Source organism: Fibrobacter sp. UWP2 (assembly GCF_900141705.1).
In the GTDB taxonomy this organism is placed as follows: domain Bacteria; phylum Fibrobacterota; class Fibrobacteria; order Fibrobacterales; family Fibrobacteraceae; genus Fibrobacter.
On record NZ_FQYM01000020.1, the window covers coordinates 1 to 57,671 of the forward strand.

Consider the following 57,671-nt stretch of genomic DNA (forward strand, 5'->3'; position numbering starts at 1 on the left):
TTGCTTGGTGTTTTTTTGCTGAACCAAATTTACAAGTTGGAGACCACCTTTTTCTTTTTGGTTGCAGAAATTTCAACTAACTTTGGGGCATCTTCAAAAAAAACACTCCCATTCCAATTTGGAATACTATATTTTACATGTTAACCTCTAATAAGGAGAACATCAATGTTCAAAAAAATCGCACTTGCTACAGCTCTCGTAGCCACCGCTTCTTTCGCTACCTGGGACAAGTTCCCGGTTCTCGAAAACCACAAGGGTCAGGCCAAGGTCGGCTTCACCTACGGCATGCCGGCCGATAAGGTCAGCACCGGTGATCTCTATGCCGGCGTCCGCTACACCGTGATTCCTAACTTGGAATTGGGAACTGTGTTCAACTACAAACTGTTCACCGACGTAGATGGTAACGATGGTGTAGACGGCATGCACAACCTCCCCCTCATGGTCCGCTACCAGTTCATGCCCATCTTGAACGCCTTCTTGGATGTGGATCTCCCCATCGGTGAAGAGGAATTCAACCGTGATGGTATCGGTTTCCACTTCGGCGTGCAGTTCTCCCAGGCCTTCGGCATGGTGAACCTTGGTACCGAAGCCGGTCTCCAGATTGAAACCGCCGGCGACGACAAGACCACTCCGCCCTGGACTCTCAACCTCGGTGTTGAAGGCGACTTCGCTGTGAACGAAATGTTCACCCCGTACGTCGGTATCGACCTGCTTATGTTCCTCGGCAAGACCACCTTTGACGGTGACAATGTCGGTGATAGCCGTACCGGTGATATGGGCTTTGAACCCTATCTCGGTGTTGCCATTGCATTCAACCCGATGTTCGCCCTCGATCTCTCTGCCCGTTTCAAGATGGGCGAAGACTACTACGGATATGATGACACCCAGATGTACTTCGACGCTCATCTGAACATCAACTTCTAAGATTTGACTTGGCGTAGCCAAGGATACTCTTGAAAAAGGGCCCGCTTTCAAAGCGGGTCTTTTTTTTGTTTACAAAAGGGCATTTTATGTGTAAACATAAAATGCATTGCCACGGGCTCTGCATTTTTTAAATTTATAGGGTAATTCCCCATTTCAAGGAGTTTAGGATGTTCAAAAAGATTATACTCGCTGCGGCACTGGCTGTGACCGCGAGCTTTGCCACCTGGGACTACTTCCCGGTTCTCCCTGCAGGCCAGGGCTCTGCCAAGGGTGGTCTCTACTATGACTGGGACGGCGATTGGAGCCAGGCCGGTCTCGAAATCGGCGCCCGTTTTTCACTGATCGAGAAGTTGGAGCTTTCTTTGCAAAGCTGGGGCTACCAGTTCTGGAGCGAAGAAGACTGCAAAGGCTGCGTCAACGGTGGCGACGGTCTGCGCGACTTGACTATCGGCGCACGCTTTGAAGTCGCCCCGATGATTACCGCCTTCTTGGACTTTCACCTACCCATCGGAAACGACGATTACAGCAAAAACGGGCACGCCCCGTCCACTGACGAGATCGCCCTGTACTTGGGTGGACAGTTCTCCATGGAAGTGCCCAACGCACCCGGTTTCAAGTTCGGCACCGAAGCTGGCATTGACTGGGGCTTTGAACACAACCACTACGACCGTGGGCTCGAGTTGCATATCGCCGGCGAAGCCGACTACACCATCCAGAGCATCGGGCTCACCCCGCTCCTTGGCTTGAAGTTCAAGTTCAAGGTGTTTGAAGACGAATGGGAAGACGGTGCTGGCAAGGAACACGGAGAGGACAACAGCGGCCACAACCAAATCCAAATTTGGCTGGGTGCACAATATGCGGTGGCACCGAATCTCTCTGTATTGGCAAAGCTCATTGTCCGTAGTGGCGATCCTGAAATGGGCGGAGACGCCTCGGGATTGTACGCTGGCGTCGAATTCTTCTTCTAAAGAGACCGAGCCCTCCCACCTAAAGGTGGCCATGGCTACAATCGCCCCTGGTTAAAACCAGGGGCTTTTTGTTCACGGAGTCCGAGTTCTCAATGAAAGAAAGCCGAGCAAAGCGGCAATCACTTCACGTCGTAGGCGGGCGGCGTAATGCTCTCGCCTGCTTTCATCGCCTTGTCAAGAGCCGCGGACTTCGCCGGGTCTAGCCACCAGTAAACGGGGATGGCGTCTTCGCGGTTAAAGTGGTCAAAAACCTTTTCGGGCGTCCCAAAGCGGTTCCAGTAGAGGATGCGGTGGTGGTCACATTGCCACATGAGCACGTAAGGCACCAACTCCGCCAGGCGGTTGTCGAGCGCCTTCAAGATTTCGTTCCGCTTCGCAAGGTCAAATTCCGTCTTCTGCAAATCGATGAGGCTGTCGACGACTTTGTCCTGCACTCCCGCCAGGTTGTTCGTCCCCTTTTGCAAGGCGGTGGAAGAATGCCAGCTGGCCTCCGGGTCGCGAAGGCGGCCCGCACCCCAGTTCACCCAGTAGAGGTCAAAGTCCGCATCATCCAAGCGTTTGCGCAGCGTGCTCTGGCTCATTTGCTCGATTGTCGCAACCACGCCCACCTTCTTGAGGTCTTCCTGGAACAGCGTGAGGTGACGCAGGTCCTCCATAGATGTAATGAAGTTGATGGCAAATGGCTTGCCGTCTTTTTCCAAAACGCCCTGGGCGTTCACCTTGTAGCCCGCCTCCGCAAACAGGGCACGGGCGCTGTCGGGATTAAAGTGGTACACCGGCGCCGTGGGATTCTGGTTGCCTTCCCACAGGTCGGGGTAGTAGCTGTTCAGCAAAAAGTACTGACCGTACATGTACTTCTCGTTCATCTGCTCGCGGTTCAGCAGCATGCTGAGGGCACGGCGCACGCGCACGTCCTGGAACGCGGGTTTGCGCAAGTTGATGGCCATGCCCTGGAAGCCTATGGGTTCCTTGTTAAAGATGCGCTGCTTCACAGCCCAGCCCTTCTGCACGGCGTCAAAGTCCGTCTGCTTCATCCAAATGCTGCTCGTGTAAATGGCGTAGGCGTTAATGTCCTGCTTTTTGAAGGCCTCGAGCGCCTTGGTCTGGTCGTTCATAAAGCGGTAGCGGATCTTTTGGAAGTTGTACTTGCCGCGGTTCCAGTTCTTGTGGAAGCCCCACCAGTCGGCACGGCGCTTGAGTTCCACAAAACGGTCCTCGCGGAAGGTCTTGATGATGTAGGGACCGCTCACCACGGGGAACTCGTAGCGGATCTGGTTGAAGTCCTTGCCAGCCCAAACGTGCTTGGGGAACGCGAGCATGCCCGCAGCTTCCCAGAAGTTGCCCCAGTGCACTTCCTTCGCCGTCATGCGGAGGGTGAGACTGTCCAAAATTTCCGGACGTTCAAAACGGCTGAGCCCCACCTTGAATATTGGCGTGAGGTTTTTCTCGTCCATGATGACGTCGTAGTAAAACTGCACATCCTCGGCGGTAACGGGCTTGCCGTCGCTCCAACGCGCGCGTTCGTCCACGTGGAAGGTGAACGTCTTGCCGTCGTCGCCCACCTCCCAGCGGTCTGCGAGGATTCCCACTTCGCGGTCCTCGGTGCTGTGCAGGCTAACGAGCGGTTCGAACATCATGCCCATGAGCTCGGCGGAGAAGCTGTTGTAGTCTTCCCACATGTTGAACGACTTGGGCATCGCGGAACCCCAAAGAGTAATGGCGCCGCAGGGGCGTGCATCCTTGGAGGCGACGGGGTCAAACTCGCCCGTGGCGGTGGAATCAGCCGGCTGTTCGGGGCAGTTCAGTTCGCCACCCGCGGACTTCGCGGTCTTAGACGCATCCTGCTCGTTGCAGGCGGTAAGGGTCATCGCCGACACAATCAACGCGGCTATTACAATCTTTCTTTTCATCATTTTTTATTCCTCGGGTCTGGATCCTTCGGGGCTTGGTTCGGCAGGCTCACCAACCTTATCCCTCAGGATGACGCACTCTTTCGTCTGTAGGCGCCCGGCGCCGTTCTTTCGCCTAATCTACGGTCTAAAAAATCTCTTGGGTTTGACGGGTTTCTCGGGGGCAGCTTCGGGCGGGGCGTTCTTCGCGTGTTCCACGTCTTCGGCCTTGAGCGCCGCAAGCGCTACGCGGGCAGCCTCCTGTTCGGCCTTCTTTTTGTTTGGACCCTGACCCTTGCCATACACCTTCCCGTTCACATGGACCTCGGCGGTAAACACCTTCTGGTGCTCCGGCCCATCCTCGCCAATAATCACGTACTCCGGGGCAGTATGGATTTTGCCTTGGGTGTATTCCAACAGGGCGCTCTTGAAATTCACAAAGTCATCGGCGGTCACAATGTCGGCGACCCGCGGGAAATGGAACTTGTTCAAAATGGCTCGGACTTCTTCCAGACCGCCGTCCAGGTACACGGCGCCAAGCACCGCCTCGTAGGCGTCCGCCAGAATGCTCTCCTTGCCGCGACCGCCCATCTTGGCCTCGCTCTTGCCTATCTTGATGTACTCACCCAGGTCCCATTCCTTGGACGACTGCGCACAGGCGTGGCCCGAGACAATCGCGCTCTTTTGCTTGGAGAGGTCGCCCTCCGAGGCGTCGGGGTAAGTCTTGTAAAGGAACTCGGTCGTGAGCATGTTCAAAACGGAATCGCCCAAGAACTCAAGGCGCTCGTTGTTGTTCTCGTAGGGCATGTCCTTGCCCGTCAAAAACGAGCGGTGCACCAGGGCGTGCGCCAGCAGTTCGGGGTCGCGGAACCTATACCCGAGCTTTGCCTCAAGCCCGTCACCGGACTTCTGGCGAAACCAGAGTTTAAGCAATTTGTGGAGCATGTTCTTCTCTTCCAAATGATTCTCCTTATGATTTTCTAGCGCATTGTTTTCTATTCATTAAACAAGACTCAATATAAAAATACCCCGGTCAAAGCCGGGGCATTTTATTTCTTTAGTCAAAGAGAATTACTTCTTCTTCTCTTCGAGGAAGGCGACCACGTCGGCAACCTTCGTGAACTTTTCGGCGTCAGAGTCGAGGATTTCGACTTCGAATTCGTCTTCGAGAGCCATCACCACTTCAACGCGGTCGAGAGAGTCGGCACCGAGATCGTTACCGAATTCGGATTCAGGCTTCACATCTTCAGCCTTGACTTCCAGCTTGGCAACGAGAACGTCGGTCACTTTCTTGAAAATTTCTTCTTTTGTCATGTTTTACTCCATTTGGAATTGTTTGGGTGCAAATTTAGAAAAATCCCCTAGGCATTCAAGCCCCCATCCACACCAATTATTTGCCCAGTGATGTATTTCGCATTGTCAGAGGCCAAAAAAGCCACCGTTTTTGCCACATCTTCGGGTTTTCCGAGGCGTCCGAGGGGGATTTGGGCCGCATACTGAGCCCGGACCTCGTCACTCAGTTTGGCCGTCATGTCGGTATCGATGAAGCCGGGGGCGACCGCGTTCACGGTAATGCCACGGCTGGCGAACTCCCTTGAATTGGACCGGGTGATGCCGATGACCCCCGCCTTGGCGGCGGCGTAGTTGGTCTGGCCAGCCTGGCCACGGAGGGCGTTAATGCTAGAAATATTCACAATATGGCCGCTGCGGGCGCCCATCATGGTACGCGTAACCGCCCTCGTGCAGAGGAAAACCGAGCGGAGGTTCGTCTGGATGACCGCATCAAAGTCCTCGTCCTTCATGCGCATCAAAAGGCCGTCGCGGGTGATGCCGGCGTTGTTGACCAGCACGTCCACCCCGCCCAGCTCCTTGATGGCGGCGGCAAAGACTTCCTGCACCTGGGCGGAATCGCTCACGTCGCAGGCAAACGAGAGGGCCTTGACCCCGTACTTGGCAGCGAGGTCTGCCGCCTGGGATTCACAACCGCTCCTAGAAATAAGCGCCACATCATGGCCCTGGGCAGCCAGTTCCTGCGCCACGGCAAAGCCGATACCGCGGGACGCGCCCGTAACAATAGCCTTTTTACGATTCAAAACTTCTTCACTCATATTTGCTCCTTTTGCCTATATAAAAGCGGGACATATAGGCCAAATATAAGTTTCTGAACGTCGGGGGGGAGGTCAGACCCTGCCCCCAGGTTCGGGGTCCACCTACTTTTTGGAGTTCAGCCCGAGCTTGTTCATGCGGTAGTTCATCATTCGGGGGGAAATCCCCAGCTCGCGACCCGCCGCCGAGAGGTTGCCCTCGCTCCTCTTGATGGCCTCGGTAAAGATTTCGCGCTCGTAATTGTCCATGAGCACGCTCAGGGTGTTGCGCTCGCTGTTCGGCTCGCCCGACGCCCCGGTCGAGTAGCTGGTCTGCAGCGAAGGCGGCAGGTTGTAGCTGTGGATGCAGTCGTCCTTAGCGGTGAGGACCGCCCTCTCAATGCAGTTTTCCAGCTCGCGTACGTTGCCCGGCCAGTGGTAGCTCATGAGCATGTTGATGGCAATGGTCGAAAGCCTGACCACCTTCTTGTTGTACCTCAGGTTCATTTTCTCCATGAAGTGCTCCGCCAAAAGGATGATGTCGGTATGGCGCTTGGCGAGGTCCGGCACCGAGATGGGGAAAATGTTCAGGCGGTAAAAGAGGTCCTCGCGGAACAGCTTCTTCTCCATGAGTTCCTCCAGGTTCCGGCTGGTCGCGGCCAGGAACCGCACGTCGGAGTGGAGTTCCTCGTTGCTGCCCACGCGGGAAAAGGTCTTCTCTTGCAAAAAGCGGAGGAGCTTTACCTGCACCGGGAGTGAGAGGTCGCCAATCTCGTCCAAAAACAGGGTACCCCCGTTGGCGGCCTCGGCACGGCCAATGCGGCGATTCACGGCTCCCGTAAAGGCGCCCTTCTCGTGGCCAAAGAGCTCGCTCTCCACCAGGTTCTCGGGCAGGGCGGCGCAGTTGAGCGTCACAAAGGGTCTGTCCTTGCGCTGCGAAAGGTTCACGATGGCGCGGGCGACCATCTCCTTACCCGTACCACTCGCCCCGCGAATGAGGACCGTCGCGTCGGAGGGCGCCACCTGCTGGATCTGCTCGTACACCATCTGCATCTCGCTACACTTGCCCACAATCTCGGTGTGGTTCACGTTGAGCATATCGCGCAGCTTGCGGTTCTCTTCCATCAGGGCTTCGCGTTCGTCATGGATCTCAATGCACTCGTTGGCGGCGTCACCCGTGATGTTCGCGATAATCTCGAGCAGCGCCACGTCGCGGTCCAGCTGCGTGGTCCCGTCCACAGGGCGGTCAATGGAGAGTGTGCCAATGACCTTCTCCTCGTGGATGAGCGGCACGCAAATGAAGGCGACCTGGCTGTTGTAGTTGCGGGCGCCCGTGCGGTTCAAAAAGCGGGAGTCCTTGCGCAAGTCAGGAATCACGTGGCTACGGCCAGTCTCGGCCACGTGGCCCGTGATGCCCTCGCCCACACGATACTGGCCCAGCTGTTTCTCGTTCTCACCCAGACCGTGGGACGCCTCAATTTTCAGGGTATCACCGTAGAGCAGCGCGAAGGTGCCGCGCAGCATCCCCATCTCGGAGTCCAGAATGCCAAGCACGTTCTTGAGGAGTTTCTCGACGTTGCGCTCGTGAATGATGACTTCACTGATCTTTTGGATGACGGAGATTTCGGGAGCGATGGTTTGCGACATAAATCGTACCTTTTACATAAAATGTAAAACTTTTGGTTGCTTTTGCGACCTTAAAGCCTTTCCTTGATCCTCTTGAGGGCAATTTTCGTTCTTTCGTGGTCGCCGAAGGCGGTCAGGCGGAAGTACCCCTCGCCCATGGGACCAAACCCGCTCCCCGGCGTACCCACCACCTCGCAGCGGGCCAGGAGCCGGTCAAAGAAGTCGAAGGACTTTTCCCCATCCGGCAGTTTCCACCAAATGTAGGGGGCGTGCTCGCCGCCAAAAACGGTGTAGCCCGCCGCCGTGAGTTCGCTGCGGATCAAGGCCGCGGTCGCCATGTAGCCGTCAATGACCTCGTTGGTCTGCCTCCAGCCCTCCTCGGTGTAAATGGCCTCGGCGGCACGCTGGGTCACGTAGCTCACCCCGTTGAACTTGGTCGTCTGCCGGCGATTCCACATGGAGTGCAGCTTGGCGAGGTCCTTGGGGATTACTGTGTAAGCGCAGCGGATGCCCGTGAAGCCCGCCGTTTTGCTAAAACTGCGGAACTCGATGGCGCAGGTGCGCGCGCCCTCGATCTCGAAAATGGAATGCGGGAGGGCGTCATCGCGGATGTAGCAGTTGTAGGCGCCGTCAAAGAGGATGAGCGCGCCATTGCGGTTTGCATAGTCCACGAACTTCTGGAGTGTCTCGCGAGTGAGCACCGTTCCTGTGGGGTTGTTCGGACTGCACAGGTAAATCAGCTGGACCGGGTTTTGGGGGAGCTCGGGCTGAAAGTTGTTCTGGGCGTTGGCCGCCAGGTAGGTGACGCCCTCAAAAAGGCCTACCTGATCCAGAGAGCCCGTCCGGCCTGCCATCACGTTACTGTCGAGGCACACCGGGTAGACCGGGTCGGGGATGGCGATTTTCACGTCGGCGGCAAAAAGCTCTTGGATGTTCGCCACGTCGCACTTGGAGCCGTCGCTCACAAAGATTTCGTCAGAGGCGACGTCAATACCGCGGGGCGCGTATTCGCCGCGGACAATGGCCTCGCGCAAAAAGTCATAGCCCTGCTCGGGACCGTAGCCGCGAAAACTCTGCTTGAGGGCCATTTCGTTTACCGCCTTGTGCATGGCGTCAATGACCTCGGGGATAAGCGGGGACGTGACGTCGCCGATGCCCAGGCGGATGATGTCGGCGTTCTTGTGCGCCGACTCGTATTCGGCAATCTTTTTGGCGATGGTAGAGAACAGGTAACTGCCCGGAAGGCGGTCGTAGTAGGGATTGATGATGGAGGGATTCATAAGTTTTGCAGTTTGAGGAACGTTTTTAATGAACAATGAACAATTATTACGGTGAGAGAATGCAACCGCGGAACACCTCCTGAGCGGGGCCAGTCATAAATACGGATTCGCCGTCCACGTGGCTGTCGTGCAGAACGCCTCCGTCCAAAACGATGTCGGCTTCCTTGCCGATGCGCCCGGTCTTTTGCGCCGCCACGAGCGTCGCGCAGCTGCCCGTGCCGCAGGCGAGCGTGATGCCGCAACCGCGCTCCCACACGCGCATGCGGATTTCGCCGGGCGCACGAACCTCGGCGAACTCAATGTTGCAGCGGTCGGGGAACTGGGCGTCATGTTCCAAAACCGGCCCCCACTTTTCGAGTGGGACATTCTCGATGTCGTCAACGAAGATGACCGCGTGGGGGTTCCCCATCGAGACCGTCACGGCATCGAACTTGTTGCCGCACGCCTCAAGGGCGACATTCCCGAGGAACTCGCGCGGGAGTCCCATGTCGACACGAACAAGACCGCCCTCTAAAAGCTTGGGGCGCACGACGCCACTCAGGGTGTGCAGGTTGTATTCGTGGGAGGGCGGCTCCATGCCTGCGACCTTGTCCAGTCCACGGTCATGGATAAACTTTGCCACGCAACGTGTAGCGTTCCCACACATGGCCGCCTCCGAACCGTCAGCGTTAAAGATCCGCATCTCGAAATCAAGTCCGCCCAGCGGACGCACCAGCACCACGCCGTCGCCGCCAATGCCAAAACGACGGTCGCACAGGCGCATGACACGCTCGGCGGTCCCGTCTCCCAAGTCAAAGTCTTCCCCCGGTTCCGGCAAAATGAAGTCGTTGCCCAGGCCTGTCCATTTTGAAAATTTCATGCCAACTCATTCGCAAAAACCGTGCCACTTTTACAATTTTGGTAAAGAAGGTTTCTTTTTCGCTCAAAAAAGCCCATTTTTGATTAAATAAGCACAATTTTGGACGCCGATTCCGCTCTTGTAAATTTTACATTTTATGTAAAAGACGTCATCTTGTTTTACATTAATTGTAAAACTTAAAAAGACCGTCGCCTTTCGCTTTTTGTTTTCCTATATTCCCTATAGAAAAAAAAGGAAAAATATGCGCATTTCTACAAAAGGACGATACGCCCTCCGCGTCATGATAGACCTCGCCAGGAACGGCAGGGAAAACTACTTGAAGTTGCAGGAGATTTCGGCAAGGCAGCAGATTTCCGAAAAATACCTGGAGGGAATCCTCGGCACCTTGGTCCGCGCCAAGATTCTCGAGGGAGTCCGCGGCAAGAACGGCGGCTATCGCCTCAAGAGCGATCCAAAGAATTGCAGCGTGTGGGACATCCTCTCGCTCACAGAAACCTCTGTCGCGCCCGTTGCCTGCCTCGACGACAAGGTCAACCAGTGCAAGCGCGCACGCCGCTGCGTCACGCTCCCCGTGTGGAAGGAGCTGGACACCATCATCCGCAACTACCTCGCCAGCATCAAGCTTGAACAGTTTTTGCGGAACACTCCCGACAGAGAGGGCGTCATTCCCGACGACAAGTTCTGGAATTGCGAACTATAAAGCGATAGATAATTCCTATATCCAAACATAAGAGTAAACTATTTTATTTGCGAAATTTCAAGAATTTCAGCATTTTACTCGTTTTTGTAAGAAAATAATATTAAAAATCACCTTTTTTGAAAAGGCATTCCCTATTGAAATTATAGGAAAATAGTTTTAAATTATCGTCCGTCGCCGCGAAAGCGGCAAAACCTATCACAACGAGGTTCCAATGGCAAGCATACAGATTAACGAACACTGGCGAATGCGACTCGAAGCCAGAAGCACAACAAACCGCTAGGTCGCACAGACCCGCGAGAATAAACAAACCAAAAACCTCTAATAGCCCGGTAGGGCAAAAAAACAAAAAAGGAATTTCACACATGACTACTCAGAACAAGCTCCACTTCGAAACTCTTCAGCTCCATGTTGGCCAGGAACAGGCAGACCCCGCAACCGATAGCCGCGCGGTTCCTATATACCAGACCACCTCCTATGTTTTCCACAGCGCTCAGCACGCGTCCGACCGTTTCCACCTGAAGGATGCGGGCAACATCTACGGCCGCCTCACCAACACGACGCAGGATGTTTTTGAAAAGCGCATCGCCGCTCTCGAAGGCGGTATCGCAGGTCTCGCCGTCGCTTCTGGCGCCGCAGCCCTCACCTACGCCATCACGGCTCTCGCCCGCAAGGGTGACCATGTGGTTGCCCAGCGCACCATCTACGGCGGTACCTACAACCTCCTGGAACATACGCTCCGTCCGTTCGGCATCGAGACGACCTTCGTGAACACCCGTGACCTGAAGGAAGTCGAATCTTCCATCAAGGAAAACACGAAGCTCGTGCTCATCGAGACGCTCGGCAACCCGCATTCCGATATCCCGGATATCGAGGCGATTTCTGAAATTGCGCACAAGCACAAGATTCCGGTGCTCATCGACAATACCTTCGGTACTCCTTACTTGATCCGTCCGCTGGAACACGGCGCCGACATCGTGATCCATTCTGCCACCAAGTTCATCGGCGGTCACGGCACGACTCTCGGCGGTGTCATCGTTGACGGTGGCAAGTTCGACTGGGCTGCCAGCGGCAAGTTCCCGCAGTTCACCGAGACGAACCCGAGCTACGGCGTTCCGTTTACCGCTGCTGCAGGCGCTGCTGCTTATATCGTCTACATCCGCGCAATCCTCCTGCGTGACGAAGGTGCCGCGATTTCCCCGTTCAACGCTTTCCTGCTGCTCCAGGGTACGGAAACGCTTTCGCTCCGCCTCGACCGCCACGTGGAAAACACCAAGAAGGTTCTCGAGTTCCTCGTGAAGCACCCGAAGGTCGCGAAAGTCAACCACCCGAGCTTCAAGGACCATCCGGACCACAAGCTTTACGAGCGCTACTTCCCAAACGGTGGCGGTTCCATCTTCACGTTCGACGTGAAGGGCGGCCAGGAAGAAGCCTTCAAGTTCATTGACAGCCTCAAGATTTTCAGCCTGCTCGCTAACGTCGCCGACGTGAAGAGCCTGGTGGTGCACCCCTACACGACGACCCACTCCGAACTCACTCCGGAAGAACTCGCCGCAGCAGGCATCAGCCCCGCTACGATCCGCCTCTCCATCGGTACGGAACACTACGAGGACATCATCAACGACCTCGACCAGGCACTGAACAACATTTAACCTCTAAAATAAGGACTTCAACCATGTCTAAAATCTATACCTCTGCCGACCAGCTTGTCGGTCATACCCCCCTCCTCGAACTCACCCACATCGAAGCATCCAACAACCTCGAAGCCAAGATCTTGGCGAAGCTCGAATACTTCAACCCTGCAGGTTCCGTGAAGGATCGTATCGCGAAGGCGATGCTCGACGACGCCGAGAAGAGCGGCAAGCTCAAGGCCGGCTCCGTCATCATCGAGCCGACTTCGGGTAATACCGGCATTGGCCTTGCTTCTGTTGCCGCCGCCCGCGGTTACCGCATCATCATCGTGATGCCCGAAACCATGAGCGTGGAACGTCGCCAGCTGATGAAGGCCTACGGTGCCGAACTCGTGCTGACCGAAGGCGCGAAGGGCATGAAGGGCGCTATCGCCCGCGCCGACGAACTGGCCAAGGAAATCCCGAACAGCTTCATCCCGGGCCAGTTCGTGAACCCCGCCAACCCGGCCGCACACAGGGCCACCACCGGTCCCGAAATCTGGGAAGATACCGACGGCAAGGTCGACATCTTCGTGGCGGGTGTTGGCACGGGCGGAACCGTGACCGGCGTGGGCGAATTCCTCAAGAGCAAGAACCCGAACGTGAAGGTCGTGGCCGTGGAGCCGGCCAGCTCTCCGGTGCTCAGCAAGGGCGTCGCGGGCTCCCACAAGATCCAGGGTATCGGTGCCGGGTTCGTGCCTGACACGCTCAACACCAAGGTCTACGACGAGATCATCGCTGTCGAGAACGAGGCTGCTTTTGAAGCCGGCCGCGAAATCGGCAAGAAGGAAGGCGTGCTCGTGGGTATCTCTTCCGGCGCTGCTCTCTGGGCTGCAAAGGAACTCGCGAAGCGTCCCGAAAACAAGGGCAAGACGATTGTCGCTCTCCTTCCGGATACCGGCGACCGCTACCTCTCTACGGCCTTGTTTGCTGAATAAGAAAAAACGGCAAGACAAACATTCTTTTGACACCTGGCAGGCTTACGCCCGCCAGGCGTTTTTTTTTACAGACAGCAACTACTGGTACATGTAAACCAGGCCGTTGGGGAACTTGAATTCCTTCATTCCGTTTGTCTGCACCTCGCTCACGGAAGTCACACTGCCACCATAAAGAATGGTATTGCCGTGGTACTGGGGCTTGAACGCCGCCTGGCTGGAACCGTAAAATTTTTCGTTGGTGTAAGTGACCGAGGCGCATTTGGGAATATCGGTTGAGAAGTCGCCAAAGGCGAGAAGTACACCCCCGGCAATCTCGAAACCGGTGTCGGTATCGATAAGGCCACCCGCCATGTTCGAGGAACAGCCTCCGCTGCCGCCACCATTCCAGCCGCCCATGCCGCCACCATTCCAGCCGCCAAAACCGCCGCCCATGCCGTTCTCGTAGCTTTCGCCCGTGATTTCAAGAATCAGCACGCCACCGGTCTGCTTTGCAGAACCATTCGCGTCCAGCACGTCAATCATGCTGCCTTTGGCGCTAATGTAATGGTAGCCTCCGCTAATGACGATGTGGCCACTGCTCTCGCTGAACATGGAGTAACCGCCACTGTTCTCCTTGGCGCCGCCGGCACCGTTCCAGCCGTCGTTGGTGGCGTAGACGGAGGACACTCCGCCCTCGGCAAAAATCCTGTAGGCTTCCAAGCCTTCGGAAGCCGTGACTACGTTCACCGTGGAGCCTTTCAGGTACAGCGCCGAATCCGCATGGATGCCGTCATCCTTCGAGGAAACCGTCACCTCGCCCGCGTTCATAATCGCCTGGTAACGGGAGTGGAACGCGTCGTCTTCGGCGTCCACGTTAACGTTGCCGCCGTTGACGTAAATGTATTTTCCGGCCAAGAGGCCCTTGCCGGTAGACGTAACTTTGACCATAGAGGGCTCAACGGAATCACTAACCATCACGTAATTCGCCGCCTCAACGCCATCGTCTCCCGCCTCGATGGTAATGTTTCCGCCGCTGATTTCAACAAAGCCCTTGCCTTCCACTATATTTTTGCAGGTGCCGTCGGCCGCCTCTTCGCATTCGTCGCTTTCGAGACCGTCGCCCGCCTTGGCGGTAACATTCAAGGAGCCTCCCGAAATCTGGAGGCTGCCCTTGCCCTTGACGCCATTTTCGGTCGCGATGACCGTGATGTTGCCGTTCTTGATTTTGAGGTCGTTGCTAGACTGGATGCCGTTCTTGAAGTTGCCCTTAACGGTCAACGTCCCGGCGCCCTTGATGTTCAAATCATCCTTGGAATAGATGGCCGCCTTGGCGGTATCCTGCTTGCCATTGACCGTTGTGAACAAATGATTGCCATTGCCGTCTTCTATAATGTTTGTGGTGCCTTTCACCAGGTGCAGCACCGTCTTGTCGGCATTCTTTACGAGGATTGGGGCATTGGAACTTCTCAAAGTGGCGTTATGGAGGTAAATACCGGTATTGCCCTCGTTCTCGGCCGCCGGAGTGTTCACAACCACCTGGAAATCCGAAGCTTCGCCCGTCACGTAATAGGCGCCCGGGCAGGTGATGGTAGCGCCGTTTCCTTCAACCGTAATGCAGCCATTGTTGTTCTCTACCGTAGCCGTCGTTCCGGCAAGTTTCAAGAGGATCTGGGATCCGTCCAAAGTTCTCGCATCTTCCATGTCGTTCTCGTCGTCACCGGAAGCCGCGCTGACCAGAACGGCGACACTCGAGCTAGAAAGAGAAACGCCGGGATTCACGCTGCTGGAGCCAGGAATTTCAATACCAGGAACCGTGGCGCTTGAGCTGGAGAGTTCGATGCCGGGGTCCGTGGTACTGGAACCGGGGGCAACCCCCTCCGGAGCCACACCACTGGAACTAAACACCCCGATAATTTGGATTGTGTCGCCAGGAACGGCAACCTCGTCAACGGGGACCGCCACCGAAGCCACGTCGTCAGAACAGGCCACAAGGCCCCAAACCGCAGCAACAGTAAGGGCGGCAACCACAGGCAAATTCATATACTTCATCGAAGCCTCCATTTTTTTGCAAAATAAATACTCCCCAAATAAAAGCACGCTTTTTTTTAGATTTTTGTTGAAATAAAAAACAACAAGCTTGACACGCTCAGTAGAAATAATTTTTACACACTTTTGAAACGGAATTTGATAACTTTCAGCACTTTTTACGTGCAAAAAGCTCTCCCAAAACCTATTTATATAGCATAAAATCGGTGAAAATGGAGTGATTTATGAAAAATAGCCACCTTATTCCTTCTCTGCTTGCCACTTGCGCCTTCGGGCTCGTTTCGGCAGGATTTCTTACACAAGCAAATGCCGCCGAGGGCGACGCCTACACATGGCCCGGCTACCGCAGCGACCTGGATTACGACACCAGGTCGAACATCGGCGAAATCAAGCCGCCCACCAAGTTCAACAACAACTGCAGCGGCGTCACCGGCAAAAAGGCCGGCAAGTGGTGGGCCATTTACTGGGGCGACAAGCGCGACAGTCGCATTACCGACGTGACCATCGACAGCATCCTCAAAAAGTACGACACCGACTTTGGCTACCTCTACGACACCTTGGGCTGGGCTCCCGACGCCCAGGCACAGGCGGGGCAGTACAGCGCCATCTACTACCTGGGTTCCGGGACCTGCGCAGGCGAAGCCGACTACGACTCCAACGTGGGCGAATACGTAGGCGGCTACCAGAGCTGGGTGGCGGGCTATACCGCCGTGGCGGCTTCGTTCTACCCGCTCTACAGTTTCAACACAAGTTGCCCCTTCCGAGACCGCGTGGCGCAAATGGACGCCATGATCCACGAGGGCATCCACTCCATGACGAACGGCTACCCCGGCGCGAAGGAAGCGCACTGGTTCCAGGAGGCGGGCAATACCTGGATTCAGCAGGACATGTTCTCCCACAGGAACGCCGTGTATAGCGGCATGGGATTCTTGAACGCGGCAACAGTGATAGCTCCCTTCATGCCCATTGAATGCTACTCTGGGTGGCTCACCGACGGGAGCTTTGGCGGCCCGGGCGCCCAGGGCGTGAACAACAACTGGCGCTACCTCATCGGCGGTTCCCAGTACAGCAACATCTTCCCCACCTTCATGGGCACATGGCTCGGCACAGGTTCAGTCCGCTGGATTTACGGTCACGCCTACGGCAAAACCAAGTACCTCCTCGAAACCTACGGCACAAGCGCAGGGCTCGGCGACGAGGGAACGCGCAGGCTCATCATGGAATTCCGCGCCAGGCTCGCCATGCTCGATATGAAAGAATGGTCCAAGGAAATCAAGAACCTCTTGAACCAAAACTTTGGAGGCAACTCCTATGACGAAGTGAACCGCAACAGTAAATACGACTGGAAAATGACGCCCTACCAAAAAATGACCGAAAGCAACGGCTGGCTCGTGCCCGACGCCGCAACGACTCCGGGCTGGTCCGGCGCCAACATCGTGCCCTTGAAGGTTCAATCGGGCGCGACGCAGGTCTCCGTAACCATGAAGGCCCTGGGCAAGAACATGAGCCTCCAACTCGCCTACCGCGCCACCGACGGCACTCCAGTCTATAGCGTTCCCATGCAGACGCAAAATGCAAATGACGAAGTGACCGCGGTACTCAACCTAAACAAAACTCCGGGCACCTCGAACGGTTCGCAAATGGTCTTTGCTATCGTTTGCAATACCGACTACCAGTTCACCGGCAACGAGAACATCCGCAAGGAGCACTTCAACTACAACTTAAAGCTGAACAAGGGCCTGAGCGGTGCGGGCGATGCCTACACCAAGTGGTACAACGACTTCAAGCTCGATTACGCCTGGCCGACCCTCGAAGAATCCCAGTCTATTTCCTCTAGTTCCAACGGCGGTACCGCCTCCTCTTCCAGCTCTGTGGTGGCAGGCTCCAGCTCTTCTCAAGAACCCGCCAGTTCCAGCAGCGTCGAAGTCGTGGGCAAAACCACCACCATCACCGTCAACGTGACCCTCCCCATCGACGACAACTACGCAGGCGTCGACTTTGACCTGCAACTCGCCAGCGCGGCGAAGGCTCTGGGCGTTTCCGAAAACGAAATCGCCAGCAAGGCCACCTACTTTGCCATGGACGGCAACGTCGAAAACACGAACTCCACCGCAAACGATCCAGGCCACTGGTTTGCAGGCGACGGAACTGTCGCCGCATACACTGACACCGACGCCATTGTTTACAGCGAATTCAGCATTGCCACCGGGAAAGCCACCGTGGGCCACTATCCCAACCGCGTGCAGAACGGCGAAACCTACAGCTTTACGCAGGGACTCAAGTACAACGGCAATAAAGTGTTGTACAAAGTAACAGTCACCCTCACCAACGAATCCAGCGGAAGTTCCACCGAGGGCACGACGCCCCTGAACTACGGCCTTGACAAAAACCCGGCCAGCCACCTTTCCCTTTACAGCAATGGCGGGCGTCTGATCGTAGCCTACAAGCTGGACCGCGCCGACAACGCCAAAGTTTCCCTCTACACCGCCTACGGCGCCCTCATCGGAAGTTCCATTACCGGGATTCAGTCGGCAGGGAGCCACACCATGACCTTGGATCTCGATGCCATGGGAGCCCCGCGCGGCACCTACATCATCAAGGTCGTCACCGGCAGCTACCGTGAAGCACGCAGCATCTCGGTCGCCAAGTAATACATCCTCCATACCCTCGCGCCCCGCAGCATCTCATTGCGGGGCGCGTTTTTAAACCCAGTTTTTTGCGGATCCATGATGTTCCCTACTTTAAAAAAAATGTTCGTCCTTACGGCAACCTTGGCTACAGCCTGCCTTTTTTCGGCATGCGGAAATTCCGCTGTAGGGGCTAGTGAGGACCTCGTTTCGCCAAGCTCCATGCCCGTTGCGCCCAGTTCAAGTGCAGCTTCCACGACGTCCCTGTCTAGTGATGCGGTCATTACACCCACATCCAGTGCCGTTCCCGGCTCCAGTGCCACAACCGTTCCAAATTCCAGCGCAGCAACCATTCCAATTTCCAGTGCCGCAGCTGTTCCAAATTCCAGTGCCGCAGTTGTTCCAAATTCCAGCGCCGTGGTTATTACCAGCTCCAATGCTGCGGTTGTTACCAGTTCCAGCGCCGAGATTGCTCCTAGTTCCAGCGCTGCAGCCGTTCCCGCATCAAGCAGCAATATAGCCCCCGCTTCCAGCGCCGCAACGACTCCCACTTCGCCCATGCCCAACAACGGGATTCCCTATATCCGCATCACCATGGCAGACACCTCGGCACTGGCGCTGGTCGATGCCGACAGCAGCCCCGTCTTTAGCGATTGTATGATCGAGGTTGCCGGCAACGGCAAGTACAGCGACCTGGCGACCCGCGCGGCCCAAATCAGGCTCCGGGGGAATTCCACCCGCCTTTGGTATGACAAAAAACCTTACCGCATCAAGTTTAATGTCAAAACCGAGGTTCTCGGGCTCCCTGCGAACAGGGACTGGGTCCTGCTCGCCAACTTCCGCGACCCCACGCACCTCATGAACGCCGTCGCCTTCGACATGGCGCGCCACATGGGGAGTTTCAATTTTGTCAACGCGAACCGTTTTGTAGAAGTCGAAATCAACGGCGATTACAAGGGGATGTACCAGCTCACAGAACAAATCGAGCAAGCTACGAGCCGCGTGAACGTGGACGTGAACACAGGCACGTTATTGAGCCTGGACGCCGACGACGGCCCTGAACTCTCGCCTAACGCCTCGAACAACTTTTGGAGCAGCACCTACAAACTCCCCGTCGCCGTCAAGTACCCAAAGTCCCCCTCCACCGGCACCCTTGAACTCATCAAGGCCGACTTCAACAAACTGGAGCAGGCCATTGCCGCCGCCGATTATGCCACCGTTCAAGCCCTCCTCGACGTGAACAGTTTTATTGACTTCCTGATTTTGCAGGAAGTCACCCGCAATGTGGAACTGGAGGCGCCCCGCAGCATGTACCTGCACAAGGCAAGCGATCAAGGCAAATACGTTTTTGGCCCTGTATGGGACTTTGACGGGGGCTTCAACTACAGCTGGGACGAAGACACCAAGCAATATTTCAAGAGCACAAGCTACACCTGGATACTGGGCAACGCCAACCCCAGCACGAGCCCGTACAACTGCACTGCCGAAAGTCGAAACGACTGGGGCTTGTGCAGCACGAGCAGTTCCGGAGGCAACGGCGGGTTCGGCGGTTGGGGCAGCAATGGCGGTTTTGGGGGCAACTCTTGGGAAGGCTCGGGAGCCTCGGGATTCTTCACGAACCTCTTCTCAAACGCCGAATTTTTGAATGCTTTCAAAACCCGGTGGAGCGCCCTTGCCCAAGGCCTCCTAGAAAGTGCATTGAAATCCATCGACACCTACGCCACCGAGTGCAGCGCCGCCATGGCCAACGACAGTGTCCGCTGGCCATGGCCAAACGAAAAGCACAATACGGGCAAGAACCCCTCGGCGGCCATCGTCGATCTCAAAAACTGGCTCACCCAGCGCTTTAATGCCTATTCCCAGGTCATAGAAAGCTATTAAATACCTCTCTTCAAATAAAAGGTTTTTTTCAGCGAAAAAAACCTTTTATTTTTTGCTTTTTTCTATTGACTCATAGTACATCTTGTAGTATATTTACTTGTAGTTATAGTACATAATATAGTACATACTTTTCACGGAGTAACCCAAGGAGTCAAAAATGAGGTGTTTGAATTTTGCGCTTATCGGCGCTGTAACCATCGGAAGCTTGGTCTGCCAATCGTTTGCAGCCAGGCAAATGGAATACTTGGACCGCGGCGTGGTGGCCGTGCGTCAAAACAACACAAATGCACTCGTCAGCTGGCGAAGCCTTGCCACCGACAACGCAAAGCTCGCCTTCAACGTGTACCGTGAAACCGACGGCAAGGCGACGAAGTTGAACAAGGACCCACTCACCGCCGGCACCAACTACGTGGACGGCACCGCCGACTTCACCAAGGCGAACACCTACTACGTCAAGAAAGTGCTCAACGGCCAAGAAGTGGAGACCAAGGGGAGCTACACCATGCCCGCCAACAAGGGCGTGGGGCCTTACGTGACCGTGCCGATCAAGGCCGGTTCCACCGTGCACTTCGTGTGGGTGGGTGATTTGGACGGCGACGGCGCCTACGACTACCTGCTTGACCGCCCTACCGACAACTATCAAAAACTGGAAGCCTACTCCAGCAAGGGCAAGTTCCTGTGGCAGGTGGACTTGGGCGCAAACAGCGAAAACAAGAACAACATTTCCCCGGGCGCATCCACCATCGACGTAGGCATGTGGGACGGCGCCACCGTTTACGACATGGACGAAGACGGCTACGCCGACGTGCTGTTGCGCGTGGCTGACGGCGTCACCTTTGGCGACGGCAAAAAATTCACCCTCTCCGGCACCAATGCCCAGGCTATCGCCGTACTGGACGGCCGCACGGGCGCACTCAAGGATTACACCCTTTTGCCCACGGACTACATTAACGTGGGGCCGCTTGCCTGCATGATGGAAATCGCCTACCTGGACGGAGTGCACCCGAGCGTTGTCACCTGGGTCAAGAACCGCAATCCGGACAAAAGTTTTAACAGCATGACGATGGCCTTCGGCTACGAAGGCAAGGCCTTCAAGATGCGCTGGAAATACGACAACAAAAAAGGCAACGCCGAAGCCCACCAGATTCGCGTGGCCGACGTGGATTACGACGGCAAGGACGAAGTGCTGCACATGGGGTACGCCCTGAACGGCGACGGCACCCTGCGTTACACGGTCCCTGACGTTGTCCATGGGGACCGCTGGTACGTGGGCGCATTCAACAAGGACGACAAGGTGATGATGGGCTACGGAATTCAGCAAGACCACCCGGGAAACCTTCTGGAATACTACTACAACGCCTCCACAGGCAAAATGGTCTGGGAGCACTGGGGTGACGAATCCTGCGCTGGACAGTGCGACGTGGCCCGCGGCAACATCGGAGACATTGACCCCGATTATGACGGCTACGAAGTCTGGAGCTTCCAGGGAACGTACAATGCCGCAACCAATAAGCAAGTGGCTCCCAACTACCTCTACCCCGTGATCCGCATGTGGTGGGACAGCGACGTGGCCTCCGAAAGCTATAATGATGGCAAAATTGAGAAGTGGAATTACAAGGACAAGAGCGTGGGCCGCGTGGTGACCACCTGGAAGGTTTACGGCAGCAGCGGAAGTGAACGCGGGGCCTCCATGTTCCACGGGGATGTTTTCGGCGACTGGCGCGAAGAGGCCATCTTAGTGAACTACGAGACCAATGAATTGGTCATCTTCACAACGGACGTAGCGACCGAAATTAGGCTCTATTCATTAATGCAAAACCCGTGCTACCGCAACGGCACCACCACCAAGGGGTATGTGCAGGCAAGCATGCTCGACTATTACCTCGGCTACGGCATGGAGGCGCCAAAGATGCCGGACATCGAAATCATTGGCGGAGACCGCGAACCAGGATTCTCCGCCACGCCGGAATCCTCGTCAAGCATAGCCTCGCCGGAATCTTCTTCTAGCGATGTCCCGCAAATCACCGAAGCCTACACAGAACTGGCTGTCCAGTGGAATTTGCATCGCACCGGCGGTCTCCTGCTCTTTGACGCCGGTAGCGCAGCCGCACAAATTCGCCTGTTCGACATGAACGGCAAGCTGCTCCATAGCGCGAGCGTGGCCGCCGGCGAGACCCACGCCCTCCCGAGAGTGACGGGCGCCACCCTACTCCGCGTACAGCAAGGCAGCAAGGAGAGCATTCTGCAGGTTAAACCCTAGCCAGATACGCACCGACTATACAAAAAGTCCGGCCACAAAGGGTCGGACTTTTAAATTCGTTTTTTAGCGAATAAGAGCTAGGCCTGAGCCGGGGCGTCGTCGTCCTTGATGGCCGAAAGACGTTCGTTCACCTTCTTGGCGACGCCCATCTCGGCATACTTGGCGGCGACTTCAACGGCCTTCTCGATAGCGAGGGCGTCAGAACGGCCGTGAGCGATAATGCCCGTACCATTGAGGCCCAAAAGGAGGGCTCCACCAGTAGCGCGGTAGTCCCACATCTCGGCAAAGCGCTTGCCTGCCGGGGTGTCGATGGTACCGAACATCTCTTGGTGCAGTTCAAAGAAGCCTTCCAAAAGCTTGAGAACAACGTTGCCAGTATAGCCAGAGCAGGCAACCACATCGGCCTTGCCCGCAATGAGGTCGCGGCCTTCGATGTTGCCAATAAAGTTCACCGGGGCGGACTTCAAAAGCTGGTGCGCTTCCTGAAGCACAGCCGGGCCCTTGTGTTCTTCTTCGCCCATGTTGAGGAGGCCAACCGTCGGGTTCGAATAGCCGAGATAGGTCTCGGCAAAGGCGGAACCGGCAATGGCAAAATCCACGATCGTAGAAGCACGTTCATCGACATTGGCGCCGGCGTCCACCAGCACAATGCGACGATCCTTGGTCGGGAGAGCGCAACCAATAGGCGGACGACCAAAGCGTTCGGTCGACTTGCCGAGGAGCATGAGGCAGCTAGCCATCATAGCACCTGAGTTGCCGGCGCTGACGCTCGCATCGACCAGGCCCTTCTTTTGCAGTGCAACGCACATCACAAGGCCGGACTTCTGCTTCTTTTTCACGACCATCACGGGGTGTTCATCCATCGCCACCAGGTCAGGTGCATCGACAACAGAAATGCCATTGCCGGCATAGCCGAACTTTTCCAAGCCAGCCTTGACCTGAGCCTCCGGTCCGCAGAGAACAACGTGAATGTCGGAATGTTTTTTGACGACGTTTACAGCGCCTTCGATACATACGTCCGGAGCGTAATCGCCACCAAAGGCATCCAGTGCAACTTTAATCACGGATTCCTCCTTCTGCTAAAACTAGGCTTCGGCACCCTTCATGTCTACAACTTCTACACCATTGTAGTAGCCGCAAACCGGGCAAACGCGATGCGGGCGCTTGACGCTACCGCAGTGATCGCAAGTAGCCATGGCCGGCACATCCATCTTCCAATGGGTGCGGCGCTTGTCGCGACGGGCGGTCGAAGTTTTTCTTTTAGGTACTGCCATTTTTAACTCCTGTGTTCCATTTTGCTCTTAAGAGCTTTGAGTTTGTCCCAGCGCGGGTCCATGGGCTTTTCGGCACTTTCGGACTCTTCGCCGGTTTGATTGTTTGATACAAAGATAAAATCTTCGTCGGGATTTTTCACGGGTGCTTGCGGTTCTTGCAGCAGAACCAGCTGTCGGACGCACTCACGAAGGTCGACAAAGCCCTGCGTCTGCGGGATTTTGTAGGCGAAGATTTCTTCATCCTCGTCATCCAGCTCCTGCGATGCCACCTGGACGCGTTCCACTTCGACCGTCATTTCGGTTTCGAACGGGCGGTCAAAAGGCTCCAGGGAGCGGACGCAAGTCAGAGTTTGCACTCCGGAGATAGTACCGGTCACAAGACACTTATTCGTGCCTTCGGGGCTAACCAGCACCTGGGCTACCAGATCGCCCTTTAGGTGCAGTTCGTCAAAGACTTCAGGAGCGTCGGCATGGGACCAGACCACTCGGCGGTCTTCGGGTTCAATAAGTTTTTGTGCGATATCTAATCTCAAAGTGGCACCAAATGTAGTAAAAAGTCCTTGAACATTAAAGGTTTAGACAATAGATATATAATATGTCTCAAAATTCCCGACCTTTTTGCCCGACCTCGCCCTTCACTCCACCCAAACCTTTGATTAAATTTGCCCTTGAAAAATGGTTTTGACCGTCCTGACATACGTCGTCATCGGCCTCCTGGCTGTGTTCTGCGTCTTCTACCTGTGGTTGGAGGTGCGGTTCTACCGTGCTCTCGGGACAGTCCGCGTTGGGGAATCCGACGTCGAACCCAAGCCCGACGTCAGCGTCTTGATTGCCGCGAGGAACGAATCCGAGGGCATCCGAGCGACCCTGGACTCTGTTTTGGCACAGGACTACGCAGGCAAGTGGGAGGTTTGGGTCGCCGACGACCGCAGTACCGACGACACCCCGAAGATCCTTGCCGAGTATGCCCAAAGGCACCCCGACAAATTCCACGTCTTGACCATCACAGACCTCCCCGAGGGGGTCAGCCCCAAAAAACAGGCCATCAGCAAGATGATCGAGGCCTGCAACGGCGAAATCCTCTGCCTCACGGACGCCGACTGCATTGTCCAGCCGTCCTGGATCTCGGGCATTGTCCGTGAATTTGAACCGGGCATTGAGCTCGTGGCCGGGCACTCGTACATCCCGACCGAACCGGGCAAGTCCAAGGTCATCATCTGCATGCAGGCTATCGAGACGCTCATTTACCGTGTAGCGGGCACCGCCGGTCTCGCCATGCACCTGCCGCTCACCAGCACAGGCAACAACCTCGCCTACCGCAAAAGTTTCTTCAAAAGCGTGAACGGTTTTGACAACGTCATCAAAATCCAAAGCGGCGACGATGACCTGCTCATGCAAAAACTCGCCGCCGACCGCCCATGGGCCATGCGCTACTGCATCGCCCCCAGCACCTTTGTGACCACGAACGGCAAGGAGACCCTCAAGGAGCTTTGGGAACAGCGCAAGCGCTGGGCCTCCAAGACCATTTACTATACCCCCAAGATTGTTTTTGTGCTCAGCATGGTGTTCCTGTTTTTGACCATGCTATGCATTACCGAGATCCTCTCTCCGTTCAGTTTCAACATATTTGTCGCCACGCTCATTGCGTTTGTGCTCAAGTGCGTGGGTGACCTCGTTTTAATTCTTCGCGGGCTCAAGATCTTTAAGCAGGAGCACCTCATCAAGTGGTGCATCCCCGTCGAAATCATCCATGCCCCGTTTACCGTGCTCGCCGTCCTGTTCGGTCTGTTCGGGCGTTTCAAGTGGAAGTAATATGGCAACCAAGACTACTAAAGCAGCAACTGAAAAAAAAGCAAAAACCGCAACTAAGGCAACAAAGACTGCAAAAGCGCCCGCCGAGGGCAAAACCCTCATCATCGCCGAAAAGCCCAGTGTCGCAGCCGACCTGGTGAAGGTCCTCGGGAGCAAGAACTTTAAAAAAAGCGCCGGCGCCTACGAAAGCGACAAAATCATTGTAAGCCACGCCATAGGCCACTTGGTGACCATCGCCGACCCCAAGGATATTGACGAACGCTACAAGAACTGGGACATGAAGAACCTCCCCATGCTCCCCGAAAAGTTCCCGCTCGTCGCAAGCCCCACAACCAAGTCACAACTTTCCATTTTAAGTAAGTTCATCAAAAAGAAAGACGTCACCACCATCATCAACGCCTGCGATGCGGGCCGCGAAGGTGAACTGATCTTTTTCTACATCGTCGACTACGTACTCAAGGGGAACTTCAAGGGCAAGACCTTCAAGCGCCTGTGGATGCAAAGCATGACGCCCGCCGCCATCAAGGAAGCCTTCGAAAACCTGAGAAGCGAAGAGGACATGCAGAACTTGCGCGCAGCCGCCCTCTGCCGTAGCGAGGCCGACTGGCTCGTGGGCATGAATGGCAGCCGCGGCCTTACCGCGTACAACAGCAGCATGGGCGGTTTCCAAATCACGCCGTGCGGCCGCGTACAAACCCCGACACTCGCCATCATCGTAAAACGCGAAGAAGAACGCCACCAGTTTGTCCCCAAAAAGTTCTGGACCATCGAGGCCGACTTCAATAACGGCGGCAACGCCTACCAGGGCAAATGGTTCACCGGCGACGGCAAGGATCGCGTAAAGCAAATCTACGACGAAAAAAAAGCGAAAGAAGTTGTCGAAAAGTGCAAGGGCAAGGACGGCAAAATCGAAGAGACGACCGCCCCGAGCCAACAAAAGTGCGGCCAGCTCTATGACCTCACCACGCTCCAGCGCGAAGCAAACAATCGCTTTGGCTTTAGCGCAAAAACAACGCTCAGCATTGCGCAAAGCCTGTACGAACATTACAAGGTCACCACGTACCCGCGTACCGACAGCCGTTGCCTCCCCGAAGACTACGTGGCTCCGGTCAAGTCGACCCTGGGCAAAATCACAGGCCCGCTCGCCAAGTTCGCCCAGGAGGCCATCGAAAAGAATTACGTGAAACGCACCCCGAAGGTCTTTGACAACAGCAAGATCTCGGACCACTTCGCCATCATCCCCACGGGAGTCGTGCCCAAGGGGCTCTCCGAAGCCGAAGAAAAAGTCTACACCATGATTTGCCAGCGCTTCATTGCGGTATTCTTCCCACCGGCGCAGTATTTGAACACGACCCGCATCACCACAGTCGAGGGCGAGACTTTCATTACCGAGGGCAAAATCCTTGTGGACCCGGGTTTCAAGGCAGTCTACGGCAAAGATGGCGACGACGAATCCAACGTGCCCAAACTCAAGGGCGAATCTGCAAAAACGATTTCGATCGATGCCACCGAAGACTTTACCAAGCCTCCTGCACACTACACTGAAAGTACCCTCCTCTCCATGATGGAAAGCGCCGGCAAGCTGGTCGAAGATGACGAACTCCGCGACGCCATGAAGGAACGCGGCCTCGGCACCCCCGCCACACGCGCGGCCATCATCGAAAAACTGGTGAGCGACAAGTACGTGGTGCGCGACGGCAAGGAGATGATCCCGACCGCCAAGGCTTTCGACCTCATCAAGGTTTTGAGCGCCATGAACTGCGACGCCCTCACAAGCCCCGAACTCACCGGCGAATGGGAATACAAGATGGACCTGATCTCGAAAGGCAAGGAATCCCGCGAAGCCTTTATGCAGGGCATTGTCGAGATGACCAAGAGCATGGTGAAGAACATCAAGGGCTTCAAAGAAGAAAGCACTACAGGTGAAGCCAAGTTCAGCCCGGTGAACGGCAAAAAGGTCTTTGAGACCGTGAGCCGCTACACCACCGAAGACGGCATTGTAATCCGCAAGATGATTGGCGGCAAGCACCTCAGCGACGAAGAAATCGTGGAGCTTCTCACCAAGCGAAAGATTGGCCCGCTCACGGGTTTCCGCAGCAAAAAGGGAGCCGAGTTCTCGGCGGTGCTCACCATCAACGCCCAAAACAAGATTGAATTCGTGTTTGACGAAAAGCCCGAAGAAATTGAAATAGGCGCAAAGATCGGCGTTTCCCCTGTGGACGGCACCGACGTGTTCGAGACGCTCACCGGCTATGTTTCGCAGAGCTACATCGACAAGCAACCCTCAGGCCTGAGCCTGCCAAAGATTTTGCTGGGCAAGGAAATCCCGCTCAAAGAAATCCAGAACCTGCTCGCCGGCAAAAAGACGGCGCTCATCAAGGGTTTCCGCAGCAACAAGACGCACCGCCTTTTCGACGCCTTCTTGATGCTCGAAAAGGGCAAGCTCAAATTCGACTTCCCTCCGCGTGATTTTACCAAACGCCGTTTTACAAAGAAAAGTGCCTAAAAAGAACGCAGTCAAAGCTCTATTTTGCGTGACGCTCCTGGGCGTCGTGTTTGCGTTCGCCCAGACCGATACAGCGACCGTCGGCTCCAACGCACCCACCATCCGCGACACGGTCCAGGTCTCTGCACAGGCAGCACCCGATTCTGCGCAGCCCGACACAGCGGCCAACCCCTACGACCTTCCCGACGCTTTGATGCCGCTGTGGGATTCCCTGACCATCAAGCAAAAGGCGGCGCAAATGGTCATGGTCTACCTCTCCCCGGCAGACTTCCTTATCGAGCACGAATTCGGCGCCGTCCTCGTGATGAAAAACCACCTCAAGGACACCGCCGCCTTCAAGGAACGCATCCACCGCGCCAACGACAGCCTACGCATCCCGCTCCTCGTCGCCAGCGACCAGGAGGGCGGCCTCGTCAACCGCATTGGAGGCATCTCCGAAAAATGGAAGCACGCCCCTAGCGCCAAAGAAATGCGCGACATGGAACTCGACAGCATCGAGTCGATTGCCCAAAGCATTGGCGCCGAGCTCCGCGATCTCGGCATCAACCTGAACCTCGCCCCGGTCCTTGACCCGGCCTACGACCACCGCAACAAAAAATCCTTTATGGAAGTCAGCAACCGCTCGTGGCAAAAAGACAGCACCAGCGAAAGCAAGGTGCGCGCCTTTGTGCGCGGCATGCGGAACAGCGGGATCTCTTGCGTGTCCAAGCACTTCCCCGGCTACGACTCCTGGACCAACAGCGACCACCAAATCGCCATCAGCTCCAGCCCCAAAGCAAGGATGAGCGAGAACTACGAATTTTTCAAGGCGCTCGCCAACGACATTCCCTTTACCATGATGAGCAGCGTGCGCTTTGTGCGCATTTCGCACAGGCCCGCGGTCTTTGAGCCCAAGATTGTAAAAATGGCACGCAAAATGAACCCCGAGACCGTCATATTGACCGACGACCTGTGGGGCGTCTCGCTACGCGCCTGGGTCAGTGGCACCGAGCGCGTCACCAGCAAGGGCTACCCACGCAAGGACTTCCGCAAGCTCATCCGCACCGCCCTCATGGCAGGGAACGACATGTTCATGATCACCTACCCCGCCAAGGCGGTCGAAATGATAGGCTATTTGGAATCCCTTTCCAAACAAAGTAAAACGTACAAGGACCGCATCGAGGAGTCGGCCGCACGCATCCTTAAAATGAAGTACAATGCGGGCCTGCTCAAATAGGTTCCCCGCGTCCTATTTCTTTTTTAGATTCCTGACCAGCTTCATCACAGTCTCCTCGCCGGCCTTGTTCAGGGCGAGTTTTAAAATTTCGGCGGCAGCCATGGTATCGTCCAGCGCCCTATGGTGATGGAAGTCGGGCAGTTCCAACGATTTCGTCAAATTGTGCAGGCTATAGCTCGGGAAACCCGGAAATACTTTTCTGGCAAGCTTTACTGTACAGAGCCGTGGTGCATCAAACATAATCGCGCAGCGCTTAAGTTCTTGCTTGATCATCTTGTAGTCGAACTGCACGTTGTGCGCCACAAAAATGCGGCCATGCAAAAGGGAGTCAATCTCGTCGGCAACGCCCCTGAACTGCGGGGCCCCGCTCACCATCTCGTCGGTTATGCCGGTCAATTTTACAACAAACGGGGTTATAGGCGCGCCGGGGTCCACCAAACTGTGGAACGTCTTGACCACCTCGGTTCCATCCAAAAGCACAATACCGACTTCAGTAATGCGGTTCATTTCAGCCGCACCACCAGTCGTTTCAACATCAACAACCGCAAACTTCATCAATTTATCTTATGGGGATGTCTATGTCGAGCGTGGCCTGGCCGTTGGTCGTCTGGATTCTAGCCTTCATCACTTTGGACTTGGGCTTGCCATAAACAGGCACCACCAGCAAGTTGCTCACGCCATGGTCTTCACTCGGGGTCGCCTCGGTATCCGAGACGGTCTTTGTGAAAATCGGTTTTTTGCCCTTGTCGTAAATGGAGTACGTCAAAGTGCGGCTCATGCCCTTCTTGATTTGGTTGGTCGCCACCTGGAAATAAATGAGGCCGCCTTTGGGCACCTTGCGAAGGCTGTCCTTGATCTCTTCCTCGGTGGCAAAATCGGCTTCCATGGCCATGCGCACGTTTTTCTTGAGTTTGTCGGCGCTCTCGTACAAAACCGACACGTTGAACTTGGCATCTTCGGGAATGGCGTCGGGGCGCACATCGCGAATACGGGCATTATTCTGATAATACTCCCAGCGCCCATTGTCGTGCAAAATCACAGTAGACCCGTTAGAGGTGGTCGCCACAATATCTTCGGCAAAAGAAAAAGATACCAAGGTAAATGCGCAAAAAAAAGCAACCTTGATCAAAGAACAAAAATTCATATCCTTACTCCAATGGGTTTTCCAGCCCCACTTTCATTTCGTAATATACATCGGTTTTTTACCAAAAATTTCGCCTTTTTCAAAAAAAATTCCTCCAATCCGTTCTATTATCCGCATTGCCCGTCAGGCACGAGGCAAAAAGTTTCATTATTGCTAATTTCTACGCAGTTAGAGGCAAAATGAACGGCAAAATTCGATTCGCACCCAGCCCCACCGGCTACCTTCACGAAGGGCACCTCCTTTCGGCGCTTTACGTGTGGGCCGCTGCCCAAAAATGGGGTCTCCACATCCATTTGCGAATCGAGGACCACGACCAGAGTCGAGCCCGCCCCGAGTATATACAAAGCATTTACGAGGACCTCTCCTGGTTCGGCTTTAGCTGGGATTCACAAAGCATTCAAAGCGAGCGGGGTCGCATTTACGAGGCAGCCCTTCAAAAGTTGAAGGCACAAAACCTAGTCTACCCGTGTTACTGCAGCCGAAAGCAGCTCGAAAACGAGAACCCCAAAAGCGAGACCGGAGAAATCGTATACAAAGGCAAGTGCCGTGAACAAGGCTCAGCATCAGCCATTGACACCCCGCACAACCTCCGCGTCAAAATAGCAGACAAAGTAATAGAGTGGCACGACCTTCGCTTAGGCGATTTTAGCGAGAATCCCAAATTCCAATGCGGCGACTTCCCCATCAAGGACCGCGACAACCAATGGACATACCAGTTCGCCGTTTGCGTAGACGATATAGACGAGGGGATTACGCATGTGGTCCGCGGCGAAGACATCCGCAGTTCCACCGCACGGCAAATCGAATTGATGGGGCTCCTGGGCAGGACTAGCCCCCCGGTCTACTACCACCATCCCCTCATCGTGGACACCAGTGGGAAAAAGCTCTCCAAGCGTGAAATGGCCCACAGCCTGCGGCAAGACAAAAACGCAGGCATCTCGCCCAAATCCCTCCTTGGAAAGGTCTGTTTTGAGGCCCATTTGCAGCCGCAAAACACCCCCATTACGCTACAACAGGCATTAAACCTAGCCGCCGACCGATTGTAAAGTTTGTAAACGCCTAAAAAATTTATATTGACAGCCATGCCGCAAGCTAGCCCCTTTGAAATTCTCAATAAGATTTGCAAAGAATCTGAACTCTTTGATTCCAAGGATCGTCTTTTGAATTTTTCTACCAAGGGGGATTTCCAAACTCCCTTGAGGCTTGAATCCGGCGACACCTTTTACGAAAAATGGCTCCAGGGCAAAAACCAGCCTACGCTGGAATCGTTTATGCCCGTAAGCCAGAACTTCTCGGCACAGCAAAAAATCGAGATGGAGGAACAGTTCAAGGCTGTCCTCAAGACCAAGGCCGAGGACTTCTTGTGCTCCGACCTGTACCTCATCCTCGGCTTCCTCAAATGGGACGGCAACGCGCTCGCCCCGAGCCTCCTGGTCCCGCTGGACGTAGCCCCGGATCAGCAAACGCTTACCCTGGGCAAGCAGGGACCTATCGAGAACGTCATCCTCAGGGACAGGCTCATCAACACGGTGACACTTCCCACGGTCGAGGACGCGACCCTCCAGGGCAAGTTCAGCATCCTCTTGTATTTCTCGCTTTTCGAGAAAGCCATCGCCCAAGAAAAGACTTGGAAGTTCACGCGGCACGGTCTATGCCTCGCGTTCTTCAACACCAACCGCCTCAGGCTCAAAAAGCGCCTCAAAAAAGGATTCGACGAAAAGGAAGCCAACTCCCCGTTCCTCCAATCGCTACTGGGCGACGAGGGTTTCCAATTCAAGGAATCCGTTTTTGAAGAAGCCGACTTTGACCAAGTTTTCAACCCGGCGGACCACCACTTTTTGTACCCCACGGATTCGCACACTAACAAGGTAACCATCGACGCCCTCGACGAGAAGTCCTCCGCCTACGCCGTGCAGTCGCTGCCAGGCACCTCCAAGTACAAGGTAGCAGCCAACATCGTCGCCGAGTCGCTCTCCAAGAACAAACGTACCCTGGTCGTTGCCCGCCGTTCCATTTCAATGCAGAACTTCCGTGCGGCGTTCGCCCCCATGTTCCGCTCGTTCAGCGGTCCAGAACGCGACACCATCGAAAAGGACCTGAGAGACACACGCGAGTATTTCTCGAGCTACTACAGCATCGTAAACAACGACCTCCCTGTGGCAAAAGCGCCCCTCTCCGACATACTGGACGAGTTCATCCGCAATCCCGCCGTCAAGGCAAAGATCCCGGACGCAGTGTTCCAAGGCGTGGCTGAACTCCCCTACGACAAGTACATGTCGATCAAGGCGACCCTCGAAGAAATAGTTTCCCTGTACTTCAAGAACAACGGTATCGAGGCGCGCAACGCATTCAAAAAAATCAAGGTCTCGTCGCTGGACGCCAAGACTAAGGCAAAGGTAGCCGAGGACCTCAACGCCGCAGCAGCCCAGGTCGAGAGCCTAAAGCCGCTCATCTCCATCTTTGAAGAATCCGGTCTTTTGCCCACAGGCATCTACCTGTCCGCCTTTGCCGAACTGCTCAACCTCATCCAGGTGACATTCAACCAGGACACTCCCGAATTCGAGGAATGGGAACTGCGTTCCAACAACTGGTCCGCTTACCAGGATACCCTCAAGGCTCTCCCCGAAGCCGGGGACAAGTGGGTCCGCTACCGCCGCCAGGCATCGGACATTTACACCGACGACGCGGTAGACACCAACGTTCTTGCCACACGCGAAGAATTCGCCGAGAGCCTGAAGGCGACTCTCAAGGGCCTATCTGACCACTACCGCAATTCGCGCAAGCGCTTGCTCAAGGTCATCAAGAACCCAAAGTCCGTTTCTTCGGATATGCAACTTTTGGACCTCATCGACTCGCTCATCGAGTTGCAAGAGGACAAGCGTGCCTACAAGGACACCTCCGTACTGGGCAACCACCTGTTGGGCAAGGACTGGCTCTACGAAAAATCCAACTGGGTTGAACTCAACCAAAAAATCCAGTACCTATACGACTTCCGCGAAACGCACAAAAACGACCCGCACCTGGATTTGCTCTTACTCGTTCTCGAAAACTGGCACAAGCTAAAGCCCGAACTCGAGAACTTTGAAAAATACAGTGAAATTTTGCAGGCATTGACGTACTCGGTACGCAGCGTCAGCAACAATCTCGCCCTTGAGACGCCGCTCGAATCCTTGAGCATCGACAAGTGGCTCGACGAAATCCAGGCCTGGAACCAGAACTGGGACAATCTCGACATTCACATTAAAATCTCGGCGCTCATCAATAGCTTGGAAGCTGAAGGTTGTACAGAACTCGCCAAGTACGCGAGCAACACCAGCACCATCCACAAGGATTTCGCCAAGGCTTTCGCGCACCACTGGGCAGCCTCGCAAGTGCACGCCGTTACCAAAAAGAACCCGCAAATGTTCTCGCTGGATCCCAAGGCACGGCACGCCAAGGGCAAACTCTACCGCGCGCAAATGGACCAGTTCAGCAACGCGAACTTCCGCGAGGTACATGCCCTGGTCGAAGCAAAACCCGACATGCTGACTATCGCCTCCCTCGAGGAGACCTTTAGTTTGGTGGCCCAGCATTACGATGTCGCCGTGATTCTCGACGCCGACTGCATCTCGGTTGCCGAGTCGTTTGCGTCGATTTGCACTGCACACAAAGTCATTTTGATTGGCGACCCGCACATGCCCTCTATCGAGGCGCAACCGTTCGACGCCTTCCGCAATATTTTGCCGCGCCAAAGCGCCTTCTTCCAAGAGAACATCCTGGCGGCGGCACTCCGCAAGGGCATCCCGACCCGCGAAATCTGGTTCTGCAGCCTTTACAACGACATTTCGCTGGTCAACTTCGCCAACGACAAAATTTACAACCACGGCATCAAGCAACTGCCCATGCCGAACCGCGAAAAGCCTCGGTGCGAAAACCTCATGGTTGTGCCAGACAAAGTCATGGCCATTGCCAAGGCGGCAGTGCAGCACGCCGAAAAGCACCCTGGTCAAACGCTAGGCATCATCGCCTTCCACCAGGCGCGCTGTTTCGAAATCGAGGCCGCCATCAAGGCGCTCGTCGCCAAGGACTCTCCGGCGGCACGTTACTTTGGTCAAACCAACCCGCTAATTAGCTATTACATCAAAACGCCGGATCGCGTCATCGACAAGTACCGCGACGTGGTGATGGTGTGCGTGGAAGTCGACAACAGCGACAAGATTTCTGCCGACCGCAAGCTCTCTGTTTGCACCACCTTGGCAAAGCAGGAGCTGATGGTATTCGTCTCTTCGAACGACCTCGAAAAGCAAAAGGCAGCCAAGTCGAACCTTTTTTGGGAATGGATTAACCACCTTCAAAAGAAAACCGAAATTGAGCTCCCCGTTGTGGAGCAAACCGAATCCAAGATTCGTCCGCAAATCATTGACGCACTCAAAGAAGCAGGTGTCATTGTCGAGAATTCCTTTGCCCCGGGCGGCATCGCCGTGGGGCCGGTCGTCGTGGACGCCAACTACTCCAAGCGTTTCCTCGCCGTGGTCGAGGATGACTGCACCACCGAACGTTTCCGCGAATCGGTCGAGGACCGCGAATACGTACGCCCGTCCCTGTTGCGCCAGCTGGGCTGGAAGGTCCTGGACATTTGGCAACCCCTGTGGTTCCTTTCGAACCAGGCCGAAAAAGAGCATCTGATAACGACTATCGCCATCGAGCAAAGCGTTGCCCCACCGCCACCCGAAGATGATGTCGAGGGCGGCAGTGAAGAATTCTTTAACCAGGAACCAGAACTCGACATTAAGCAATACCAGGTGGTGAACCCGAAAATCGAAGGTACAGCACACGCCAAGCCCATTGCCGAGTTGCCCGCCATTTCGATTATTGCTCAGCTCAAGTTCTATGTGGACCACGAGGCTCCCATCCACGAAGAGATCCTTATGCGGCGCCTGCTTGAATTGCACGGCGTGGACCGCGCTGGCCCCATGATTTTGCAAGCTTTGAACGACGCCGTCAAGCTCGGCTTCCAAAAGAAGAAATTCATTAAAACTGGCAAGTTCTTCTACTCTACAAAAGACCTGCCCGTCGCTTTACGCGATCGCAGCACCCGCCCCGAGTACGAGCGCAAAATGGCTTACGTCTCTCCCGAAGAGAGGGCGCTTTTGCCCGCCTCCATGGACGAGCGCACCATCAAGCAGACCCTTGGCCTGCTTGAGTAAAAAACTCTATTGCGATTTATTCCGGTAACGTTTATCGAATCTTCACGACAAACGCGTTGATGTTGTACGCCGAAAGCTCGCGCGCCTTGTCGTCGGCGGCTTTCTTAGACGTCCATCCACCGCCACGGAGCTTATAGAAGGGGGCGTCAAACACTACCTGGATAGCGTAGCCGGTGCTTGCCGAGATCTGAGCCCTACGGCGTTGGGCAGCGTCAAAATCAGCCACAGCCTCGAACTGAAGCATATAGTAACCGTCCGAAACCTTGCCCTTAGCAGCGGCCTTGTTGCCCACCGCATTCTGCGACATGGTGGTATCCCTCAAGGAGGATTTAAGCTCAGGCTTGTATTCCTTACCGCGGAAAAGAGAATCCAGGTCGGTCGGTTCGCCGGCCCAGGCAAAGGCAATCATCGATAGGGCGATCAAAATCTTACGCATGGTTCAAATTTAAAAAAAAAGAAGGCTGCCTTGCAGGCAGCCTTCTATAAAATCACGTTTTAAAACTACTTCTTGGTCTTGCCGTGACGAACACCCCAGACTTCGGCCGAGGAGCCGGAAGACTGCTTGTTCTGCTTGCCGAAGGCACCTAGATTGACATAGGAGCTCCACTTCACAATGTAAGCGCCGGAACCCACCATACGGTTATTCTGAGCCGTCATGTTCCAAGAAATGTATACGTTCTTGTTTTCGTCAAAGCAGGTCTTGCCCTCACCAAAGTACTTCTCGTCGGTGCAAAGGATCTTTTCGTCCTTGTGGACCACGAAGGCACCCAGGTTGGTGAACACATCCATTTCGTAGTAGAAGTACACGTCCTGAGGCTTCACATTGGCATAGATTTCCTTGGACTTCCACAAGGACTTCATGTCCATCTTAAGGAACTTGCCCAAAGTATTGGGGAAGTTGACCTTCACAGAGTCCAGGTTCCACTTGGCCGGAATGAAGGTCGCTTCAAACGACGGTCCCTTCGCCTTTTCAGGGTCAGACATGGCGATGTTGATGGAGGCGTCGTTAAGTTCTGCGGCACCTTCAATAAGCACCCACGGGCTCGGCAAGCGATTGCCCCTGTTGAGTTGCGGGTCGTAATCCGTCGGAGAGTTCCAGGTATAAGAGGCATCCGCAGTGGGACGGAGAACTGCAGTCTCGGCGATACTTACGGTATCGGACCACAGGACCTCATCAGCAGCAACGCGGAAGCGGACATAGTCACCTACGTGCGGAGAAGGTCTCTGAACATCATTGTTCGTAAAGAGGATCTTCACCGTATCCTTTGCGGTCGTAAAGCCGGTCTTGGAAACTGCAGCCCTGTAGCGAGCCGAAGCGCCGAGTTCCGTTGCCGTGTTCAGGTAGAACTGGAAGCCTTCCATACTATAGCTGCTGTTCAAAACTGCCGGTTCAGAGAGCACCACAGTCATCACGTCAAGGTCGCTACCATCAGCAGAAGGCATCACCTGGGCAGAAAGGATAATCGGAGCAATACGGTCAGTCATGTTCTGTCCGAACGAAGCCTTGACTTCCTTGCCCTTCCACTTATACTGCGTGAACGAAGCCACCTTATTGGGAGTAGCACCGCCCTTCACTTTCGTTTTGACCTTAGAAGAGAACGCTTCATTTTCACCCAAGCTAAAGCCAATGGAAACATGGTCCAAGCTCTTGGCATAGGCGGCCTGCACGGCGGCAGCATCAAATGTATGAGAGCAGAACAGCACAGAATCCTTCGGGTTAGACGAAAGTCCCATCGCAAACGGGTTGATCTTTTTGAGGTTATCGTCATCGAAGTTAATGCAAACGAAGCTGGGCACAGAGTCAGGATCAATGGGACGGTCATAGGTAATGGCGATGGAGTCGCCAAAGCCATCCAGGTACTTTTGTTCCTTGGCATAGTACGGGCTCGGGATTTCCATTTCCTTTTCGGAGACCTTGCCGTAAACGTCAAAGATGTCGGCCACAACCGGCATAGGTGCCGGAGGCGGATAGAAGTGCATGTTGCCATAGGCATCGGCAATGCTCGCATTATCCAAGCTGGCCACCGTAATCACGCCTGCATCGGGGGAGGCAATTTTCTTGTTGGAGCGAATTGTCGCAACTGCCACACCATTCGCGAATACCGGGTCACCGTAAGGCGTTACAATGCCATCCGATTTCGCGACAATCGCAATCGGGAAGTTGCAATCCACGCAAAGGCTATTGGTAATCGGGTCAGTCGCAATGAGGTAGAGGTCCACATCGGAGCCCACCCAGTGGAAGTATTCTTCACCAGACTCATCCACGTCCGGGTCCCCAATAGACGGATTCCAAGTCAGCACCTCGCCCGTTGTCGGGTCGGTCGAAGCCGGGGTGGCGAACTGGATTGTCGGGGCATAGAAGCTGAACACGGCCTTGGTTGCCGGGGCAACAGACAAGGTACAAGTCTTTACCGGTTCCGTACCCAAAGTGGCAAGCGGAATCGTTACCCAGAGGGTATCGATACCCGTGGCATTAATCACTCGGGACAAGCTGGCAATTTGCGTCGTGCCCGTTTCAGAATCAAATATGTTCACACCGGCGGTAGCCGAGAGCGTATAAGGCTGACCTGCCGCAGAGAACAAGTCGACGTCTCCATCCATGGGAGCCGAGATGTACAGCGGGATGCGATTGCCAGCAAGGGCCTTGTCTTTATATTCCCACTTGGTGCCCGTCGGGTACGCCGCTTCTTCGTTATCGGTATTGACGAACACCACGTCTTCGGTAATCACATTAGTGCTACCCTTGACCTTGAAGTTGTAATAAGTCGTCTTGCCGTTCACCTCGACGTACAAGCGATAGGAGCCCGGAGGCAGGGTAATCTTGTCGGGGTAAACCACCGGAGCCTTCGGATTTGTGAGGTCGATGCCGCCCTTGTTAACAACACCCGGGGTCAAAACACCACCGCCCGGAATGTCGTCGCCGTTACGCTTCTTGATGGTGTAATTGACGGTTGCCGAAATCTTGTCACCGCATTCAATGGTCGACTGTTCGCCAACAGAACCACTCTGGCCGAGTGCGATCGAGGCGCAGTCGCCACCACCGGTAGTTTCAACGCAAAGGTTCATCTTCAAGCCGTCATTAGCCACTTTCTCCATATCAAAATCAAGACCGGTGGATTGCTTGATGTACATGTTCGTCTTGATAATGACGTTACTCATCGTAGTACGGCGGTCGCAGAAGAAGATGTCAATCGGGTAATCCTGTCCAGGAACCAGGAAGCCATCACCATAGGTCCTGTTCAAGTTCTTGAGCACCACGTGACCCGGTGCGGCAAGGTGGGCGCCACCGTTGTCCACAGCAATCTTCTTGTTAATGAACACCCAAATGTCGTCGTCACCGCGGAAGGTGAATTCCTGGCTTTCGTTGTAAGTAAACGTGGCATGGGATTCAAAGCAGAAATGCTGGTTGCGCTTCTCGTCGGTCGCATAGTCGGAGCGGGCGCCCCAACGCATAAAGTTGGGGTCGCAGTAGCGTCCCCAGCACCAGATCTTGCCCACGGGGACTTCGTCGCCATTCGCGAACAAGCCTTCGCAGTCACTCTTGGCGCCATCGGTCACAGACCAGCCCGGAGTGGAGCAATAATAATCGAGGGGCGTGCCGAGAGTCGTTTCGGCAGTGTTCGGCACAGGACCCGCAGCAGGTCTCTTGGTACGGGCAACCGCAAGGGGGCCCCAGCCATTGACCACACCGGCATCGGTGCTGTTTTCAAGCGGAGAGAAGCCGCCAATCAAATCGTTGGTAATCATGGAGTCGGAGTCAAAGCCCCAACGAGTATCGGTACCGTAGCGGCGGAAGGGCATGTCGTAGCACTGCACTTCGTTCTTGCCCTGCGTGTAGTTGAAGAGGGTAGCAAAGTTCGTCGCATTGCCAAAGCACTTGATGGCGTAGGCGTTGGAAGCATTGAACTGGGGCTTGCCGTCGGCACCCAAGTCCGTCATCACAATACCGTGACGCACACCCGTGCAAGAACCAAAGCCAGTATCGTCGCCATCGTCCGTGAACAACGGGTTCACGCTGCCGTCGGTATCGTAAATCACAGCGGCAAGGTTGAATGTGCATCGAGAATTGTCACCAGGTTCAGGAACACCCGGGTCGATTGTATACCAACCCTGGCTCTGGTCGTCAATCCAGTCGTTGTCGTCGGGGATAAAATAAAGCTTGTCGGTGGAGAACGCATCGTAGAGCATCTTGAGGTTCACCGGCGTAGCGACTTCTTCGGCGCCCCATAGGCCGTTGCGACCCAGCTGCACCTCGGGCTTGTTCTTGAGGTAGAGAACCACATCCTCAGGAGCTTCTTCGAAGACCATGCCCACCCAGCCGCACATTTCTTGCGAGGGAGTCATAGCGGTATCCTTCTTAACGCCCCTAGCATTCGTGTAGCTAATCATGACTTCATCAGACTGCCATTCCTTTTCGTCGGGAACGAGGGCATAGAAGAACTTCGAATCGGGCGGAGTCGAACCAGTATAGGTAGTACCCGGATTAAGTGCGTTGTCTGTGATATAAACCGTTGCTCCGGCACCCGGGCATGCAATGCCTATATCGGGAGATCCACCGGGACGACCCGCGACAATCTTGTCGTAAGTAGTCTTGTTGATGCTTCGCACGCCAGGGTAGTCAATAGCGACACTGTCCGAGGTCGTATAAACAATGAACGAAGCCGATGCGTTACCCGTAATGGTTTCGAGGTTTACTATGTAGTAACCAGTTTCCGCATCCAACGCGGAAGCAAGGATTTTGTTTTCTGTGTTACCATAGTAAATGTTTACATCTGGCCAAGTGGACGGCACGCGAATATAGGCCATACCTTCACACTGAGCCCAGACTCCTTGCACCCCTGCAAGGAGAATCATCATACCCAAAACAAACCCCAGAAGGGATGTTCTCTTTTTCTTCATATGTGTTCTATCCATTTTGGTTCTCCAGCCAATAGCACAACAAAAAGACCGGCTTCTTGCGATGCCACACCGCCTTGAAATTTACCCTTTTCTTTTGGAAAACGGCACATTTTTTTTCAATTTATTAAATAAATATCGTTTACAAAAGTGCACATTGTGATTCTGTATACAATTCGGCTTGTTTAATCACACATTTTTGCAAAATGGCCGTAAAATCTTGTTTACAAGCCTTGACAAAAGCGAGGCGCCCGATGTAAAGTGCGTCATTTTTAATTAGATTTCCTTGTGTAATTGGAGACGCAAATGCAGGACATTGACCAGACCATCGCCACGCCGGGCAAAACGCTACAGTTCAAGAAATTCGAGCTCCGCCCGCACTTGATAGTCTTGTACCCCCAGACGCAGTTCAAGCAGATTCCGCTCGAGAACGGGACCGTTGTTTTGGGTCGCGGGCAGGATGCCGACATCAAGCTCGACGATGAACTAATCAGCCGCAAACACTGTTCTTTGTCCTTTGACGGTAAGTCGGTGACAGTCAATGACTTAGGGAGCACCAACGGAACTTTTGTGGATGGGCAGCAGGTACAAAAATGCACCCTGGAAACAGACAACCGGTTGCAAATTGGCAAGATGGTCCTGAAAATCGACTTCAAGGACCGCGCCGAAGAGGAATTCGACCGAGAGCTGTTCGAGGCGGCCACCATGGACCCGCTCACCAAGATCTCGAACCGCCGCACGTTCTTTGACCGCGCCCTCGGCGAACTCGCGCTTGCCCGCCGCAACAACTTTTATGTACACACCATCATGGTGGACGCCGACCACTTTAAGCACGTGAACGACACCTGGGGCCACCAGGCGGGCGACATGGTGCTCAAGCAAATCGCACACATCCTCAAAGAAGAAAAGCGCGAATCCGACCTGCTGGCACGCTACGGCGGCGAGGAATTCGTACTGCTCTTGGCGGGGGTCGGCCCCGAGGACGCCAAAAAAAGCGCCGAGCGCCTGCGCATGGCCGTGGAACGTCACCGCTTTTGCTGGAACGACGTCATTGTTCCGGTGACCATTTCCCTTGGGCTTGCAAGCAAACTCGGAGCCGAAGTCCCGACCGTCGAGGAGATGATCGCCGAGAGCGACAAGCTGCTCTACATCGCCAAGGAAGGCGGCCGCAATCAGGTCGCCACCACCTAAATTTCTCTATTTCATGTAGTTTTCGCCCCAGGGCGGCTCTTGACTGAGGCCCCAAAGGAGCGTTTTCCCTCCACTTTTAGCCCGAGCGGTCACAGGGCTTAACAGAGTGTTTTAGATCACTTTTAGCCCGAGCGGGCGCTTCTGTTCTCAAAAAAGTTCTCACTTAATGGAAAAATTTGTTATATTAGGGAACGTGGAAAACTATATAGACATCTACCAGTTCACGCACTTCCGCAAATACCTGGAAGAGTACCAGGCGGCGCGAGTCCAAAAGGACCCCGAATTCACGCGCACCGGAATCTGCAACATGCTCGGGCTCCCCAAGACCCGCAGCTACTTTGCCGACGTACTCCGCGGCAAAAAGGTCTCGCCCCGCATGGTGGCGAAGTTCATCGAGATTCTGGGGCTCGACCGCAAGGCCGCCAAATACTTCGAGACCATGGTCCAACTGGACCAGGCCAAGACGGACACCGCCCGCAAGGCCGCCATGGACGAGCTTCTGGCGCAGCACCCAAACCCACAGCACATTTTAAACACCGACGCCTACGACTATTACAACCACTGGTACAACAGCGCCCTCTTTGCCATCCTCGACGCCATGGACGTGGCCGATGACTTGGCGCCCGTTCAAAAGCGCATTTTCCCGAAGGTTCCCATAGGCAAACTCAAGGATTCCCTCGCCCTGCTCGAGAGGCTAGGGCTTGCCCGCAAAAACGAAGAAGGTTTTTGGAAACCCACCAAGGAGAGCATCAGCAGCGGGCCGTACAACAACGCGGAACTTGTAAAGCAGTACCAACTGCAATGCTTTGAGCTCTCGAAGCAGGCGCTCATTACACCGCCCAAGCAGCCGACAGTGATGTCCACCCTCACCTTCAGCATCTCCAGCGAGGCGTACAAAAAACTGGAAGAAGAGCTGCAGCGGTTCAAGGCGAACGCAAGGCGCATCATCGGCGAGGACAAGCAAAAGGCCGACGGAGTCTACCAAATGAATCTGCACCTGTTCTCGAATTTGGACCCGGAGGGGAAGTAATGTTTGGATGTGAGAAAAAAAATGTGAAATGGGCGCTGACCCTGACGGCTGCAGGACTCCTTGCGGGGTGCAGCGACAACACGAGCACCGCAGGCGTCATCAGCGAGACAGAATCGGGCAAGACCATCGCGGGCATCGTGACGGACTTTGACGGCAACACCATCAAGGGCGCCAAAGTCGCCCTCATGCGGAGTGACTTCATCGCCGTGAGAGGCAATCCCGAAATGGAGACGACCACCGACGATTCCGGGAAATTCTCTTTTGAAGATATAAAAAGCGACTCCTTCAACATCCAGGTCTCATCCGACGGATTGCTGGACTTCAGGAATATTCTCGACATCACGAAGCTTGAGGATTCCGTCTATCGCTTTGAGGTCTCCGAAGGCTCGAACCTGAAGCTGGAACTGAACGCCTACGACCTCGCTCTTGGCGACACGATATGCATCGACGGCTCGCTGAACTGCTTCATCGTAAATTCCGAAGACGTGGACCGTGGCTACATACTGGCCGATGGCATTCCCAGTGCTTATTTTGAAAAAATCACCATCATGACTGCAGAAGGCGAAACGGAGACGGATTCCGTCTACTGGAGCTTCCGCTCTGAAGACACCCTCCTTGTGACCAGGGACAAGCCCGGCTATTTGGTGGGACTCCGCAAAATGACATTCAACGACAGTGTCGTGGCAACCCTCAAGGCCATGGATTCAAGCATCACGCTGAAGCACATTCCCATCTTGGTGGAAAGCAAGTCCGAAACAGTCCCAACCCTGATCGATGCCAACGGCTACGAAATCGATTACCTGCTGGATGCAAAATCCGTCAAGGGAAAAGAAGTGTTGCTGATGGACCTTCCCGAAATTTCAGCAAACATGCTGGACGGAAACGTATTAAGCCTGCGCGAAATCGAGCCCACCTACCTTTCCCTCGGGCCCCACCCCTACACCTTTTACAACCTGGACGCATACGACAGCGAAGGCTACTACGGAACCGGCCTGCACCTGGATTCAACAAAAAAGGACCTTACGCTCCATAAATATGCCGATGGATTCCCGCTGTTCGAAGACGGAAGTCTAGGATTCAGTTTTTGGATCAAGGGAGAAGCCCCTGCCGACACCGGGTTCACTATCTTTTCATCTACACCCTCCGTCAACGGAGGCTTTGAAATCAGGCAATGTTCAAAGGACCCCGCCACCATCTGCACAAGAATCTATAGTGGACTTGAATCCGCATCCACCGACACGACCCTCTACGGAAGCGCCAAAATTCTCGATGGTTCCTGGCACCACTACTTTGTCGTTTTTGTGCAAAAGCACCTGACCATTGCCGTTGACGGGAAAACCATCCGCAACACCGATATCAAAATTAGCGACGATTTTTCTGAATCGCAGTTCAACATTGATATCGGAGGGAAAAACGCCTTCAATGGAGAAATCGACGAAATCTTCCTCACGTCTTTCGACGATTCCATCCGGGCCAAAGGCGACACCACCTGGCAGCAACTGCAAAGCTGGCTCAGCGTTTTTTACGGGTTGCAAAAAGAACCCGCCATCCTAGACTAGAATCTGTTTATTCCTGATTCTTTGTGATTGTCGCCGCACTCTTGCGGCGATATCTTTGTATATTTTCCTTTATGAAACGTCTCGTTCACGACAAAAGCAAATGCCTGCAGTGCGCCGGCTGTGTGGGCTTGTGCCCGCAAATGGCACTCGACATGTACAATCTGGACTTGCAGATTGACCAGGGGAAATGCATCCGCTGTGGCTTGTGCACCAGGGCATGCCCCGTAGGCGCCCTCACCATCAGGGAGGTGGACGATGCTCAGTAACCATTACGACGTGATTGTGATTGGTGCGGGGCCAGGAGGCTCCGTGGCGGCTCGCAACCTGGCCCGTTTTGGCCACAAGGTGTTGCTCATCGAAAAACGCGAACGCATTGGCTATCCCGTGCGCTGCGGAGAGGCGAGCACCAACCTCGAGGATTTGCAAACCTACGGTCCTGTGGACGAAGACTGCATCGAGTCAATTATCAACGGGCTTTTCATTTACGGACCCGACGGCGTGAACATCGAAGTTCCCAAGCCGAATACGGGCATTATGCTCAACCGCCTCAAGTTTGACCCCTGCCTTGCCAAGCTTGCCGAGAACGACGGCGCCGAACTGGTGACGCTCGCCCGGGCAACGTACGTTTCGGATGTCGAGAACGGCGTGCGCAAAATGCGCATCGCCTGTGGGCAGGGCGCAGGGGAACGCATCGAAGAAGTCACCGCCAAAATGGTCATTGCCGCCGACGGCGTCGAGAGCCTTGTCGGTCGCATGGTCGGTTTAAAATGCGGCCAGCTACCGGGCAGCACCTGCACCGGCGTCGACATCGAGGTCCAGGGGCTTTTGACCAAGCCCGACTACCTCACCTTTTGGCAGGGCCACGACTTTATCAACGACGGTTACATCTGGAGCTTCCCCAAGCAAAAGAGCAACGTCACGAACTTTGGCGCAGGCTTTTTGGTGCCCAAGGCGGGCCAGCCGAACATCCTCGACGTGACGATGGAATGGCTGAACAAGCTTTACCCGGGGGCAAAAATCAACCACGTGGTCGGAGGGCTCGTGCCTGTATCGAGCACGCTCAAGAGCTACACGCTCGACCGCTTTGCCCTCGTCGGCGACGCCGCCCACCACACGAACCCGCTCACCGGGGGCGGCATCGCGGCCGCCATGCGGGCCGGACGGTTCTGCGCGCAGACCGTCCACGAGGGCCTCACCACGGGCAGCGGCGACGCAGGCAACCTCACCGCCAAGTACCTCAAGACCTACGAAAAGCGCTGTTACAACTACTTTGGCAAAACGCACGACTTTGAGTTCAAGTTCCGCAGGTTCCTTTTGGCACTAAACAAGCAGGAACAGGTCGGGCTCTACAAGGTCCTGCAGGGATTCGCCCTGAGCGGGTACAAAAAGAGCGCCTTCCTCAAAACTCCCATGCAGACCGCCAAATACCTTTACAAGTTCTGGAAGTTCAAATAAGCCGTTTTCGGCGGCATCCCGTGCCCCAAGTGAACGATCAGGCATCGAACGACAGCTCGTCAACCTTAGTTTGAGCCAGCACGCGGTTATAAACGATCCGCTTGCCCTTGACACCGTCAGTCGCACAAGTCACGCCTTTGGGCGGTTTTAAAAGGCTCGCCACCAAATGGGCGGCAACAGTCTCGGCATGGACTGGGCGTATGTGCGCCGGGATCCATTCGGGATGACGCCCCAATGTTTTTTGCAAAAGGTCTTCGCCAAAGCGTTTGTCCTTGTGCTTGCCGAGCAAAAGCGACGGGCGCACCAACGTAAGGCACTCGAAGCCCATCATCGTGAGCCCCTCCTCTAGCATACCTTTGAGACGATTGTAGAAGAACGGCGAATGCGAATTCGCGCCCTGGGCGCTTACACACTCAAAGTGCGGCACGCCCGCACGTTTCGCGATGGCGGCAAGCGTGAGCGGCAGCCTTAAATCGATTTTTTCTTGTGCAGGTTTGCTTCCCGCCTGCTTAATGGTAGTCCCTAGGCAACAGATGACAGCGTCGCAGCCAGCAAAGCCCGACCGTACACTTTCGTTATTATTAATTTGTTCAAAGTCAACTGCATCAAACGTGATTTTAGAAGACCCCTCGATAATTCCCAGGTCCATAAATGCAGGAGCCTTCCGTACGGGGCAATAAACAGAAACAACCTGGTCCAGCCGGGCCAGGAGTTTTAAAACGTTCTTGCCCACCAAACCGGTGGATCCCAAAAGAGCGACTTTCATGAAACCGGATTATTCTTCCATGGGGACGTAGACCATCCAGCCCACGTCGTAGCTGCGTACCGGCAACAAAATGTATTCGTTGGCGGGGTTCACGATAACGGCAATGCCCGTCATATAGTTGACCCAACGGCCGCTCACCGAGAAGTTCACGTCAACTTGCCTGTTGGAGGCGTAAACCACCAGAGGTTCAATCAGCACGTCGTGGGTCGCCAAGAAGCTCACGCGCTTCCAGCTGCCCATATTCGCCAGCACTACTTCGTTCACAAACTGGGCTCCCCTCTCAAAGAGGTCGTAGAAGAGGCCGTCGGCCAACCTCGCCACATAGGCGTTGGAGATTTTCAACCCGTACGCCCACTGGGAAATGTTCTTCCAGGAACCGCCACGGCTCTTGATGACAGCGTCAAGGGAGTCCGTGGTTACACGGAAAAAGTAGTCGCCGTTAATACCGTTCCAGGTCACGACCTCGGCAGACTCGCCGCGGCCAATGGCAATGTTGTTGCAAGTCTCGCGCGTGCGAATAAAATCGGTGGATGCATAGTAGAACGCTTCCCCCGGACCAATCCTCTGTCCCAAGGCCTGGGCTTGAGCCACGCCGTCCTCGGTCAGCAGGGATTCCTGCCCTTCACTTTTCTGACGTTCGGCATGGCGAATCACAAACACAATCTTGTGGTCGTCGGGCACAGCCTTGTACACTTCGCTAATTTCGTAGAACCCATTGGAATCGGGGGTCGCCGTAATGGTGAATGCCCCCGGTGTAAAACCACCGACCTCCACCGGAGTGGACGAACTCTGATCCACGGGCGTCGTGACGCTAGACGAACTGCCCTCGACCGAGGTCGTTTGCGCATCGCTGGACGTGGCAGGGACATCGGGGACCGTAGCCGCCGAAGACAAGATGGCCGAAGACGGCGTTTCGGCAACGGGAGCGTCCGTTCCCGACGAAGAATCCTCGCTACAGCCAATGAGCAGGCCCACAATCGAAAAACCCAGTAAACCAAATTTTTTTAGCATCGTTTTGCCCTATGTTGGAGTTCATTCTTCAAATTAACTTTTTATACGTGAATTCCCTATAGATGTTTAGCCAAAGAGGGTAAAAATTTCTAAACTTGCTCATGAAATTTTAACCTTAACGTAGGTGTATCATGGCAAAAGCAATCAAGAAAGCAGAAGAAGTCGAAGTGCTCGGCACCGACGCGGAATCGTTCCGCAAGGCGTTTACCGACCACATCCACCACACGCTCGCCCGTAACAAGGTGACCGTGACCGACCACGAGAAGTTCCTCGCGGTCGCATACGCCGTCCGCGACCGTCTCGTGGACCGCTGGATCAAGACCCAGGAGACCTACTACAAGCAGGACGTGAAGCGCGTCTACTACCTCTCCCTCGAATTCTTGATTGGCCGCACGCTCGGCAACTCCGTGCTGAACCTCGACGTCGAAAGCGCCGTCACCGAAGCGCTCGACGAAATCGGCATGACCCTCGAAGAACTCCGCGAACAGGAAGTTGACGCTGGTCTCGGTAACGGTGGCCTCGGCCGCCTCGCCGCCTGCTTCCTCGACTCCATGGCAACTCTCGAACTCCCGGCCACCGGCATGGGCATCCGCTACGAATACGGCATGTTCAGCCAGAAGATCGTGAACGGCGAGCAGGAAGAACAGCCGGATAACTGGCTGCGCCTCCCGAACCCCTGGGAAATCGCCCGCCCGGCCAACGCCATCAAGGTGCCGTTCTACGGCTACGTGGTGAGCTGGATGGACGACAACGGCAAGCTCCGCAACCGCTGGGAAACAAAGGACTACGTGCTCGCCCTCCCGTACGACACCCCGATTCCGGGCTACAAGAACAACACCGTGAACAACCTGCGCCTCTGGAGCGCGAAGTCCACCGACGACTTCGGCCTCAGCTACTTCAACAACGGCGACTACATTGCCGCCGTGCAGGACATGGAACTCTCCGAGACCATCTCCAAGGTGCTGTACCCGAACGACTCCTCCATGAACGGTAAGGAACTGCGCCTCAAGCAGCAGTACTTCCTGTGCTCCGCCTCCCTGCAGGATATCATCAAGCGCTTCAAGAAGCTCCATGACGGCGATTGGAAGAAGTTCCCCGAGAAGGTCGCCATCCAGCTGAATGATACGCACCCGGCAATCTCCATCGCCGAAATGATGCGCATCCTCCTCGACATCGAGAACATGGAATGGGACGAAGCCTGGGACATCGTCACCAAGACGTTCGCCTACACGAACCACACCCTGATGCCGGAAGCCCTCGAGAAGTGGCCCGTCAGCCTCTTCGAGAAGCTCCTCCCGCGTCACCTCCAGATCATTTACGAAATCAACGCACGCTTCCTGCGCATGGTCAGCATGAAGTGGCCCGGCGACAACGCCCGCCTCGCCCGCATGAGCCTCATCGAAGAAGGCAACTGCAAGATGGTCCGCATGGCCTACCTCTCCATCGTGGGTTCGTTCGCCGTGAACGGCGTGGCCGCTCTCCACTCCGACCTCCTGAAGACCACCCTCTTCAAGGACTTCTACGAACTGTGGCCTGAAAAGTTCAACAACAAGACGAACGGCGTGACGCCGCGTCGCTGGGTCCGCAAGGCCAACCCCGCCATGTCCGAGCTCATCACCAAGAAGATTGGTGACAGCTGGGTCAAGGACCTCGATGACTTGCGCAAGCTCGAAAAGTTCACTAAGGACGCCGCATTCCAGAAGGAATTCATGGCAGTCAAGAAGCAGAACAAGGAACGCCTCGCCAAGTACCTCAAGGCAACGCAGGGCGTCGATGTCGATACCGATACGTTCTTCGACGTGCAGGTGAAGCGCATCCACGAATACAAGCGCCAGCTGCTGAACATCCTCCACGCCATCCACCTGTACATCCAGGTGAAGGACGGCAAGGAAATCATGCCGCGCACCATCATGATCGGTGGTAAGTCCGCTCCGGGTTACTGGATGGCCAAGCAGATCATCCGCCTCGCGAACGCCGTGGCCGCCATCATCGACGCCGACCCGGTCTGCAAGGGCAAGCTCAAGATGGTGTTCCTCGAGAACTACCGCGTTTCCTTCGCCGAGAAGATTATCCCGGCGGCTGACCTCTCCGAACAGATTTCTACTGCGGGCACCGAAGCCTCGGGTACCGGCAACATGAAGTTCGCCCTCAACGGCGCACTCACCATCGGTACGCTCGATGGCGCCAACGTGGAAATGAAGGAAGAAGTCGGCGACGAGAACATCTTCATCTTCGGCCTCACCGTGGAAGAAGTCACCGACCTGCTCGCCAAGGGCTACCGTCCGCGCGACTTCTACGAGAAGGACGACGACCTGCGCCGCGTTATCGACCTCATCGGTTCCGGCTTCTTCAGCCCCGACCGTCCGGACCTGTTCAAGCACATTGCAGACAAACTCCTCACCCACGACCCGTACATGCTCTGCGCCGACTTCCGCAGCTACGTGGACATGCAGGCCAAGGTGGCGAAGGAATACCAGAACAAGAAGGCTTGGGCCGAAAAGGCAATCCTCAACGTGGCTCGCATGGGCAAGTTCAGTTCCGACCGTACCATCAAGCAGTACGCCGAAGAAATCTGGAACGCCAAGCCCTGCAGCATCAAGTTGTAATCGGCCACGCGACACGCCATTAAAAAGTCCCGCGAGAAATCGCGGGATTTTTTTACAGGGGCACATGCAAGTCAGTTGCCCGTCAAGGCCTCGTATTCATTCGCCTTACGTTTGAGCATCCCGCCGAGAGCGATATGGGTGGCCCCCAGCCCAATCAGGGGAACAGCGATTATCACTGATGACATTGCATCTTTTTGGGTAACGGCATAGGCTGTACCAAGAGTTACTAATAAACCACCCAAAGAAAAGCCCCATAAGGAAGCATTGTTATAGAGGCCAACCACACATTGGTTAAAATCCGAAATGTTTGTTTTTTCGCGACACTGGGCTTTTTTCTTAAGGCCTCTAAACATTTCGTCATTTAAAAGTTCAGTGTATGCCAGATTCACAGAACTTGAATCTTGTTCATATTCTTGTTCATATTTGAGCTTGATTTCGTCATAACGCTCCGTAAAAAATGCTTTTCGATTCTTATACTCTTCAAGTCGTTCTGGCAGCTTGCGTTGTGCTGACAACGAGGTCCATCCGGCCATAAACAAGGTCACGCCCCCTAAGATAAGTACAGGAGGAATCACTCCCGCACCAATGGCATAGCCAGCGCCACCAGCTCCCGCAATATCACTCAAAAAATAGATGCCATAACCAAGGCTGAGTCCGCCAAGGCCTATCCCCAAAATGCCCCACGATATATCTCCAACTTCAGCCTCCGTATCTTCAATTAGATTTTGATAGTGATCAATGCTATCCAAGAGAACAGCCGGGTCTACATCCTGAACTTCCAGTGAATCATTCTTTTGTGCAAAAGCATTCAACGAAAGCAAAAGGCAAAGTACAAGAAACAATTTGTTAACACGAGAATTCTGCATACCTTTTCACAAAATAAAAAAGTCAAATCTGCCAACTTTTTATACAAGGTTCCATTACTCGGCAGTACGGATTAACCGGCTGCGATTTTCACTGCATTGGCGGCGTTTTGCGCGGCGCGGCGGCCCCAGTCCTTGCAGGCGCCATGCAGCAGCCTCAAAAAGAACCGGTGTTCGTTATCGAGGGAGTCGGACACATGCTCGACTTCGCCGTTGCCCCTGTACTTGGCAAGGCTCACAATGTATTCGGCATCATCGAAACTCGCCGAAATCATGCGCACGTCCTTGTTGCTATTGCGGTTGACCTTGATGCAGGCCTCGACTCCGGCGTACTCGCCCGAGACCACCCGCAAAAAAGCCCAAGACTCGTCGTCACCGCTGTTCACAAAGTTCTCCAGCTGCACGTTCTCGTACTTGAACATCGTGAGGAACATGCTCAGGTCGTGGACCATCAAATCGAGGGCGACATTCACATCACGGCAACGTTCCGAATAGCCGTGCTCGCGGCGGAATTCCAGCTTCAGGTTGATTTTGCCGTCGGCATCGCGTTTCGCCATCTTGAGTTCCGCGACCATTTGCTTGCGGAAGTTCAAAAAAATGGGATTGAAGCACTCCGACTGCGCCACAAAGAGAGGGACCTCTTTGCTCAGGGCCAAGTCCACCAACTCCTGCGCCTCGGCGGCGGTCGTCGCGAGCGGTTTTTCGACGAACACGGGAATTCCGCGATTCAAAAAATCCTTCACATAGTTGTAATGGGTCGACGCAGGCGAAGCAATCACAACAAAGTCCGCATCCAAGGACTCAAGCGGCGATTTGACCGTACACTCCTTGGAATCGTAAATCGCAACAAATTCAACACCACAAGACTCAAACCGCGCACGGTGGCGCTTGCCCATAGTCCCATTGCCTATCAAAATCGCGTTGTACTTCTTCATCGGTAAAGTCGTTTTTCTACATCAATAATACAATCCACCGGCGCGTTTTTAAGGCAGCAGGCATATTTGTAGCCATCCTGGCAATCCAATTCGCGGAACAGGACCTCGGGCTTGGCGCCTTCGTGGTCCAACACAATACGGTCCCCGTCCATACGGAAACCAAATTTCTCGGGGCTCAGCACAAAACCGAGACCCGTCAATTTCATATAGCTTTCCTTGAGTGTCCAAATCCTGTAAAAGCCCTCGTTCTGGGCATCTTCGCCCTCCAGGCCCTTAATCCACTCGAACTCCTCCGGCGTATAAAACCGCTCGGCGAGTTTCAACTTGTTACCCCGCACCTTCTCCACGTCGCAACCCACCTCGTAGGTCGACATCACACACATGGCGCGCTCGTACGAATGCGAGAGGCTAAAGTGGATCTTGGAATACTTTTCAAAGTAAGGCTTGCCCGACTCGGTATAAAGGATATGCTCGTCGGCACCGACAATACCAAAATCCTCGCAGGCGCCCTTGAGCAAAAGGCCAACGCCCAAAGAGAGGCACTTGCCAGCCTCGTTCTTGATCCGGTCAATTTTTTGCCGGCGATACTCGGGAACAAACGAATACAAGCGGTCAAATGTCGCCTTGTGACTCAACGTCGAAACGTCCGCTATGTAAACACGCGTATTCAAAACCCAATCGCCTTGTTTTTCTCTATAAGATTTATATTTGAAGTTAGAAAAAAGGATGTTGTACAAGGTAAATTTATGGAAATAAAGAAGACCAACGCTGCCAGAATCCTTGACAGACAGAAGATTTCGTACGAATTAATACCCTATGTTGTAGACGAAAACGACCTGGGGGCACAACATGTAGCAGATTCCCTCGGCGAAGACATCAACCAGGTGTTCAAGACGATCCTTGTTCACGGCGACAAAATCGGTTACTTAATTTGCGTGGTCCCCGGGAATTTGGAAGTCGATTTGAAGGGCGCCGCCAAGGTCTCGGGCAACAAAAAAATCGAGACCGTCCCCCTCAAGGACCTGACCCCGCTCACGGGCTACATCCGCGGCGGTTGCAGCCCGCTGGGGCTCAAAAAAAACTTCCCCATCTTTATCCACGAAACCGCCCTGCAGTTCGACTATATTTACGTGAGCGCGGGCGAGCGCGGCCTGCAGCTGAAAATCGCCCCCGCCGACCTGGTGAAGGCGACCCGCGCGACCGTCGGGATCATCGCGAGAATCCACCCCGAGGAACCCTCGTAAGTCCAGGTAGATGGAGATGATTGTGAAATTACCGATTTTTGCCACAGCGCTGGCGACAACCTTCGGGCTCACAGCCCTTCTCGCCGCATGCTCCGACGACGCGTCGAGCGGGCCCGACAACAGCCCGCAGTTAGAGTCTACCAGTTGCTCGTCCGAGACTCCCGAGAGCTACTCCGAACAAGACCTCGCGAGCAGCTCCAGCGCCGAGCCTACAAGCAGTTCAACGGAGAACGTCGCGAGCAGCTCCAGCGCCGTGCCTGCAAGCAGTTCCGAAGACGCCTGCATTGGCGAAGAACTGGACCCCGCACCCATTTGGAATGACGAATTCAACTGCGACAGCCTTGACGAATCCAGCTGGAGCTACGAAATAGGCAACGGTGAATGGGGCTGGGGCAACAACGAAAAGCAGTATTACACCGACCGTCCCGAAAATATCTACGTCAAGGACGGCTACTTGCACATCCGCGCCCTCAAGGAGGCATACCAAGGGAGCGATTACACCTCGGCGCGCATCATCACCAAGCACAAAAAGAGTTTCACCTACGGAACCGTGGAAGCGCGAATCGCCCTCCCCAAGGGCAAAGGGATATGGCCCGCCTTCTGGATGCTGGGCGAGAACATCGACGAAGTCAGCTGGCCCAAGTGCGGCGAGATCGACATCATCGAGGCGGTGAACGAGGAAAGCGTCGTTTATGGCACACACCACTGGTATGCCGACGGCCAGGCCGATTACGGCAACAGCACCAAGGAGTACTACGGCACCCATTACGACCTCGACATCACCGAATTCCACAACTACAAAATGACCTGGGATTCCAAGATGATGACCATGTACGTGGACGACTTCAAGTACCAAGAAATCGCCATCGACGGCGACGGCGGCATCGAAGCGTTCCGCAAGCCGTTCTTCTTTGTTTTGAACGTCGCCGTAGGCGGTCAATGGCCCGGCTTTGACATCGACGATTCGCAATTCCCCAACGAAATGCTGGTCGATTATATCAGGGTGTACAAATAAACTAAACGAACTTTACCAGTTGATTTTTAGCTTTCCTGTTTAAAAAAGGTATTCATTCCTCGTAGATTTCCACCTGCTTGCCACGGAGCATGGCGCGCTCGCATATAGGCGTCAAAAAGTCGCTCTCGTATCCAAACCAGTAGGCGTGCCGGTCGGTGGCCATGGCAGCTAACTGGGCGCAGTAACGGGCGGTCTCGATGTTGTGATGCTTGCGCTTGAAGCACGAAACTACAAGAAGGCGGTTCTCGGCAAACGCCCGGTAGCAAACGTCTTGCGGATACTGGAACGGCAGGCGGCAACCGCGGATCCAAATGGCCATGCCGCCGTTGGCAAGCGTCACGTAAAGCAGGTGCAGCTCCGCCGCCGAGTGGAACGTGCCCACAATGCAGTGCCGGAGTCTTCCCTCTTCGGCAGCCCACGACTCCAACGAGAACCTATCCGGCGAAACAGTCCGCGAAGCGAACACGCTCACGCGCTTCATGGGCCCCGTCCAGAGCTTGACATTCCCTTCCCATTTCATCCCGACCATCTTTATCCTTTTCATGATTTCTCCTATGGTAAAAAATAAAAGGACCGCCCGCGCCTTCGCGCAAGCGATCCATAAATACGGTCGGCAGTGTTAAGTGCCTATGACGATAATATACAAAAATTTATCGCCAAGATTCTCGACCTGCACAGTGAATACATGCCAATGTTGTAAATGGTCATGCAAGAAATATAGTTATATTCCATATTATATTACCATTAAGAGAAAAAATATGAGCATTACATACAAAGACACTCACGATTTTTCTGAACAGGATTTAAAGGACTTATTTCTCTCTGTCGAATGGTCCTCGGGACATTTCCCCGACAAACTCGTCGTCGCGATGAAGAATTTCAAGACCGTCATCTCGGCCTGGGACGGAGGCAAGCTCATCGGCATGATCTGTGCGATGGACGATGGCATCATGAACGCCTACGTGCATTACCTGCTCGTGCGCCCCGAATATCAAGGCCAAAGCATCGGCAAAGTCCTCGTCGACAAGGTCCATGAGAAATACAAGGATTACCTCCGCATCGTCGTGGTCGCCTACAACGAAGAACTCGCCTTCTACGAGCATTGCGGCTTCAAGAAAGCAGATGATGCGAGCCCGATGTTTATTACCAGTTTGTGGACGTAGGTTCCTTTTTTACCCAACGACCATTTTTCGATGCGCCTTCCCAAGCGTAACCAAGTTTTTTGAGGTCCCTCAAAATAGTCTTACTTGAAACATTGAACCTTTTAGCTAAATCATCCTTTGATATCATGGAATTTTCCACAACAACCTGCTCCACTTTTTCTGCTCTCGGAATGTCATTTTGAGTGACATTTTGAGTGACATTTTGGGTGACATTTTGAGGTTCATTTGGGGTGACAATCCTACCGTTCAGCTTGTTCATCGGGAACGTCACCACGGTATAGCCACCCTCTTCACTCCAAAAGGGTTGCGGGGAATTTTCCGCCTTGCAAGCATCCATTATGCGCTTTATTCCCGAGCCCCATTTTTCTAAGTATGTTATTTGATAGAGAACCGTCGCAACAATCTCGTTTCGTGGATACGACTTATGCGACCGCTTAATAGTTTTGGGAGTTAATTCGCGGGGTAACAAGCCCGGGCTTTCAATTTCTATACGGTCGTCATATATGGCAATGCCGATAGAGCACTGGTGAATGTCATAATCCCTATGGCAAAGGGCGTTAATCAGTGCCTCGCGCAATGCCGTTGCAGGAACATCAAGGTGTTCTTCCCTTTTAAACCCCTTGATTTCTCCGCTAAGAGAAAGATGCTTGAAAAAGAACGACATGCCCGCATCAAGCAGTTCAAAGAAATTGCCATGAGCCTGCTGGTTGTCGATAAAGTAATTTTTGTCCGTTCCTCTAAAACGAGCCATTCGAATTTCATAATCATACGAAAATCTCTTAGAAAAAAGAAACACAGCGGCGTTCCGCAAATTGTCGCCATCCAACAGGTTCCATTTTTTCAATATTACTTTAATTGACTCATTGAGTGACCCCACCGGAATTCGTTTTTCTTCGACTCCGAGACGGACTACGCCACGAATTGTGCTGACATCAAGGTCTTTTATAGAATACCCCTCAGCCACCCTCATTTCCCACGAATATTTGTGCGGCATGTTGATCCGAATTCTAGCATCAAACATATCCCTAGGCATTGCTTTAGTGACACTTTCCAGTCTATAGTATGGTCTTCCATGAAATGTGTACGGGTCATTCCCATAGACCCACGGATTGAACCTCAGTACGATTACTTGATGGTTGTCCTTGTCGGGAATGTCTACATATTCAATAACAGGGGTGACCGCAGGTTCTATTCCCGCTAACGCTTGCGCGATATCGCGACGGGTAGATTCAGAAACGATTTGCCCAACAATACTCAAGGAAGGCGTGACACCGAAAACGAGAACGCCGCCATCGGAATTCAGGAAGGCGCATGCCGTATGCATGCCTTCTCGAAGTTCGCCGGTAGATTTTTTCAGTTCAATATTCTTCGTTTCATCTTTAGAAATCAGTTTTTTGAGTTCTTCCAAAGTCATCAAATAGCCTCGCTATTAAAACCGTCGCCATTGGGCGACAATTTGACTGGCTGTTGCAATTATGCTGAAAAACAGCGCACAACATGCCCTTGCTTATTTGTTATGTATTGAGATTTTCCACGCCTTGCGCGGAATGGGATGATCTTGCAATCCTGTTGGCGGGGGCTTTCCCCGGCGTTACTTGTCACTCTTTCGAGTGAACTCGAGTAGGTCGTGTTCCTACCAGCTATCCAACAGAACCATCAAGAAGGTTGATGGGCCCCGCCGCGAATGCACGTACGGACCCGAAGGTCTATGTCGACTGTCACGAGGATTATCGAATATCAGCTACAATATATACAAATAGATTGGCTACGTCAAGGGGCTTTCAAATTATTGAAAGATTCTCATCTATCAAAACTTTTTTTGCCTCTTGACAACATGTATCCGATTAGATACATTGTTATGTATGCACAAACGCTTAGATATTGCCGAATACCTCGACAGCGAAGAAATCGTCGCCGAATATTTGAATTTGGTCAGTGAATCGGATGATCCCGCGCTGTTTCTCCGAGCCATCGGACACATCGCCAAAAGCAAGGGAATGTCGCAGATAGCTGAAAAGACAGGACTCGGCCGTGAAAGTCTTTACAAGGCTTTAGACGAAAAAGCGCACCCACGTTTCGAAACCATTTTCAAGGTGCTGAACGCCATGGGAATCCAAATGACGCTTGTCCCTAAAATGAGGCTCAAAAAACGCAGCAAACAAACTGCACTTTGCGTCGCAGAGAAAAGAGCGCGTTATAAAGTGTAGAGCGTTTTCGGGGTCTTAGGGGCTAAGCCCCTAGGAGAAGGGGTGGGGAGCAACGCAGTGCGACCCAGGGGAAGGCGTTCCCCTTTGTATAATCAGGACTAGATTCTTCGACTTCGCCCTACGGGCTCCGCTCAGAATGACACGTTTAGCCCCTAACGCTGTACTCCAGGGTGACAAACGGGGCATTTTTATTTGCCGAAACGCAAGCCAAATTCTACTTGGCACGCTTCGCGTGCATTTAGCACGGCTCGGTCATGTCAACTCGTGCAAGCACGGTTGCCGCGACACTCGCCTTTAGCTAAATTTGCGCGCACCGCCAGATGTCGTATTTCTGGGGAACCGGGCGAGAACCGCCCATAAAAAGGATTATTTATGTCTCAAATCGAACTCACCTTCCCCGATGGCTCCGTACGTTCCGTAGCATCGGGCACCACCGGCCTCGAAATTGCGAAGGGCATTTCCGAAGGTCTTGCACGCAAGGCGCTTGGCGTCAAACTCGGCGATAAGGTCCTCGACCTCACGCGCCCGCTCACCGAGAGCGGCACCATCAAGATTATCACGCCGAGCAACGACGACCCGGATGCTCTGATGCTCCTGCGTCACAGCTGCAGCCACGTGCTCGCCGAAGCCATCTGCGACCTGTTCCCGGGCACCAAGCTCGCTTACGGTCCGGCTATCGAAAAGGGTTTCTACTACGATTTGATGACACCGACCCCGATCCAGCAGTCGGATTTCGAGCGCATCGAAAAGCGCATGAAGGAAATCATCAAGGAAGACCGTCCGTTTACCCGTTGCGAAGTCAGCGCCGCCGATGGCCTGAAGCGCACCGAGGGCGACAAGTACAAGACGGATAACGCGCAGCGC

Annotated in this window: 46 protein-coding genes (1 of these 46 running past the window's edge); 24 read left to right on the forward strand and 22 right to left on the reverse strand. The window is 54.4% G+C overall.

The genetic code is table 11. The features are described from left to right. Positions 1-165: 165 nt before the first annotated feature. Positions 166-924: a hypothetical protein gene (locus tag BUB55_RS09795; protein WP_073190527.1), complete on the forward strand. Its 759-nt coding sequence runs from the start codon at positions 166-168 to the stop codon at positions 922-924. 167 nt (positions 925-1,091) lie between these two features. Continuing rightward, positions 1,092-1,892, forward strand: coding sequence for a transporter (locus BUB55_RS09800; protein WP_073190530.1), 801 nt, complete (start codon positions 1,092-1,094; stop codon positions 1,890-1,892). 119 nt (positions 1,893-2,011) lie between these two features. On the opposite strand, the gene BUB55_RS09805 is transcribed toward BUB55_RS09800, so the two are convergent. From BUB55_RS09805 to dapF, 7 genes are all read right to left on the reverse strand, one after another. Then, on the reverse strand, positions 2,012-3,805 hold the full coding sequence (locus BUB55_RS09805) for an ABC transporter substrate-binding protein (RefSeq protein WP_083596964.1): 1,794 nt from the start codon (positions 3,803-3,805) through the stop codon (positions 2,012-2,014). A gap of 117 nt (positions 3,806-3,922) precedes the next feature. Next, positions 3,923-4,726: a ribonuclease III gene (rnc, locus tag BUB55_RS09810; RefSeq protein ID WP_234971891.1), complete on the reverse strand. Its 804-nt coding sequence runs from the start codon at positions 4,724-4,726 to the stop codon at positions 3,923-3,925. Between the two features lie 126 nt (positions 4,727-4,852). After that, positions 4,853-5,095, reverse strand: a complete 243-nt coding sequence (acpP, locus tag BUB55_RS09815) for an acyl carrier protein (RefSeq protein ID WP_073190537.1) — start codon at positions 5,093-5,095, stop codon at positions 4,853-4,855. A 47-nt stretch (positions 5,096-5,142) separates the two neighbouring features. Further along, on the reverse strand, positions 5,143-5,889 hold the full coding sequence (gene fabG / locus BUB55_RS09820; protein ID WP_073190539.1) for a 3-oxoacyl-[acyl-carrier-protein] reductase: 747 nt from the start codon (positions 5,887-5,889) through the stop codon (positions 5,143-5,145). Positions 5,890-5,991: 102 nt separating this feature from the next. After that, positions 5,992-7,512 (reverse strand): sigma-54 interaction domain-containing protein, encoded by a 1,521-nt coding sequence (locus BUB55_RS09825; RefSeq protein ID WP_073190541.1) that lies wholly within the window; start codon positions 7,510-7,512, stop codon positions 5,992-5,994. Between the two features lie 50 nt (positions 7,513-7,562). Continuing rightward, positions 7,563-8,771: an LL-diaminopimelate aminotransferase gene (locus tag BUB55_RS09830; protein ID WP_073190556.1), complete on the reverse strand. Its 1,209-nt coding sequence runs from the start codon at positions 8,769-8,771 to the stop codon at positions 7,563-7,565. Positions 8,772-8,817: 46 nt separating this feature from the next. Then, positions 8,818-9,630, reverse strand: coding sequence for a diaminopimelate epimerase (dapF, locus tag BUB55_RS09835; protein ID WP_073190559.1), 813 nt, complete (start codon positions 9,628-9,630; stop codon positions 8,818-8,820). A 241-nt stretch (positions 9,631-9,871) separates the two neighbouring features. Here dapF and BUB55_RS09840 point away from each other — a divergent pair, with 241 nt between their 5' ends. The 3 genes from BUB55_RS09840 (at position 9,872) to cysK (ending at position 12,935) form a co-directional block, all read left to right on the forward strand. After that, positions 9,872-10,330: an RrF2 family transcriptional regulator gene (locus BUB55_RS09840; RefSeq protein ID WP_073190561.1), complete on the forward strand. Its 459-nt coding sequence runs from the start codon at positions 9,872-9,874 to the stop codon at positions 10,328-10,330. 362 nt (positions 10,331-10,692) lie between these two features. Further along, positions 10,693-11,979, forward strand: coding sequence for an O-acetylhomoserine aminocarboxypropyltransferase/cysteine synthase family protein (locus BUB55_RS09850; RefSeq protein ID WP_073190567.1), 1,287 nt, complete (start codon positions 10,693-10,695; stop codon positions 11,977-11,979). 23 nt (positions 11,980-12,002) lie between these two features. Continuing rightward, the gene (cysK, locus tag BUB55_RS09855; protein WP_073190569.1) at positions 12,003-12,935 is read left to right on the forward strand and encodes a cysteine synthase A; all 933 of its coding nucleotides are present in this window, start codon (positions 12,003-12,005) and stop codon (positions 12,933-12,935) included. A gap of 78 nt (positions 12,936-13,013) precedes the next feature. On the opposite strand, the gene BUB55_RS09860 is transcribed toward cysK, so the two are convergent. Further along, the gene (locus BUB55_RS09860; RefSeq protein ID WP_073190663.1) at positions 13,014-14,963 is read right to left on the reverse strand and encodes a carbohydrate-binding domain-containing protein; all 1,950 of its coding nucleotides are present in this window, start codon (positions 14,961-14,963) and stop codon (positions 13,014-13,016) included. Positions 14,964-15,184: 221 nt separating this feature from the next. Between BUB55_RS09860 and BUB55_RS09865 the strand changes: the two genes are divergently transcribed. The 3 genes from BUB55_RS09865 (at position 15,185) to BUB55_RS09880 (ending at position 21,728) form a co-directional block, all read left to right on the forward strand. Beyond that, the gene (locus tag BUB55_RS09865; RefSeq protein WP_073190572.1) at positions 15,185-17,611 is read left to right on the forward strand and encodes a DUF4859 domain-containing protein; all 2,427 of its coding nucleotides are present in this window, start codon (positions 15,185-15,187) and stop codon (positions 17,609-17,611) included. 99 nt (positions 17,612-17,710) lie between these two features. Further along, the gene (locus BUB55_RS09875) at positions 17,711-19,468 is read left to right on the forward strand and encodes a CotH kinase family protein (RefSeq protein ID WP_234971892.1); all 1,758 of its coding nucleotides are present in this window, start codon (positions 17,711-17,713) and stop codon (positions 19,466-19,468) included. A 157-nt stretch (positions 19,469-19,625) separates the two neighbouring features. Continuing rightward, positions 19,626-21,728 carry a rhamnogalacturonan lyase family protein gene (locus tag BUB55_RS09880; RefSeq protein WP_143153001.1) on the forward strand — a complete coding sequence of 701 codons (2,103 nt, stop codon included), beginning with the start codon at positions 19,626-19,628 and terminating at the stop codon, positions 21,726-21,728. A 77-nt stretch (positions 21,729-21,805) separates the two neighbouring features. Here BUB55_RS09880 and plsX read toward each other — a convergent pair whose 3' ends face one another. The 3 genes from plsX to BUB55_RS09895 are packed head-to-tail and all read right to left on the reverse strand — an operon-like array spanning position 21,806 to position 23,535. Continuing rightward, a complete protein-coding gene (gene plsX / locus BUB55_RS09885; RefSeq protein WP_073190585.1) occupies positions 21,806-22,792 on the reverse strand; it encodes a phosphate acyltransferase PlsX in 987 nt (328 codons plus the stop codon). 21 nt (positions 22,793-22,813) lie between these two features. Next, positions 22,814-23,002 carry a 50S ribosomal protein L32 gene (gene rpmF / locus BUB55_RS09890; protein WP_073190588.1) on the reverse strand — a complete coding sequence of 63 codons (189 nt, stop codon included), beginning with the start codon at positions 23,000-23,002 and terminating at the stop codon, positions 22,814-22,816. Between the two features lie 2 nt (positions 23,003-23,004). Beyond that, positions 23,005-23,535 (reverse strand): YceD family protein, encoded by a 531-nt coding sequence (locus BUB55_RS09895; RefSeq protein ID WP_073190591.1) that lies wholly within the window; start codon positions 23,533-23,535, stop codon positions 23,005-23,007. Between the two features lie 142 nt (positions 23,536-23,677). Between BUB55_RS09895 and BUB55_RS09900 the strand changes: the two genes are divergently transcribed. Genes BUB55_RS09900 through BUB55_RS09910 form a run of 3 tightly spaced genes read left to right on the forward strand, consistent with a single transcriptional unit; the run spans position 23,678 to position 28,536 of the window. Continuing rightward, complete coding sequence (locus BUB55_RS09900) at positions 23,678-24,814, forward strand: glycosyltransferase (RefSeq protein ID WP_073190594.1); 1,137 nt, start codon at positions 23,678-23,680, stop codon at positions 24,812-24,814. Between the two features lies 1 nt (position 24,815). Further along, the gene (locus BUB55_RS09905) at positions 24,816-27,320 is read left to right on the forward strand and encodes a DNA topoisomerase III (RefSeq protein WP_073190596.1); all 2,505 of its coding nucleotides are present in this window, start codon (positions 24,816-24,818) and stop codon (positions 27,318-27,320) included. Continuing rightward, the gene (locus tag BUB55_RS09910; protein WP_143153002.1) at positions 27,313-28,536 is read left to right on the forward strand and encodes a glycoside hydrolase family 3 N-terminal domain-containing protein; all 1,224 of its coding nucleotides are present in this window, start codon (positions 27,313-27,315) and stop codon (positions 28,534-28,536) included. Before BUB55_RS09905 ends, BUB55_RS09910 begins: the two co-directional genes overlap by 8 nt. Positions 28,537-28,548: 12 nt before the next feature. On the opposite strand, the gene BUB55_RS09915 is transcribed toward BUB55_RS09910, so the two are convergent. Together BUB55_RS09915 and BUB55_RS09920 are read right to left on the reverse strand one after the other, a co-directional pair. Beyond that, entirely contained in the window at positions 28,549-29,091 is a 543-nt protein-coding gene (locus BUB55_RS09915; RefSeq protein WP_234971893.1) for a 3'-5' exonuclease, read from the reverse strand. Between the two features lie 4 nt (positions 29,092-29,095). After that, on the reverse strand, positions 29,096-29,680 hold the full coding sequence (locus tag BUB55_RS09920) for a hypothetical protein (protein WP_073190606.1): 585 nt from the start codon (positions 29,678-29,680) through the stop codon (positions 29,096-29,098). A 179-nt stretch (positions 29,681-29,859) separates the two neighbouring features. Here BUB55_RS09920 and BUB55_RS09925 point away from each other — a divergent pair, with 179 nt between their 5' ends. Then, positions 29,860-30,726 (forward strand): glutamate--tRNA ligase family protein, encoded by an 867-nt coding sequence (locus BUB55_RS09925; RefSeq protein WP_073190666.1) that lies wholly within the window; start codon positions 29,860-29,862, stop codon positions 30,724-30,726. A gap of 36 nt (positions 30,727-30,762) precedes the next feature. Continuing rightward, positions 30,763-34,866, forward strand: a complete 4,104-nt coding sequence (locus BUB55_RS09930) for a DUF3320 domain-containing protein (protein WP_073190609.1) — start codon at positions 30,763-30,765, stop codon at positions 34,864-34,866. A gap of 31 nt (positions 34,867-34,897) precedes the next feature. Here the strand turns inward: BUB55_RS09930 and BUB55_RS09935 are convergent, their stop codons facing one another. Continuing rightward, positions 34,898-35,302, reverse strand: a complete 405-nt coding sequence (locus BUB55_RS09935; RefSeq protein ID WP_073190612.1) for an SPOR domain-containing protein — start codon at positions 35,300-35,302, stop codon at positions 34,898-34,900. A gap of 65 nt (positions 35,303-35,367) precedes the next feature. After that, positions 35,368-39,723: a fibro-slime domain-containing protein gene (locus BUB55_RS09940; RefSeq protein ID WP_073190615.1), complete on the reverse strand. Its 4,356-nt coding sequence runs from the start codon at positions 39,721-39,723 to the stop codon at positions 35,368-35,370. Between the two features lie 345 nt (positions 39,724-40,068). Here BUB55_RS09940 and BUB55_RS09945 point away from each other — a divergent pair, with 345 nt between their 5' ends. The 5 genes from BUB55_RS09945 to BUB55_RS09965 all read left to right on the forward strand — a co-directional run bounded on the left by BUB55_RS09945 (position 40,069) and on the right by BUB55_RS09965 (position 44,997). After that, the gene (locus BUB55_RS09945; protein WP_083596970.1) at positions 40,069-40,953 is read left to right on the forward strand and encodes a GGDEF domain-containing protein; all 885 of its coding nucleotides are present in this window, start codon (positions 40,069-40,071) and stop codon (positions 40,951-40,953) included. Between the two features lie 193 nt (positions 40,954-41,146). Next, on the forward strand, positions 41,147-41,983 hold the full coding sequence (locus tag BUB55_RS09950) for a TIGR02147 family protein (protein WP_073190672.1): 837 nt from the start codon (positions 41,147-41,149) through the stop codon (positions 41,981-41,983). Next, the gene (locus BUB55_RS09955) at positions 41,983-43,542 is read left to right on the forward strand and encodes a LamG-like jellyroll fold domain-containing protein (protein ID WP_083596967.1); all 1,560 of its coding nucleotides are present in this window, start codon (positions 41,983-41,985) and stop codon (positions 43,540-43,542) included. The genes BUB55_RS09950 and BUB55_RS09955 overlap by 1 nt, the downstream gene beginning before the upstream one ends. Positions 43,543-43,613: 71 nt before the next feature. Further along, positions 43,614-43,808, forward strand: a complete 195-nt coding sequence (locus tag BUB55_RS09960; RefSeq protein ID WP_073190674.1) for a 4Fe-4S binding protein — start codon at positions 43,614-43,616, stop codon at positions 43,806-43,808. Further along, positions 43,798-44,997, forward strand: a complete 1,200-nt coding sequence (locus BUB55_RS09965) for an NAD(P)/FAD-dependent oxidoreductase (protein ID WP_073190622.1) — start codon at positions 43,798-43,800, stop codon at positions 44,995-44,997. The genes BUB55_RS09960 and BUB55_RS09965 overlap by 11 nt, the downstream gene beginning before the upstream one ends. Before the next feature lie 37 nt (positions 44,998-45,034). Here the strand turns inward: BUB55_RS09965 and BUB55_RS09970 are convergent, their stop codons facing one another. Continuing rightward, entirely contained in the window at positions 45,035-45,763 is a 729-nt protein-coding gene (locus tag BUB55_RS09970) for an NAD(P)H-binding protein (RefSeq protein ID WP_073190625.1), read from the reverse strand. Positions 45,764-45,772: 9 nt separating this feature from the next. Further along, complete coding sequence (locus BUB55_RS09975; protein WP_073190627.1) at positions 45,773-46,774, reverse strand: histidine phosphatase family protein; 1,002 nt, start codon at positions 46,772-46,774, stop codon at positions 45,773-45,775. Positions 46,775-46,905: 131 nt separating this feature from the next. Here BUB55_RS09975 and BUB55_RS09980 point away from each other — a divergent pair, with 131 nt between their 5' ends. Continuing rightward, on the forward strand, positions 46,906-49,380 hold the full coding sequence (locus BUB55_RS09980; RefSeq protein WP_073190630.1) for a glycogen/starch/alpha-glucan phosphorylase: 2,475 nt from the start codon (positions 46,906-46,908) through the stop codon (positions 49,378-49,380). Positions 49,381-49,451: 71 nt separating this feature from the next. On the opposite strand, the gene BUB55_RS09985 is transcribed toward BUB55_RS09980, so the two are convergent. The 3 genes from BUB55_RS09985 to BUB55_RS09995 all read right to left on the reverse strand — a co-directional run bounded on the left by BUB55_RS09985 (position 49,452) and on the right by BUB55_RS09995 (position 51,849). Further along, positions 49,452-50,246: a hypothetical protein gene (locus BUB55_RS09985; protein ID WP_073190633.1), complete on the reverse strand. Its 795-nt coding sequence runs from the start codon at positions 50,244-50,246 to the stop codon at positions 49,452-49,454. Between the two features lie 71 nt (positions 50,247-50,317). After that, positions 50,318-51,178: a Gfo/Idh/MocA family protein gene (locus BUB55_RS09990; protein ID WP_073190635.1), complete on the reverse strand. Its 861-nt coding sequence runs from the start codon at positions 51,176-51,178 to the stop codon at positions 50,318-50,320. After that, the gene (locus BUB55_RS09995) at positions 51,175-51,849 is read right to left on the reverse strand and encodes a 4'-phosphopantetheinyl transferase family protein (protein WP_234971894.1); all 675 of its coding nucleotides are present in this window, start codon (positions 51,847-51,849) and stop codon (positions 51,175-51,177) included. Before BUB55_RS09995 ends, BUB55_RS09990 begins: the two co-directional genes overlap by 4 nt. 75 nt (positions 51,850-51,924) lie before the next feature. Here BUB55_RS09995 and ybaK point away from each other — a divergent pair, with 75 nt between their 5' ends. Next, positions 51,925-52,422: a Cys-tRNA(Pro) deacylase gene (ybaK, locus tag BUB55_RS10000; RefSeq protein ID WP_073190638.1), complete on the forward strand. Its 498-nt coding sequence runs from the start codon at positions 51,925-51,927 to the stop codon at positions 52,420-52,422. Between the two features lie 22 nt (positions 52,423-52,444). Then, a complete protein-coding gene (locus tag BUB55_RS10005) occupies positions 52,445-53,437 on the forward strand; it encodes a glycoside hydrolase family 16 protein (protein ID WP_234971895.1) in 993 nt (330 codons plus the stop codon). Positions 53,438-53,489: 52 nt separating this feature from the next. On the opposite strand, the gene BUB55_RS10010 is transcribed toward BUB55_RS10005, so the two are convergent. Beyond that, complete coding sequence (locus BUB55_RS10010; protein ID WP_143153003.1) at positions 53,490-53,981, reverse strand: hypothetical protein; 492 nt, start codon at positions 53,979-53,981, stop codon at positions 53,490-53,492. A 214-nt stretch (positions 53,982-54,195) separates the two neighbouring features. On the opposite strand from BUB55_RS10010, the gene BUB55_RS10015 reads away from it, so the two are divergent. Next, positions 54,196-54,600, forward strand: a complete 405-nt coding sequence (locus BUB55_RS10015; protein WP_073190644.1) for a GNAT family N-acetyltransferase — start codon at positions 54,196-54,198, stop codon at positions 54,598-54,600. On the opposite strand, the gene BUB55_RS10020 is transcribed toward BUB55_RS10015, so the two are convergent. Beyond that, a complete protein-coding gene (locus BUB55_RS10020; protein WP_073190647.1) occupies positions 54,581-56,014 on the reverse strand; it encodes an ATP-binding protein in 1,434 nt (477 codons plus the stop codon). The two genes, BUB55_RS10015 and BUB55_RS10020, sit on opposite strands and share 20 nt — an antisense overlap. A gap of 448 nt (positions 56,015-56,462) precedes the next feature. Between BUB55_RS10020 and BUB55_RS10025 the strand changes: the two genes are divergently transcribed. After that, a complete protein-coding gene (locus BUB55_RS10025; RefSeq protein WP_073190649.1) occupies positions 56,463-56,807 on the forward strand; it encodes an addiction module antidote protein in 345 nt (114 codons plus the stop codon). A 372-nt stretch (positions 56,808-57,179) separates the two neighbouring features. Further along, a protein-coding gene (gene thrS / locus BUB55_RS10030) for a threonine--tRNA ligase (RefSeq protein WP_073190652.1) crosses the window boundary here: on the forward strand, positions 57,180-57,671 show its 5' portion. Its footprint extends 1,446 nt past the window's final position; 492 of the gene's 1,938 nt are visible here — the first part of the coding sequence; the start codon lies at positions 57,180-57,182; its stop codon lies off the right edge, out of view.

What these genes read in the sequence shown, in the direction of transcription:
- BUB55_RS09805 (WP_083596964.1), bottom strand. Translation starts at nt 3,805, where the DNA reads ATGATGAAAAGAAAGATTGTAATAGCCGCGTTGATTGTGTCGGCGATG.
- BUB55_RS09985 (WP_073190633.1), bottom strand. Translation starts at nt 50,246, where the DNA reads ATGCAGAATTCTCGTGTTAACAAATTGTTTCTTGTACTTTGCCTTTTG.
- BUB55_RS09850 (WP_073190567.1), top strand. Translation starts at nt 10,693, where the DNA reads ATGACTACTCAGAACAAGCTCCACTTCGAAACTCTTCAGCTCCATGTT.
- BUB55_RS09840 (WP_073190561.1), top strand. Translation starts at nt 9,872, where the DNA reads ATGCGCATTTCTACAAAAGGACGATACGCCCTCCGCGTCATGATAGAC.
- ybaK (WP_073190638.1), top strand. Translation starts at nt 51,925, where the DNA reads ATGGAAATAAAGAAGACCAACGCTGCCAGAATCCTTGACAGACAGAAG.
- BUB55_RS09955 (WP_083596967.1), top strand. Translation starts at nt 41,983, where the DNA reads ATGTTTGGATGTGAGAAAAAAAATGTGAAATGGGCGCTGACCCTGACG.
- BUB55_RS09860 (WP_073190663.1), bottom strand. Translation starts at nt 14,963, where the DNA reads ATGAAGTATATGAATTTGCCTGTGGTTGCCGCCCTTACTGTTGCTGCG.
- BUB55_RS09965 (WP_073190622.1), top strand. Translation starts at nt 43,798, where the DNA reads ATGCTCAGTAACCATTACGACGTGATTGTGATTGGTGCGGGGCCAGGA.
- BUB55_RS09980 (WP_073190630.1), top strand. Translation starts at nt 46,906, where the DNA reads ATGGCAAAAGCAATCAAGAAAGCAGAAGAAGTCGAAGTGCTCGGCACC.
- BUB55_RS09900 (WP_073190594.1), top strand. Translation starts at nt 23,678, where the DNA reads ATGGTTTTGACCGTCCTGACATACGTCGTCATCGGCCTCCTGGCTGTG.
- BUB55_RS09960 (WP_073190674.1), top strand. Translation starts at nt 43,614, where the DNA reads ATGAAACGTCTCGTTCACGACAAAAGCAAATGCCTGCAGTGCGCCGGC.
- BUB55_RS09865 (WP_073190572.1), top strand. Translation starts at nt 15,185, where the DNA reads ATGAAAAATAGCCACCTTATTCCTTCTCTGCTTGCCACTTGCGCCTTC.
- BUB55_RS09990 (WP_073190635.1), bottom strand. Translation starts at nt 51,178, where the DNA reads ATGAAGAAGTACAACGCGATTTTGATAGGCAATGGGACTATGGGCAAG.
- BUB55_RS10020 (WP_073190647.1), bottom strand. Translation starts at nt 56,014, where the DNA reads ATGACTTTGGAAGAACTCAAAAAACTGATTTCTAAAGATGAAACGAAG.
- BUB55_RS09925 (WP_073190666.1), top strand. Translation starts at nt 29,860, where the DNA reads ATGAACGGCAAAATTCGATTCGCACCCAGCCCCACCGGCTACCTTCAC.
- acpP (WP_073190537.1), bottom strand. Translation starts at nt 5,095, where the DNA reads ATGACAAAAGAAGAAATTTTCAAGAAAGTGACCGACGTTCTCGTTGCC.
- fabG (WP_073190539.1), bottom strand. Translation starts at nt 5,889, where the DNA reads ATGAGTGAAGAAGTTTTGAATCGTAAAAAGGCTATTGTTACGGGCGCG.
- rpmF (WP_073190588.1), bottom strand. Translation starts at nt 23,002, where the DNA reads ATGGCAGTACCTAAAAGAAAAACTTCGACCGCCCGTCGCGACAAGCGC.
- BUB55_RS09970 (WP_073190625.1), bottom strand. Translation starts at nt 45,763, where the DNA reads ATGAAAGTCGCTCTTTTGGGATCCACCGGTTTGGTGGGCAAGAACGTT.
- BUB55_RS09915 (WP_234971893.1), bottom strand. Translation starts at nt 29,091, where the DNA reads ATGAAGTTTGCGGTTGTTGATGTTGAAACGACTGGTGGTGCGGCTGAA.
- BUB55_RS09830 (WP_073190556.1), bottom strand. Translation starts at nt 8,771, where the DNA reads ATGAATCCCTCCATCATCAATCCCTACTACGACCGCCTTCCGGGCAGT.
- BUB55_RS09800 (WP_073190530.1), top strand. Translation starts at nt 1,092, where the DNA reads ATGTTCAAAAAGATTATACTCGCTGCGGCACTGGCTGTGACCGCGAGC.
- BUB55_RS09880 (WP_143153001.1), top strand. Translation starts at nt 19,626, where the DNA reads ATGAGGTGTTTGAATTTTGCGCTTATCGGCGCTGTAACCATCGGAAGC.
- BUB55_RS10010 (WP_143153003.1), bottom strand. Translation starts at nt 53,981, where the DNA reads ATGAAAAGGATAAAGATGGTCGGGATGAAATGGGAAGGGAATGTCAAG.
- BUB55_RS09940 (WP_073190615.1), bottom strand. Translation starts at nt 39,723, where the DNA reads ATGATGATTCTCCTTGCAGGGGTGCAAGGAGTCTGGGCTCAGTGTGAA.
- BUB55_RS09975 (WP_073190627.1), bottom strand. Translation starts at nt 46,774, where the DNA reads ATGCTAAAAAAATTTGGTTTACTGGGTTTTTCGATTGTGGGCCTGCTC.
- BUB55_RS09945 (WP_083596970.1), top strand. Translation starts at nt 40,069, where the DNA reads ATGCAGGACATTGACCAGACCATCGCCACGCCGGGCAAAACGCTACAG.
- BUB55_RS09935 (WP_073190612.1), bottom strand. Translation starts at nt 35,302, where the DNA reads ATGCGTAAGATTTTGATCGCCCTATCGATGATTGCCTTTGCCTGGGCC.
- BUB55_RS09905 (WP_073190596.1), top strand. Translation starts at nt 24,816, where the DNA reads ATGGCAACCAAGACTACTAAAGCAGCAACTGAAAAAAAAGCAAAAACC.
- cysK (WP_073190569.1), top strand. Translation starts at nt 12,003, where the DNA reads ATGTCTAAAATCTATACCTCTGCCGACCAGCTTGTCGGTCATACCCCC.
- rnc (WP_234971891.1), bottom strand. Translation starts at nt 4,726, where the DNA reads ATGCTCCACAAATTGCTTAAACTCTGGTTTCGCCAGAAGTCCGGTGAC.
- BUB55_RS09875 (WP_234971892.1), top strand. Translation starts at nt 17,711, where the DNA reads ATGTTCGTCCTTACGGCAACCTTGGCTACAGCCTGCCTTTTTTCGGCA.
- dapF (WP_073190559.1), bottom strand. Translation starts at nt 9,630, where the DNA reads ATGAAATTTTCAAAATGGACAGGCCTGGGCAACGACTTCATTTTGCCG.
- BUB55_RS09795 (WP_073190527.1), top strand. Translation starts at nt 166, where the DNA reads ATGTTCAAAAAAATCGCACTTGCTACAGCTCTCGTAGCCACCGCTTCT.
- BUB55_RS10015 (WP_073190644.1), top strand. Translation starts at nt 54,196, where the DNA reads ATGAGCATTACATACAAAGACACTCACGATTTTTCTGAACAGGATTTA.
- BUB55_RS09930 (WP_073190609.1), top strand. Translation starts at nt 30,763, where the DNA reads ATGCCGCAAGCTAGCCCCTTTGAAATTCTCAATAAGATTTGCAAAGAA.
- BUB55_RS10025 (WP_073190649.1), top strand. Translation starts at nt 56,463, where the DNA reads ATGCACAAACGCTTAGATATTGCCGAATACCTCGACAGCGAAGAAATC.
- BUB55_RS09920 (WP_073190606.1), bottom strand. Translation starts at nt 29,680, where the DNA reads ATGAATTTTTGTTCTTTGATCAAGGTTGCTTTTTTTTGCGCATTTACC.
- BUB55_RS09825 (WP_073190541.1), bottom strand. Translation starts at nt 7,512, where the DNA reads ATGTCGCAAACCATCGCTCCCGAAATCTCCGTCATCCAAAAGATCAGT.